Here is a 57,671-nt window from a genome sequence, read left to right as displayed (position 1 = left end):
GTCGGCACTACAAGACCCACAACCGCACGATCACAACCCGCCTTGGTTAGTTTGTCCATCATGCGCGGCATCACCACTTCTGATGATCCGGTTCCAATCGCCAGCATCACTTCAGAACGGGTATACTTCACAAATTGCAGGAAATTCAGCCCGGTAATCCACCAGGCAGCCAGTGCCAGCATGACCAGAAACAGCAGCGCTGCGCCGTAACAGGCCAGAATTAACAGACCAAAGGACGATAATGTGGAAGCCCCATAGGCACCTACCGTGTAAGCCATGGCTCCAAATGCACCAATTGGCGCGAGTTTCATGATATAACCGATGATGCGGAACACAATGCTGAGCAAGTTCTCAATCAGCGTCAGTACATTCTCTTTTGCCTTGCTCTCTGTTGCTGCCAGAGCAACCCCGAACAAGCATGCCACGAGCAGTACTTGCAGAAGTGCATTTTGTGCAAAGGCATCTACAACACTTGTCGGAATAATATTCATAATAAAGTCTACCGTATGTGGTAACTCGGAACCATTGGTTTTTGCTTCAATGCCGCTTGCATCTATGGTTGAAGGGTCCACGTTCATTCCGGCACCGGGGCGAAGCAGATTGGCTGTTCCCAATCCAAGTACCAGCGCCACTGTAGTTGCAATCTCGAACCACACGATAGCTTTCAGTCCAATGCGACCTACCGACTTCAGATCACCGATCTTCGCAATGCCTGTCACAATGACCATGAAAATCAGTGGTGCGATGATCATCTTGATCAATTTGATGAAACCTGTTCCGAGCGGTTGCAGCAAGCTACCCAGATCCGGCCACAGGATGCCTACACCAATCCCGATGATTACCGCTACAATAATTTGAAAAAATAATGATTTCATAAATGACATGAACGCTCCCCCTGTTTGCGGTCAATTCGGATTTCCGTTTGGTTTCCGTGTAACTTTTTATATCATTCTAAACGGGAGTTCAACAATGGAATTTCAATGTTTTTGTCATTTGTACCAACTCTATCGGTGAAAATTGAACCTGGAACCGAAAAAAGACGAATATCGCGTCAGTTATCTTGACGTGATATTCGTCTTTATCCAGAAGTCCATTTATTATTGAACAGGGGTTAAATGTGCATCACAGGGTAATAGATTCTCCCGGGGCCAGCACACGGCCTTCCAACCCTTTTGCAGCCAGTTGTTGCACGAAGTGTTCCGCATCCTGACGAATCACCGGGAATGTATCATAATGGACCGGAATCGTCAGTTTGGCATTAAACCATTCGGCCGCTTGCAGCGCATCCTCAGGTCCCATGGTGAAATGTCCACCAATCGGCAAAAAGGCAACATCGATATCATGACGATCACCGATCATTTTCATATCCCCGAAGAGACTTGTGTCTCCGGCATGCAAAATCGTTTTACCACCAATATTAATGATATATCCAGCAGGCAAACCTGCATACATGATCCGTTGTTCTTCTTCGAGCACAATCCCGGAAGTATGGAACGCCTGAATCATTTTAGCTTGAGCAAAGCCGAGATCTACCGTGCCGCCCATGTTCATGCCGAGTGTATCCAGACCTTTCCAGGACATATATGTAGCCAATTCCACAATAGCGACAACTTTGGCGTTATTCGCCTTGGCAATAGGTTCAGCATCGAGGATGTGATCCATATGTGCATGTGTCAGTAACACAACATCGGTCTTAATATCTTCAGGCTTCGTGACGGCAAGCTCGTTGCCACGCAGGAAGGGATCAATGATCAGAGACTTTTCTTCTGTGCCCAGCTGTACACTGGAGTGACCGTGGAACGTAATATTCAACAACTTGGATTCCTCCCGACATATGTTTTGATTATTTTGAAACCACTATTTATTATAAATCATAGCTCTTCACCAACGCAAAATTACGCTAGCCTCCGTGTCACCGCTGCTTACGATATACCCTTGCCTCATACGGCTGAAGCTGAATGGCACCTTCATCGGTAGAATAACGTCTGCTTACGTTGCTGATGATCAGCTTGGCATGCTCGGAATCCCAGCCTTCCGGCCAGTGCATCTCAGGCTCATGACCACGGAAATTCAGAATGACTAGCATCTGCTCATCTTCCAGCGTTCGGGTATAGGCATAGATATCCGGATCATCCGGCAGTAACAGCTCATATGCGCCATAGATAAGCACTTTATGCTGTTTGCGAAGGGCAATTAACTTACGGTAATAATGCAAAATGGATTGCGGATCACTTTCGGCATCAGCCACATTAATCTCAGGATAATTATCATTCACCTGAATCCACGGCTGCCCCTGGGTAAACCCTGCGTGTTCCGTCTCATCCCATTGCATCGGCGTGCGGGCATTATCGCGGCTCTTCAGCCAGATCGCCTGCATGACTTCGTGCTTCGACTTACCTTGACCAATGTAATGATTGTAATAATTTTTGGTCTCAATGTCCCGGTATTGTTCGATATCCTGAAAAGCGACATTGGTCATGCCGATCTCTTCTCCTTGATAGATGTAGGGGGTCCCTTCGAGTGTAAGCATCCATGTCGCCAGCATTTGAGCAGAACGCACCCGATATTTACCGTCATCACCAAAACGGGAAACCGGACGTGGCTGATCATGGTTGCCCATATAATTGGCGTTCCAGCCTCTACCATGTAAAACTGTTTGCCACCGGCTCATGATTTCTTTGAGATCTGTCAATTTCCATTCCTTATAGTTCCATTTACCAATTCCGGAGGATTTGGCATCGATAAACATATGCTCAAACTGGAATACCATATTAAGTTCATCACGATCCGTCCCCACATAAGCCAAGGCCTGCTCAGGCCCAAGTCCGGAAGTCTCGCCAACCGTCATGGGTCCGTAAGGTTTCAGGATCATGTTATTCAGTTTCTTCAAAATCGAGTGTACCTGTTCCAGGTTGGAAAAGAGCTGATACGCTGGAACCACCGGCAGATTATCCGGATTGTGGGCACTTGGCAGACCCTCTGCCTTGGCGATATGCGCTACTGCATCGAAACGGAATCCGTCGACCCCTTTTTCCAGCCACCAATGTACCATCTCATACATCTCTTCTGCCATCTGTGCATTGTTCCAGTTGAGATCCGGTTGCTGTTCCGAATACAGATGCAGATAATACTCATTTGTCTCGGGATCATGCTTCCACACCGAACCTCCAAAATAGGACTCCCAGTTATTCGGCACCTGACCATTTTTGCCTGAACGCCAAATATAATAATCCCGTTTCGGATTTATCTTTGATGAACGCGATTCAGCAAACCACGCATGTTCATCCGACGTATGATTCAGTACCAGGTCCATCATGATCTTGAGACCACGCTTGTGTGCCTCTGCCAATAATCGATCAAAATCCTCCATCGTGCCATACTTGCGTAAAATGCCGTAGTAATCCCGGATATCATATCCGTTATCATGTCCTGGTGAATCGTAAATGGGACAGAGCCAGATCACATCTACGCCTAAATTCTCCAAATAATCGAGCTTCTCATAGATTCCCTGCAAATCGCCATATCCATCCCCGTCCGAATCTTTAAAGCTGCTCGGGTAAATCTGGTATACCACACTCTCTTTCCACCAAACGATATCGCCCACCTCGCTCTCATCTTTGTCCACTATATAATCTCTGCTCACGATATAAATAAGCCGTTAATATGTTTTATCCGAAATGATTCCCTTGTAAACATTTGAAAGGTATCTTATGCAAAAAGACCCGGTCATGACCACGATCTGCGGGTCAATTCCGAGTCCTTCTTCGTGAACATAAGATTAACTTAAATCCGGCGTAACCTATCCAGGCACCGATCGTGTTCAGAATAATGTCATCCACATCAAACGAACCTACACGTGTAATCAATTGTGTGACCTCAACACCCAGCAGAAGCAAAACAACTGTAGATGTAAAGGTCAGGAACGAACGACACCTCCGAAACAACCATGGGATCCAGATGCCCAGCGGAATGAACAATACGATATTGCCAAACAGGTTTTTGACCCAGGTATCTGTATTGTACCTCTCCCTCTCCAACAGAAGTGGACGAATCGTCTCGAAGGGTACGAGATTATATTGATAATACATGCTAGGTGTTCGTCCACTGACAAACAGTAAAATGCCCATAATCAGTAGGTAAAGCACTGCCATGCAAGCAACAATGGTCAGCATCCACTTGGAGTGGAGCCACGACTTTTCGTTCATTCCATCAATCCTCCGACCTTGTTTTCCACGAAGCGGTAAGGTCTATTTTAACGGGATATAGATCTTCATGTCCAATTGTTCAGGGGTCGATTTCCAGACATCCGTCACTTCAAAGTCCGGCCCTTCCCTCCGTTCATAGTTGGACTGCGGCAGCCAGCTGCCATAGATCATTTTCCGAATATCCTGCCCAGAGCCTTCCACGGTGAACTCTGCATACAAGCCGCCCGGAATTTCAATCGAAGTAAAACCGGGTTCAAGTGCCTGTGATGCTCCACTGCTTTCTTCACCCACAATAAAAGAAAATGCTCCATCCTCTTCAAAATGACAGGCCACACCGTAAGCCATATCAGGGCGTGTCCTCTCCGGGATCGCCATGAATCTCTGTTCCATGCCAAAATCATGATAAAATCCGGGGATTTCAGCATAATGTTGATTGTCATTCAGGTTGGTCTTATATTCATAGCCGACAATCCAGTTTGGTGCCAATGTGACCAGACGGGGTGTGTTCATGTGAAATGTTCCACCAAGCGAAGTTCGATAATCATTAAAATCAATGCTCTGTTGCATCTTCAGAAGAGACAACTGATCCGTTTCCAGCTTACGCAGCTTCGCAGGTGTCATTCCAAAGTGGGCTGAAAATGCGCGGGTAAATGCCTCCTGGGATTGATAGCCAAAGCTCATCGCAACGTCCAATATGCCTTCCGATGTGCCTCGCAGCATCGCAGCAGCCTCCGTTAATCTGCGTTTGCGCAAGTATTCCAGTACCGTGAATCCCGTGATCGCCTGGAATAAACGCTGAAAATGAAACGCCGAAAAGCTCGCAGCAGCGGACGTCTCTCTGATATTAAAATCATCTTGCAAATGCTGCTCCAAATACTCAATAGCAAGCTGAATTCGTGTGTAATGATCCATAGTGACGGCTCCCCTATCTAATTCAAAATATCAAACGATTTCTTATGTAGTATGACTGAGATCCAGATCTTTTTTTTGATTTTGTGTGCGAACTTGTATGATGAAAAATACGCGAGTTTCGCTTATCTTCAAGTTGAATACACTATGATACACTGTATGCCAAAATCCCCTTGTTCTACAAGGAGATACTCTCTACTCTGGTTGATTTACCAGCAGAGATGTCTCTTGTGAACAAGGGGACTTGTTAGTCTAACAATTTATTCTTAACCTTTCCAGTTCCCGGACACGGGATGAATACCCCAGATATCTGTCGCATACTCACTAATGGTACGATCACTGGAGAATATGCCGGAATGTGCCGTGTTTAATATCGCTTTCCGAGTCCAGCCCGGAATATCCCGATACGCTTGGTCAATCGCAGCATGCGCATCTGCATAAGCAGCAAAATCACGCAAGACAAAGTATTCGTCACCATGGGCCAGCAAGGAGTCATAAATATCCCAGAACTCCCCGTCACGATAACAGAATGCACCTGGATGCACCAGTTGCTCCACGACCTCGCGAATGCGTTCATCGTGCTGCACAATTTCATTCGGACGATAGCTGCCTGAGCGATAATACTCAAGCACTTCGTCTGCGCGCAGACCATAAATGAACATATTTTCTTCTCCGACCTGCTCCGCCATCTCCACGTTGGCTCCATCCATCGTGCCAATCGTTAAAGCACCGTTCATCATAAATTTCATGTTGCCCGTACCGGAAGCTTCCTTGCCTGCGGTTGAGATCTGTTCACTAACATCCGCAGCGGGAATGATCTTCTCTGCAAGAGAGACGGAATAGTTTTCGAGGAAAAATACCTTCAAGCGGTCATTTACGGCCGCATCCCGATTCACTGTGTCAGCCACGGTGTTGATCAGCTTAATAATTTTCTTGGCAAAATAATAACTCGGCGCTGCCTTGGCACCAAAGATGAAGGTACGTGGCACCATATCAAACGAAGCATCATTCTTAAGCCGGTTATACAGATGCATGACATGCAGAATGTTCAACAGCTGACGTTTATACCCGTGCAGCCTCTTCACCTGTACATCAAAGATGGAATCCGGATTCACTGCTGTCCCGGTATGATCCAGAATATACGCAGCAAGCCGCTCTTTGTTGTGCCGCTTAATTGAACGGAACTGCTCTTGGAATGATGCATTATCCGCAAAGCCTGCCAGTTGATCCAGCTTACCCGGCTCTGTTATCCATTCGTTACCGATTGTATCCGTAATCAGATCCGACAGTTTCGGATTGGCATGCATCAACCAGCGGCGATGGGTAATACCATTCGTTTTGTTATTGAAACGCTCTGGATACAGCGCATAGAACGGAGCCATCTCGCGCTCTTTCAAAATCTCGGTATGCAATGCAGCAACACCATTCACGCTGTGACTGCCCACAATCGCCAGATGCGCCATCCGTACCTGATCGTTCGCAACAATCGCCAGATGCCCTATGCGATCCTGATCTCCAGGATACCTATCCAGCAGCATGCCACAAAAGCGTTTGTTGATCTCTTCAATGATCATGTAGATTCGTGGCAGCAGCCTGCTGATCATGGATACAGGCCATTTCTCAAGCGCCTCACTAAGCGTTGTATGATTGGTATACGATACTGTGCGGGTTGTGATATCCCATGCTTCATCCCAGCCATAACCCTTCACATCAATCAAGATGCGCATCAGTTCTGGAATAACCAAGGTTGGATGCGTGTCATTAATGTGGAAGGCCACTTTATCAGGCAAACGATCATACGGTAGCTCCAGCTTGTTGAACGTACGCAATGCGCTCTGTACACCTGCTGAACACATGAAGTATTGCTGCTTCAAGCGCAGCAGCTTTCCTTCGTACTGGGAATCATCCGGATACAGGAATTCCGAGATTGATTCAACCGAACGACTATAATCCAGATAGCCGTAGTAGTTCGAAGGGGTGTCAAGTGAAGTCTCGCGCTTTGGCTCGGCACTCCAGAGTCGCAATGTATTTACATGGGTTTGACCATAACCAATGACAGGCACGTCATAAGGAATGGCGACGACCGATTCGGCATCTTTTGTAACAAACTGATATTCTCCATCCTGTTCGTGAGCTTCTACCCGGCCCCAGAACTGTACTTCCACCTTTTTGTCTGGACGGCGGACTTCCCATTCATTGCCCTTATCCAGCCAATTGTCGGGTAACTCTACCTGATTACCATTGATGATTTTTTGCTCAAACAACCCGTATTTATAACGAATGCCGCAACCATGTCCTGCATATCGGAGTGATGCGAGTGAATCCAGGAAACAGGCAGCGAGTCGTCCCAGACCTCCGTTACCGAGTCCTGCATCCGCCTCCTGTTCTTCCACCTCTTCCAAGGAGAAACCCAGATCAGCCAGACTGTCACGCACCAATTCCAATTCATTTACATTCAGCAGATTGTTGCCGAGCAGACGTCCAATCAGGAATTCCAGCGAGAAGTAATAGACCTGTTTATCCTGGCGCTGCTTGAACCCCTGATTCGACGCTGCCCAATCCTGGCCTGCATATTCACGAATCATGCTTCCCAGTACGTGGTACACGTCTTCCTGTGTTGCTTCTTCAATCGGTTTGCCCAATTTGCTGACCAGATTCCGTGTAAATATACTCTTGAACGTTTCCTTGTTGTCAAACAAAAGTAGGTTCCTCCCGGGGAAATCCTGCAGGACGGTGGTGGTTCACATACTCAGTTGCTCAGCACTCTGCAAAGTGGCCGTTACGGTTACGAATCGTTCTTATGATCGCTGTTACCCCTGTATTTTCTTGAATTTATTATTTAGATGTGAAAATACAGTGATAAAGGCGAGCGCTACGCTTCTTCAGAATCGATTTCGTCCCCTCCACTACGTTTGCATGCTGGTGAGAACTTTCGAAGGTGCAATTCATGCGTCGAAAGTGTATGAACCTTAAATCCATCCTACAGGATTTTTATTTTATATATTTATAGAAGATATCGGTTACGTGTGGGGATTAGATAATAGTGCTTTTTGCTAAAATGTATGGATTCGACGGGGCACCGATCAGCGTCTGTCCTCCGGTCAGCTTCACGTCTTTATCGAGAATGACGTTCTCAAGTACGGTACCCTCACCAATGTAACATTTCTGCATGATGATGGAACCTTTGATTTTGGCACCCTTGGCCACCTGTACACCACGGAACAGAATGCTGTCCTCCACCTCTCCACCAACAATGCAGCCATTCGCGAGAAGTGAATGTTTAACATCGGCGGTATCCAGGTATTTGGCAGGCGCTTCGTATTTAATTTTGGTCTGGATCGGATCTTCCTTGAACAGTTGTTCATATTGCCCTGTGTTCAGCAGATCCATACTGTTGCGATAATAACTGTCAATGGAATTGATGACTGCGTGATAGCCATCATATGCATAGGCAGCGATATTCAATCCATCCGGATTTTTTTGAATCACATCCCGGAAGAAATGACTCTCGCCATGATCAATGCAGCGTTGCACCTGGCGCAAGAACAATTCTTTTTCCATAATGAAAATTTCTGTATATATATTCGGGTGATTAGCGCTTTGGTGAATGTCCACCACGTTACCGTCCCCGTCATGGTCAACTTTGACACAGGCGTCATGCTCAGGCAGCAGCTGATCTACCTTTTTGCAGACCAGTGTAACGTCCGCCCCTTTACTGATGTGATACCTGTAGACATCCTGGAGATCTGCTTTGGTCACATGTCGACTGCCCGCATGCACAACATATTGTCCTGCCCCTCTGTGGAAAAAGTCCAAATTGTTATGGAAATGCTGCAAGTCCCCCTGTGATGTATCTGTTGGATCATTCCAGTCTGGTGGCAAAATAAACATACCCCCATGTTTGCGATCCAAATCCCAAGGCTTACCATCACCAAGATGGTCCATCAACGAGCGATATTTTCGCCGTACAAATACACCAATACTCTCAATGCCTGCATTCATCATATTGGATAGAACAAAATCGATCAGACGGTAACGCCCGGCATATGGCACCGCGGCTCCGCAGCGAAAATACGTCAATTCCTTCAATTCTTCAAGTTCATGGTCAAGGTTAATAACTCCGATCAATGGTTTCATCGCATGCACCGTCCTTTTAACTTCAATTAGGCCTTGCTGGTTATTCCTTGGCGAAGCTGACGTTCCAATTCTTCCTGATCCACGAGCAATATATCACTCTCATCTCCCGGTGCAGGCGAAATCTGTGTTCCATCAGGAATAACCAATCCTTCTGCGATAATAGCTCGGTAAATGCGCACATTTTGCCCGATTTTCACTTTTGGCATGATCACCGAATCGATGACAGCACTGTTCTCACCAACTTCAATTCCGTAGAACAGAACAGAATGATTGACCTCACCATGCACTACAGTGCCTTCACTAATAATACAATTCCGTACCTTGCCCGAAGGTGAGATATATTGTGCAGGTTGGTTCGGATTGCGTGTGAAAATACGCCAGTCCGGATCATTGAGATTAAATGGTGTGTCTTCGTCCAACAGGTCCATATTGGATTCCCACAGACTGCGAATGGTACCAACGTCTTTCCAATAACCTTCGAATGGATATGCATATAAGGATTTTTCGTTTTCAAGCAACAAAGGAATAATATCTTTACCAAAATCATAGGAGGTGGATGCCTGTTGTTCATCCTGGATCAGGAAACGTTTCAGTACATCCCACTTGAAGAGATAGATACCCATGGAAGCCAGTGTGCTCTTGGGCTCAGGAGGTTTTTCTTCAAATTCATAGATGCTATAGTCATCGTTGGTGTTCAGCACCCCGAACCGGCTGGCTTCTTCCAATGAGACATCGATGACCGATATGGTGCAATCCGCATCTTTTTCTTTGTGATACTGGAGCATTTTTTCGTAGTCCATCTTATAGATATGATCCCCTGACAGAATGAGCACATGCTCGGGATCGAATTGTTCAATAAAGTTCAGGTTGCGGAAGATCGCATCCGCTGTACCCCGGTACCAGTTGCTACCGTCTTCACGTTCATGTGGAGGAAGTACATATACCCCGCCGTTTTTCCGATCCAGATCCCAGTCACTGCCAATGCCAATATAGGAATGTAAGACAAGTGGTTCATATTGAGTTAATACACCCACTGTATCAATACCAGAATTAGAGCAGTTACTCAGCGGAAAATCAATGATTCGGTACGTGCCCCCAAAATATACAGCTGGCTTAGCCAGTGATTTGGTCAATCCTTTTAACCTCTTACCTTGCCCTCCGGCAAGTAGCATCGCTACAACTTCTTTTTTCGCCATCATTACAGCCTCCTCCACGTGCATTCGTTCTGATTCATTTCAGAGCCCATAATCGATATTCTGTTGTGTGGACACTGTTGTCTTGATTAGGAGCATGCTGTACAGATGTGTAACTGGATGAATCTTATTGCAGTTGAACTTACTGAATTGTAAAAACTGAAATAGAGATGATGCTGGTGTAGAATTGCTTGACTGTCTTACAGAGGTGAATGTTAGATGCAGAACTTAAGGTGTAGCTCGTGAACAATGAAATAGACTACTCCTATTTAACATTAAACACGAAACGGACTGGGGAATCTTACTGGAAAACATCGACATCAAGTTGTGGGTCAGATTACCCTTTCTCGTGCCGTTGTTGTTCATATTGTATTCGATAAAAGGGAAGCAAACTCCTTTTGGAAAATTCATGGTAAAAGTGTGACACTCTAGACCCATAAACCTATAAAATCAGAAATACAGGTCATATGAATCAGGAAATGGCAATTTATTTGTAAATATTTAGAGGAATATATAGAAATGTGTCGAATAATAGATATGTTATAAAAGGAGCACTTAGAATTGCATTAAGCAATTTATCGAAGAGTTACATACTAATAACTATAAATTATTTGGAGGTTAATAATGAAGCATGCTCTGTTAGATCATCAGAGAAAAATAAAACATGAGATTTTTAATAAAATGAAGGAATCTCGTAATTTTTTTATAGTTGAAGGGGTTTCAGGAACCGGAAAAAGTTTTTTACGTCAAGATATTATTAATGAGTTGTTTCTAACCAATGAATTCGAAATTTTTCTTATGGAAGGAGATAAGAATTGTATTACAAGAGAATACTATCCCATTGAACAATGTCTATCATCAAAACAAAACATTTCGAAACATCAAAATGAAGTTTTCAAGAGCACTGTTGCTAAAACCGCTGGAGCTGTACCCTTGTTTGGAAAAGCACTTGAGAACTTTGTGCATGAGTTACTGAATTATAATAACAATAAATTTAGAAACTATAATACACACCTAACTGATACTGAACGTGACATAATTTTCAGAATGCGCCACATTAGTAAAAAAAGATTCTTGATATACGCAGAAAATTTTCAATGGTGGGATGAGAAATCAACTGATTTGTTATATCAAATTATGAAAGAAAACCAAAACGAGAATTCATTCTTGAAAAACGCAGTAGTTATAATTAATTGGACTGATGAAGAACTAGCAAATTATCAAAATTTAAAAATTGATGTTTCAGGAAATTTTGAATTCATTCCATTCAAGTTGGATGTGATTAAGAAAAAAAACTATACAAATGTTTTACATTCGATGGGACTGAAAAAAGGTATTAAAAATGATTTGTTAAATGATCTGTACTCAATAACAGGTGGTCATCTGCATCTTACAAAAGTAATGATAAATTATCTTAACGATTCAAACGATCAATCATCTATTAAGTTAGAGGAACTAGCTGATACTAATCAAATATCAACATTAATTCAGGACCGGTTGAAAAACCTTGGCGCAGCTGGACAAGTCATAGATGAAGTATTAAAATATGCTTCAGTTTTAGGGATTTCATTTACTTTTTTTGAACTTGAGAAAATTACAAATAAAAACCAAGAAGAACTACAATATATAATCAAAGAAGCGAATAAATTACATTTTGTTGAGCAAGCAAATAAAAAAGTGAACTTTATTCATGAATTTATTAGAAGTCTGTTTGAAAAAAAACTCGAAGATACCAAAACATATTATTATGCTTACGCTGAATGTTTGAAAGTAATTAAACCTAGCGACTATATTGCAAGAGCACGTGCTATGTTGAAAGCAAGCTGTTTAAAAGAAGCCGCCTTACTATACGTTTTAGCATATATACAAAAGTTAAGAAACAACGACATTATAAAAACCGAATTTCTTGAAGAAATATTCATCTCTATTAAGGAGCTTGATGTTGAAGAATATATTGAACTAATGCAACAGGCTTATAAAGAATATAACAATAAAGAATTTGATAAAGCAATTGAACATTTGAGTTGGATTGAAGACACATACCCTACTGTATTGAAAGCAGAAAGAGACTATCTATTAGCTATGTGTTTGACAAAAAAAATTGATAGAAGTCATCGACAAGATTCGGTTTCTATTCTTGAAAACTATAGAGATCTTGATACATTAGAAGCAGAAAGTGAACTATGGTCAAGGATTTTATCCCTTCTAATAATTAGTTATATTCATATTAATGATAAAGAAAGTGCCAAGAAGATCGAAAAAGATCTTATGTTGTATTTACACGAAAGAGTAGAATATGATCTCAATGCAAAGGATAAAATAAATATATTACGTAGGAAATCAAGTGCAGTCCATTCCATTTCTTTAGCCCAGAGAAACACACAAAAAAGTGTTAAATATTTTGGACCCTCAGAAGAGAGCGGAGCTCCACTTAATCCAATTCAATATTACTTTGCTTTGAATAATCATGTCGCAAATACTTTTGTTCTCGGGAAGTTTGAGGAAAGCCACAGAGATGCTAATAAATTGATTGAATATATAACAATAAATCCCGAAATAGAGTTTCCTCGAACTGAAAATGCATTGAACAATTTTGTATTGAGTGGGATCGCAGCAAAAAAAATATCCCTCCAAGAAGGCTTAGGGATATTTACAGAGATATTTAAAGAAACCAAGTCAAGTGCGGATCGAATTCTACTTCGAATAAATCAATCAGTTTTATTTGCTGCAACAAATCAATTGGATGAATCCTTAAGTGTACTAACTGAACTCAAAAACTTACTAATTAATAAATCAAATATCGAACTTTATTATCAATATTACATTGATTCCAATCTTATGGTTGTAGAATATTTATTAGGAAACAAACCAAAAGCCATGGAATTGTGGACTAATATTTCTGACTTACCTTCAATTGGTGATGAGAATTATTACGTCAAGCGCCATGAAATTATAAAAGTTATATTTGATAGTAATATCAGAATCTCTGGGGAAGAATGGCTTACATATATTGATAAAAATTATCCAGATCTTATTGAACGCTCTAAAGAAAAATCCTTTGGGAACGGTTATTTAGTATCAGATATCCAGTTTTGGTCAGAATCATAAACCATATTTCTCAAACGTAACTGCTATGAAAGTAGCCAACATTTCATCGTATGTATAGCCTAATTCTTTAAATGAATTATGGAAAGAGCTATGTTTTACAATGTGTGGATTTGTAGCAATATCAGTTATAAAAAACTCATTATTTTGATTTATTCGATAATCTATTCTTCCGAAACCTGTGATTCCTAGTATTAATGCAATCCTTCTCGTGGATTCAATCAATCTTTGATTTAATTTCTCATTGTAGACGCCGTAGTTGTAGAATGAATATTGGTCTTTTCCTCGTATTTCATATGTTAGAATTTGTTCGTTCAGAAACTTTTTTTCAGCTAATTGAATTCCCATAGGAACAAGTGGTGTGATGCTATCATTTGCAATAAAAGGATGTTCAATTTCATAACCCTCAATAAACTCTTGAACAATGATTTCCTGTTCATACTCCATGCATCGTTGGTGGATGGTTGGATCAAGTGAAGATTGATAAATAATAACACTCCTTTGATCAATCCCAATACTGGCAGATTCATTATTCAACTTAGTTATAACCTTAAGACCTTCTGGTGGTTTTTTTCCAAAAAGCCACCCTTTTTTATTATATAACCAACTCTCAGGAACTTTAAGACCGTGGGCTTCCAATAATATACCTGTATGATACTTGTTCCTACACAAGCTTACGGTATAAGGATTAGAGCTCGTATATTTTAAATTATACAGATCACAAAAGGATGGTAACAATGATTTCCGACCCAATTTTTTTCCCTTTTGAGCCATGCTCAGTACAATTCCAATTTGCCTGCCATTTAGCATAGGATGCTTATTCTCAACAATTTGCCGTATGAACTCTGTCTCATCAAAATGAATTACTGTTTGAAATCCAGAATCTTCAAATCCTTGATTTAATTCCTCTAATTCTAACTCACTTAAATATTCGGAAGTTAAAGAGTTCTTTTCATAATCGTCAAACTTACTTGTGTGATTATCTACGTTAGTTACCATGACGACCATAATCTTTTCTTTTTGTGAATTCACTAAATTAAGGTAATTTTTAATTATCTCCACTACAAAACCTCCAAATAATTTATAGTTATTTGGAGGTTCTACTCTACACTTTTAAGTTATTTCTTGGATTGAACCTCGACAGTACATCCTTCTTCCGCTCAACAGACACCTCTGTATAAATTTGGGTTGTGCTAACGTTTGTATGCCCGAGAATCTCCTGCACTGAGCGCAAATCTGCACCGTTGTTCAGAAGATGTGTAGCAAAACTGTGCCTTAGGTAGTGGGGTGTTGATTTTTTGCTTACTTTAGACAAGTCCCTGTATTTAGAGTAAATATCTTCAATGGAATAAATTGAAAGTCGATCGCCATACTTATTGATAAACAACGCATTAGACTTGGAATCGAAATGCTCGCGAGCATGCAGCCAAGTTTTGATCTTAAGGATTACCTCGTTGCTCGAAATATACAATAAGCGCTCTTTACGGCCCTTCCCAAAGATCAACACTGTTTTTTCTTCCAGATCAATGTGCTCCAGATCAATATTCACTAATTCGCCGATCCGAATACCGATTACGTAAAGCAATTCGATAATAGCATCATTACGCTGGTTAATCCGTTTTCTAAAGATAGTACGTAATTGCTTCATATGTTCTTGTGGTGCATTTAACAGCCTTTCAACCTCGGTCACAGAGAGAGTCTTCGGAATACGTCTTGCTGTTTTAAAATTTTTTCCGAATCCAGAGATAGGCGATTCAGCAATGTCTCCTTCTTGTACCAAATAATTAAAAAATGCTTTAAAGCATATGTATTTCCTTTTGATCGTTGAGTCTTTCAATGTGTGTTTACTTGTTAATTGTTCCAGGTACTTTCTTAAATTATCTCTGTTCACATCATGTAATTGATTGTCATTGAGCCATTCTACAAGTCGATTAAGGTCAGATCGATAGGCTTTTATTGATTTGTTGGATAAATTCCGTTCTACGCTTAAATAGATTTCATATTGCTTGATATATGTATTTAAATCATGATTGCCGAGTTTCATAGTGCCTCCTGATGTATATATGATATGTCGCGTCGCTCGACCTACATTATTGCGCATGCCAGCTTATTTGTGAAGATGTCCAAAGTGCTATAGACTGGCCAATACTGATTTTCTTGCAAAGAAAAAACGCAGAAACCAATTTATGGTTTCTGCGCTCCGATAATGACGGAAACAATACTCTCCCGTAGCTGATGTGCATTTTTCGTTTGATACGGATCGGCATTAAAGATGACGGCGTCCGCAAGATAGCCTTCTGCAATCTGCCCCAATTCGTCGCCACGACCCAGAATCTCGGCAGCGTGGGTCGTGGCAGACTGCCACGCTTCTTCTCGGGTCAAGCCATAGTCTATCAGCGTGTCCATCTCCTGCAGATTGTAGCCATGGAGCGCAGGTGTGGCATAATCGGTACCGAACCCGAAACGAACTCCCGCTCTTTTGGCATATCCGATGGCTTTGGAATGAGCTTCAACAGCCCGTGCAGCACGATCATTAATGACAGCAGGTAGCGCAAGTACACCTTTTGGATCTGCGGCAATCCTATAGATCGATGTGGTCGGCACAAAGGCTGTTCGGGACTCGGCAAGTCTGCCAGCCTGATCCTCGGTTAAGAACATTCCATGTTCCACTGATCCCACCCCTGCCTGGATGGACCAGTCGATCGTCACGCCTCCCCAGGTATGAACCAGCACCTTTTTATGATGAGCATGTGCATAACGAACGATGAATGAAAACTCTTCCTCCGAAAATACAGGATCTAACACTTGTTCGGTAGGCGCTCCCAGACCACCTGTTGCCATAATTTTAACCCAGCCTGCGCCTGTATTAAATATATCGTTCAACCGTTGTTCCAGATGCTTCACACCACGCGCATCTGCCGCACCTAACATATCACTGCTGGTTTCAACCTTCAGAGGATGTCCATAATGTTCAGCAAGATGCTGAGCCGTGCTTGGCATCAATCCACCTGCATCACGAGCGGTGGTTACGCCAGTCCTAAGCGTGGCTGCAAAGGCTTGCGCCTGCATGACTTCAATCTCGTGCTTATCACGCTTCAATTGATCCGAGTGGTCGAAGTCTGTCCATGCCAGATGTGTGTGCAGATCAATTACGCCCGGACTAATCCACAAATCAGCATCTGGACGAACCTGATCATCATACGCTGACATGGATTCTACAACTGATGTAAACCGGCCATTCTGAATCGAGATATCGAAGCGTTTGCCTTCAATACCTGCTATAAAAATATGTTTGAAGTTTTGATCTTCCGATTTTACCTGAGTCATATTCATTTCCCCCAAACGAGGCGAACAGCCTGGACTGCCTGCTCATGGTCCTGATTCAATAATGCCGCAATAGTCGCAACAGCTTCCTCCACCCCCGACAAGGATGCATTGGCCCCAAAATGATTAATTCGTAGCAGCTGACCAAAAAGTTCTCCGTCCCCCGGAGCAACAATGCCGATCGGGTGATCGATATGCAACTTCTCTTCCCCGGATATTCGAACCGTCGTAGTCAGTGTAGAATACGTTTTGCTATCTTTTTGCCAAGGTTCCAGACCTAGAGCCTGAATACCAGCAATGGCTGATGCAGCAGCCTGTTCATGACGCTTAATCACCTGCTCCAACCCTTCTGACTCGATCGCTGTCAATGCCGAGATCAGTGCTCTGGCTTCCAGCGTTGGAATGTTGGGAGGAACACGTACCGGTGCAGTCCCCTTCCCAGATGGCTTCAGATCGAGCAAAGAGAGAATGGAGTTACGCGGCGCATATGCATTGGACTCAAGAAATTTCCAGCCGCGCGGCGAAATGCTTACAGCGCTGATGCCATTCGGACCCGCGAGAGCTTTTTGGGCACCGATAGCTACAAAATCCACGCCCCATTCATCAACAGGTAGAGCCTCTCCCCCAACTGCCGAGACGGAGTCGCTCACCGTAATCAGTTTGTGAGCACGGGCAATCTTTATGATTTCCTCCGCTGGATTGGACCCACCTGTAACCACCTCAGCTTGAACAAAGGATACCGCGGACGGTTTATATCGCTCAATCGCGGCAGCAACCTCCTCCGCAGGTACAACTTCATCAAAAGGGACTTTGACTTCAATAACCGTTGCCCCGCCGCGTTCAAGCCATTGACCAAATAAACTGCCGTATGGCCCTGTCACGACATTGACAATAGTACGACCTGGCGCGGATATTCCGGCTGCCACGGCCTCTATGCCCAAGATCGCCTCTCCAGGGATGATCACCGGGGCATGCTCCGTAGACAAGAGCCTAGAGAGCAAATGTGTAAGTGTCTCGTATTCACTCCGCGTAAGCGGTACAAATCCTTTATAAGGTTGGCTCATATAAACCTCCTGATGAAATTGATTTTGGCATTTTTGGAACGGCGGATAGCAACTCTCGACTATATGCCGATTCAGGACGAGTGAAGAATTGCTCCTTGGGACTGATTTCCACAAGCTGCCCCTGCCTCATAACGGCTACCGTATCACTAATGGCATGGATGACTCCCAGATCGTGAGAGATGAACAACAATGTAAGATTAAGCTCACGCTTTAGCGAATTGAACAGTTCAAGCACACTTAGCTGCACAGAGACATCCAGTGCACTCGTCGGTTCATCCGCAATCAGCAGGCTCGGCTCCACGCTTATTGCCCTTGCGATTGCAATCCTTTGACGTTGTCCGCCGGAGAATTCGTGAGGATACTTGTCCAATGCTTTACTCTCTAACTGAACACGGGCCAGGAGCTCTCTCGATCTTTTCTCCACCTGTGAACGGTCCACAATCCGATGAAACAACAGTGCTTCAGCAAGAATCTGCCGGATGGAATGTTTGGGATTCAGTGATGCATCCGGATTTTGGAAGATCATCTGCATATTTTTATATTGCTCACGACTTCTCTTCTTTTTCAATGTTTGATTTCCCAGCAGCATTTGCCCCTCATCGGGCGTGATCAAGCCGGCAATAACCCTAGCAAGAGTAGATTTCCCCGAACCAGACTCACCGACAAGACCAAGTGTCGTATGATGCTGGAGTTTCAATTCAATGTGGTCCAGTGCAGTAAAGTCACCATAACGAACCGATACATTTTGTATTTGTAAAGCTGGTTCCATCGTTATTCGCTCCCTTCAAGCTCCGGCAAAGGAAGCACCGAGTTAATCAGCATCTGTGTGTACGGATTTTGTGGATTTTGCAAAATGGCAAGTGAATCTCCATGCTCCACAATTCGCCCCTGTTTCATCACACACAGCTTCGAGCACAGAGTCGCTGCAATGGCAAGATTATGTGTTACAAATACCATGGCGAAGCCCAGTTCACGCTGCAATCGGGTGATCGTCTCTATAATTTGCTGTTGCACCGTAACGTCCAGCGCTGTTGTTGGCTCATCACAGAGCAGAATGCCAGGCTTGCACGCCAGAGCTAGTGCAATGACTACCCGCTGACACTGCCCACCTGACAGTTGGCTAGGGTATCGGTCCTCACGCTTCAGTGAGTCGGGAAGACCCAACAGTTCAAGCAACTCCAGTGCGGCTACCCTTGAAGCCTTCCTGCTTAACTTTTGCCTGTAATAGACAACTTCGGCCAGTTGTTTAACAACGGTACAGAGCGGATCGAGCGCACCTCTCGGGTCTTGAAACACCATTGCGCTGCTCACGTCACTCCGAATGCTGCCTCCAGTCTGCTCCACTCCGCTTGGCAGGAGGCCCAGAATAGAACGTAATGTAAGTGATTTTCCGGAACCGGATTCACCTACTAATCCCAGGCTCTCCCCTCTGCCGAGCGAGAAATGAACATCTTGGACTAATTTTTGATTCGACTTGGTCGACAGTGACAATGCCTCGACTTCCAAAATCGGACTTGTGGACATTATTTTTTCCTCCATAGATCGGCCAACCCATCACCTACAAGGGACAGAGCAATTCCAGTGTATACCACTGCGAATCCCGGAACTGCCGAAAGCCACCAAGCTGTTGTGATAAAGGATTGACCATCCGAGATCATTGTGCCCCAGTCCGGGGTAGGCGGTGCGATGCCAATACCCAGGTATCCGAGCGTAACAATTGCCACCAGCAGGCCGACCATATCCGTCATTAACACAACAACTGCCTGGGGCAGTACATTAGGCAGGAGATGACGCAGTATAATCCGTATTCCCGGTAGTCCCAATGTCTGTGCGGAAGCCACCCATTCCTGTTTGCGATAAGATGCACTTAGCCCTCTGACTACACGGGCAAATACGATCCAGCCAACGAGCATAAACGTAATATAAATTCCCCGCTCGCCTGCTCCGCTGGCAAAAGCCACGATAATGACGATTAGATAAAAAGGGAACGCGATAAATGTGTCCGTGATCAACGATATAATTTTATCTACCCATTTTCCATAGTAGCCCGCAAGCATCCCCAGCAATATCCCCATGCAAAAAGGGACAATTTCCGCCAACACCATAATACTCAGGTCGGTTCGCGCGGCATAAATCAGTCTGGTAAACAAATCACGTCCCAGTTGGTCTGTACCGAGCCAATGTTCGGCAGACGGAGGTTGCAAAAAAGCACTCAAATTTTGCTCGGAAGGGTCATACGGACTAATAAACGGTATGCTCACGGCCAAGATAATCAGCACAGCAAACATGGCACCTCCCACAAGCAGGGAAGGGATTTTTAAGATGCGGTTCATGAGGGTCGGGTTCAGGTGCTCTTCATATAACCGAGGTTCAGTTCCTATCATTTTCATGGTTTTCCTTTCGTTCTGGGATCAAGCCACCTGGTAAGGATCTCGATCAGGAGACTAATAATCACCACAGATACGGCACAGTAAAGGGCTATGCCTTGAATGACCGGGAAATCCCGTTTAGAAATAGAACTAAACAGCAAACTGCCGATTCCCTTGATGCCAAATACTTGTTCAACGACCAATGTCCCACCAATCAGATAAGAAATGTTAACACCAAGAAGGATAAGCGTTGGTAGCGCCGCATTGCGCAGGACATGTTTGAACAAAATAACCCGACTTGGCAATCTCGCCGCCTTCAAAGTAACGACAAAATCAGATTCCAGTACTTCAAGCATCTGGGCTCTCAATGAACGAACCAATGTCGGAATCTGTGACAAAGCTACGGTAATGGCAGGAAGCGTCAAACTGTACAACGTGCCCCACCACCCTTCGCCGACTCCACCAACGGGAAACCAGTGAAGACGCACACTCAGCAACAGAATCAAAAGGATGCCAACCCAGAAGATTGGCATACCTAGCGTTACGGTAGGAAAAATACGTATGACATGATCCAGCAGCTTATCCTTATGCGTAGCTGCCAGCGTAGCAAGCACAAGGGCAATGACAATGGCCAAAGCACAAGCCATGCCGATGAGCAGCAACGTGACGGGCGCCCGGTCAGCAATCAACTCTCGGGTAGAGGTTCCATTGATAATTGAGTTGCCGGTATCTCCCTGCGTGAATAGCGTTTTGACAAACCGAATGTACTGTTCTCCTACCGGAAGATCCAGCCCGAGAGCATGATGCATGCTCTCAAGCGCCTCTGGCGTGCTATATTCGCCCAGAATCATTTTAGCGGGATCTCCTGGTACCATACGGATGAGAAAAAAGACTGCTGTCATCACACAAAAGATTACTGCCAATGCTCTTCCTACAACACTGAACAACCAGAACTTCTTCATTTCTGAATATGAACGTCTTCGAACCGCACGCTGCCGTTAGGCAACACAACGAGTCCATCTACGGAAGAACGAGCGCCGATCAGAATGTCCGGATAATAAAGCGGGAGATAAGGCACTTCATCGGCAAGCGTCTGAAGCAGCTTGGAGTAGATTTCCGCACGACCATCGCCGTCCGCCGTTTTTTGACCTTGATACAGAAGCTTGGTTACTTCATCATTGGTGTAATGTGTCCAGTACGATTTACTGAATCCGTCCGGATCGGTCTGGAAAGCTATGATCGAGTTTGCTTCCGGCGAATCAGCCTGTCCACTATTCAGCATTATTGCAAAATCATAAGCAAAGAATCGTTCACGGAAGGATGCCAGCTCAATTGATTCAATTTCGATGTTGATGCCGATTTGTTTTCCCGCCGCCTGAATGATTTGCGCTTCTTGAGCCCTAGTGCTGTTGCCTGAAGCTACAAGCAATTTTGTAGTGAACCCATCCGGGAAAGCCGATTTTGCCAGTTCTGCCTTCGCCGCAGTTACATCAAAGTTCAGCGCCTTAATTGTGTCATTCGCATTATACGGAATCGTCGTAGGCAACAATGAATTAGCGGTCTGTGCATACCCAAAGGTAAGCGCCTTAGTCAGACCGTCACGATCAAGTGCCAGAGCCAGGGCACGACGAACATGCACATCGGAAAAATGCTTGTCCAGCGTATTGAAGAATACTTGCTCTGTCACCCAACTACCGTTTGTTACCACGGTTGTATCTGCACCATTCTTTATTTCATCAGCATTTTGCAGCGCCAACGATTCAATCGCATCTACTTCTCCTGCCTTCAGCTGGTTGATCGCTTGACTATCGTCTTCAATCAGCTTATACACCAATTTATCCACTGAAGGTTTTCCTTCTTGCCAATAATGAGTGTTCTTAGTAAAGGTTACATCGCCTGCCGGGTCCCACTGCTCAACCACGAACGGTCCCGTACCTACCGGTTTTTTGAAAAATTCTTCCTCCGTAACTCCACCAAAATTGTTCGGGATAATACCATTCGAGAAGTTGGACAACTCGGAAATAAACGGTGTATACGGCTCTTTAAGCGTAATAACCAGCGTATGCTTATCCGTTGCTTTAATCGTATCCACTTTGGCGGATATAGCCAACGGGCCTCCAACTTTCAAATGCCGCTCAAGAGAAAATACAGCATCCTCCGCAGTAACATCACTGCCGTTAGAGAATTTCAATCCGTCACGCAGCACAAATGTATACGTTAAGCCGTCATCACTGATCTTATGTGACTTGGCGAGCCAGTCCACAATTTCTCCCTTGCTGTCAAAAGCAACCAAAGATTCAAATACTTTATCAATGGCAAATGCATTGTTCGATGTAATCTGATTATGCAAATCAAACGAGGTTACAGAAGCTGGCCTGCCGTAGACAAAAGTCCCTCCTGCCGCAGTCTCGTCTGTTTTTGATTTATCATCCGTACCTTGACTAGCACTTGGCTGAGCTGCTGTATTGGGAGCGGGATCATTCTTGGACCCGGAGCATCCGCTAACGATCACCAATAATAGGACCGCTAAAGCTCCTACCCATAATGACTTTCTGGCTGATAATTTAAACTGTGACATGTCTGAATATCCCCTTCCAATAATTCATATCTGATTAGTATGGATTGATTATGGATCAAAGGAATCCCTCTGTCAAACAAAAATTGTTGCTTACAGCGGGATTAAAACTAATATATCCATTACAGGAAATGGTTTCGTAATCAAAGGACTCTAAAGTTCATACAACACTAAAAAAGCCAGAATATACTCTGGCTCTCTTTGTGCTTACATCTATATAATTTTGCGGAACAGCTCCATCACTTCATCCTTGGACGGTTGATAGGGGTTGCCTGGTGCACAGGCATCTTTCATCGCGTTATCGGCAAGCAGTTCCACATCGGGATCTTTTACACCTAGTTCAGACAGTTTCTCAGGAATGCCTACTTCCTTCGATAGCTGACGGATGGCCTCAATGACGTAATCCGAACACTCTTCATCACTTCTACCCTTCACATCCATACCAATTGCCTTAGCAATATGACGGAATTTTCCAGGTACATGCTTGGCGTTCAACTCTTCCACATACGGGAGTAACATTGCGTTACAGACACCGTGCGGCAGATCATATACGCCACCCAGTTGATGCGCCATCGCATGGACATAACCCAGGCCCGCATTATTAAAAGCAATCCCGCCAAGGAAACACGCATACGTCATATGTTCCCGCGCTTCCAGATCACTGCCGTCTCTCACGGCTCTAGGCAAATATTCAAAGATCAGTTCAACAGCTGCTGCAGCTGTCGCACTTGTCACTGTAAATCCACCCGGTGTAACCATCGCTTCTACGGCATGTGTCAACGCATCCATACCCGTGGCCGCTGTGAGACTTGCAGGTTTGCTGAGCATCAGCTCCGGATCATTAACCGACAGGGAGACCAGACTATTGCGGTCCACCATCACCATCTTCACTTTACGTTCCTCATCTGTAATCACGTAGTTTATTGTCACCTCGCTCGATGTGCCAGCCGTTGTGTTAACAGCTACAAGTGGCACGGACTTATGTTTCGATTGATGAAATCCTTCATATTCGCGGATATGCCCACCGTTCGTAGCTACAATACCAATGCCTTTGGCAGCATCCTGCGGTGAACCTCCGCCTATCGATATAATGGCGTCACAGCCATGATCCTGGAATACTTGAAGTCCATCATGTACATTCTGACATGTTGGATTAGGCTGAACCTCATCATATACTACATAGTCTAACCCTGATTTTCTTAGTATAGACAGTACCTGTTCAGCAACGCCTGAAGTAATCAACTGACGATCACTTACAACCAACGCCTTGCGGATACCCATCTGTTCAATCATCTGACCTGCTTCTTGTAAACATCCTCTACCCATCAAGTTCACGGGCGGAACATAATATGCATGTGTTGCCATTTGAACCAGCCTCCTGTAACCCCTGATTTACTATCTCCATTGTAACTGAATCCGTTTTCAGATATAGTGAAATAAATCACAATGAGTCCGATAAATGTTACACTTGAGGTTGATTTTTACCCATAATGAAAAAGACGACCCAGACACCCGAAGGTCTCCAAGCCGTCTTACGTATCTATCTTAAAGCTTTATCCACTGCTCATACCTTACCGAAGGTACTTTCACTAAAAGCATCCTTACGAAGGCTTACAGCGCCTTATCGTTCACGCCGTCAAGCCATGCCTCAATATCGCCAATTACGGAGGATACACAGCCATCCTCGAATGGAGAGTTCAATCCAGCCAGTTCAACCAATCCGGTGAAGGACAGGCTTCCTCCCGCTTTGCACAACGTCAGATAGTCAGCCCATGCGGACTTCATGTCCTCATTGCTGCGTTTCCAGAACTGGAATGCACAGATTTGTGCCAACGTGTAGTCAATGTAGTAGAACGGCGATGAGAAAATGTGACCTTGCTTATGCCAGAAACCACCCTGCTCCAGATACGCATTATCTTTGTAATTGATGTGTGGCAGATAGGTCTTCTCAATGTTGCGCCATGCCTGTTTGCGTTCCGCTGGTGTAGCTTCCGGATTCGCGTATACAAAATGCTGGAATTCATCCACGGCTACGCCATACGGAATGAATAACAGACCGGAAGACAGGTGATCAAACTTGTACTTGTCCGTATCTTCCTTGAAGAACAACTGCATCCACGGCCATGTGAAGAACTCCATGCTCATGGAATGAATCTCAGCCGATTCATATGTCGGCCAATTGTATTCAGGCACTGCAAAATCACGGCTCTCATACACCTGGAAAGCATGACCTGCTTCATGCGTCAATACATCAATATCACCCGATGTACCGTTGAAGTTGGAGAAGATAAACGGCACTTTGTAATCGTTCAGGAACGTACAATATCCGCCGCCCTGTTTACCTTTTTTGCTTACCAGATCCATGAGCTCATTTTCGGTCATCATTTGGAAAAAGGCATCCGTCTCTGGTGATAATTCAGCGTACATTTTTTTACCATTATCGATAATCCAGTCCGCGTCACCCTTAGGTGTCGGGTTACCCGTCTTGAAGCTGAAGCCCTGATCGTAATAATACAGCGCATCCACATCAATCCGATTACGCTGACGCTCTCTGAGCTTGGTCGCCACAGGTACGATATAATCACGAACTTGCGCCCGGAAGTTAGCTACCATCTCTGCATTGTAATCCGTACGGTTCATGCGATCATAGCCGAGTTCCACATAGCTTGGATAACCCAGTTTCTTCGCGATCTGTGTACGCACTTTAACCAGTTCATCGTAAATGCGATCGAATTCAGCTTCATGTTCAGCCATGAAAGTGTATCTGGCTTCCGAAGCACGCTCCCGCATGGAGCGATCCGTGGACAGTTCAAATGGATGAAGCTGTGGCAACGTGCGCTCTTCACCTTCGAACGGAATTTTGGCCGATGCGATCAATTGATTGTATTCTGTGGAAAGTTTGTTCTCCTTCTGGAGTTCTTCAATAATTTCCGGGCTGAAAGTTTTCAGTGAAAGATCCGCCAGCTGGAACAGCTGTGAACCCCATTTTTGTTCCAACTCATTGCGGAATTTGGAGTTAACCAGTGCACGGTAAAAATCCGTAATATATTCCTGCACAATTGGTGCATTCTCATCCAGAAATTCGTTCTCCGCTTTGTAAAACTCATCATTGGTATCAATGGAATGACGGATGTAGACCAATTGGGCTTGTGTCTCAAAATCACTGCGCAGCGCGTTAATCTGATCCATGAACCCACTCTGTTCTTCAACCGTTGCCGCAGCTTCAAAACCGCTCAACAGCTCACGGAAAGATGTCTTGATGTGCTCCAGATTCGGACGTGTATACGTATACTCACTAAATTTCATTTATGTACACCCTTTCCTGTTTGGCAGAATTTCGGGAGGATCCCGAGTTAAACTACCCCCTATTATACAAAAGAGCAGCTAAAAAATCCCATCTTTACGAAAAATATTTGTCCATCGGTCAAATTGTGCAACATGAATGGTTACATATATTACTTACTTATGTAAGGTCAGTGCCTCAAAATTTTTCCCCACACAAATAAGCCCGCCTCGCGTTAGCGAAGCCAGCTTATAGGTTGTCTCTCTTCTTTTCACATTTAAAGATTACTAGCTTTGGTCTTTATCCATAATCTGATAGAACCAGCCCATTCCGACCATGCCCACGACCATAATAACGGCCATAATAATGATATATGTCATGAATGTAACCTCCCTGCTTCCGTATATTCATCACACTACTACTAGTGTACACGGTGAAGCGCTGTTTGAATTGACCGAACATTGACAAAAATACGAAATCTTTAATTTTAATAAATGGATTATTTCCCCGATCACACTAAATCATACGTACCTCATTGCACGGTTCAAAGTTTCATCCGCCATGCTTACGGTGTATACTATACTTCTATGAAATGGAATTTGGATTTTTACGCAGAAAGGTTGAAAGACATGTCAACTCGCATCCCCTTACGTCAGTTATTTCTTACTGTTTTATTAGCCCTTATGTTATGTATTTTATCCGCCTGTGCTGATGGAGAAGCCCATCTAACGGTGAATATGGATGGATCAACGGATCTGGATCTCAATCTCAACGTAAAGAACTCCGCTCTTGGAAAAATTGGACAAGACAATCTTATGCCTCTGATCGCAGATGCATTGAATCGAAATAACTTCCAGGCAGAGGTTTCGGAACAGGGAGATCAGAAGCAGCTCACAGCGACCACCCATTATGAAAAAAGCAATAAAACCAGCTTTGATACGTCCAAGTTACCACAAGGGATCATGGTTGAACAATCAACTTCCCCCGGCTTCTTCACTTCAAAGATGCACATTACAGCAGAAGCCGATCTCATGGAGTCCATGCCCGATGGTGAGATCAAAAATCAAATTAACAAGGTGCCTAGCTTTCTTAAAAACCTCTTGTTAAAAGATGTTAACTTTGACTTTAAGTTGTCTTTACCCATCAAGGCAGCCGATTCCAATGCAGATCAGGTGGAGGATGGCGGAAAAACGCTCATTTGGCACGTTTCACCCCTCCAGATGAATAAACTGGATCTGACTGTACAGGTTCCCAATATCCGGAATATCATCATAATTGCAGTCATTGGTCTATTATTAATCGCCGCTCTGCTCATTTGGTTTTTTGTTCGTCGCAGACGGGCCAGACAGCGCCATAGTGCAAGATCACATCGCGGAAAAAATTAATTCTTCACACCAATTTTATTTGTGGCTTGCCAAACGGTGTTATGGATAGTAGAATACATCCGTACTGTGTGAACGGTTAATTTTTTATTAAGCAAAGCTAAAGAGGTGACAGGTTTCATGAATATCCGCGAATGCCCACTACCTGGTATCGGAGTTAAGTACCAGTTTGATACAAAGGGCGGCCATCAGTTAGTCATTATTGTGCATGAGGACGGACGCCGTGAATTATTCTCCGTTGATCCACAAGACAACGAAGAACTCACTCTGATTGCAGATTTGGAAGATGACGAATGTGTGACTCTCTCCGGTTTAATCGGAGGCTGGTCCTGATTTTTGTTGTCGGTGCCAACTAATTTGAGTAAATGACAGAATAACCTGTACCTTAAATTTCAAGGCGCAGGTTATTTTTTCGTTACGTTACCCTTTGAGAGCGAATATATGGAACCCATGTATTCAGTACGCGGCTAATCTCCGTGGAATGAAACGGTTTGCTGATAAAGTCCTGCATCCCGCATTTCAGACACTCCTCACGGTCACCGGCGCCTGCAAAAGCTGTAATCGCTGCAATAACCGGTATGTCTGGGTGGCTCTGTCTGATGTGGCAGGTCGCTTCAATCCCATCCATAACTGGCATTTGAATATCCATAAACACCAGGTCATATTCCTTGTTCAATGAATCGACGGCCTGTGCCCCATTCTCAACGATATCACACACTCCGCCAAACTTGCGCAGCATCTCCTCCAACAGATGACTGTTGACCGCTTGATCCTCAGCAATCAAAATTTTGATGTCATGGGCAAGACTAGCTCGATCCAATTGCAATTCATCATTCGTGGTGATATCGATCGGGTCATTACTTTCCTCTAACCACCGCTCCACTACGAGGGTGAACTGGAATTCTGCCCCCTCACCGATCTCACTCTGTACGCCAATCGCTCCGCCCATTAACTCCACCAGTTTTTTGCTGATCGCAAGGCCCAGACCTGTCCCGCCAAACTTACGATTGATGGCCGGATCAAGCTGTGAGAAGGATTGGAACAATTGATGCTGCTTTTCTATTGGAATGCCGATCCCTGTATCTCTCACCTTAAAGGTCAACATCAGGTTATCCTGACCATGCTCATCTGAGAAATCAGCACCTACGCTCACCATAATACGGCCCTTCTCTGTGAATTTAACGGCATTACCCACCAGATTAATCAAAATCTGCCGGATTCGTGTCTCATCCCCTCTAATGCGTTCAGGAATGTGATCCGACACTTCATAATAAAGTTCAATATTTTTCTCTGATGCCTTCAGTGCAAACAGCTCGATCACCCCACCCAACATCGCCTTAATATCTACAGGTGCGCGCTCAAGATCCATTTTGCCTGCTTCGATTTTGCTGAAATCCAAAATTTCGTTCAAAATGTACAAAAGGGATTCGCCGCTATCAATCATGATTTCCGCAAAACCTTTCTGTTCATCATCCAGCTCGGTTTCCATTAACAGATGGGCCATGCCCATGATGCCGTTTAAGGGCGTACGAAGCTCATGACTCATGATGGCGAGAAACTCAGACTTTGCCCGGTCTGCATGCTCTGCTGCTTCCTTGGCACGTATGATGTCCTTAACAGATGTCATATCACGGAAAACCAACACTGCCCCGCGGGTTCTACCCTGATCCATAATCGGCTTCAATTGGAACTCCGCCAGGAAACTGGATCCATCCTGTCTCCAGAATACGGATTCGGTACGCGGCAGACCTCGTCCCTCACGAACAGCCTGTAGAATTGGTGTATCCTTGGATGGGTAGGGGATGCCTTCGCTCTGCATTTGGATCATCATCTGGTCAAGGGGCTTGCCATTCATTTCACTTGGACAGAAGTTCATGATCTCCGCAGCGGCTGGATTGGCAAAGTTCAGATTCCCATCAAGGTCCAGTCCAATAACACCCTCAGACATGCCATTCAATATCAATGCCCGTTCATAACTAAGATTCTCGATTTCCTCGACGTAACGTTTGGACTCTGTAATGTCACTGGTAATCCCGTAGACCCCGACAACTTTGTCCTCAAGTATAATAGGAACATTAATCACATTTGTTTCAATTCGCTGCCCATTTTTGTGAATTAAGCCTATCTCGTAGCTCTGTGCATTGCCCTTCACCGTTTCCTCAAAATGATATCGAGTCTTCTCCAGATCCACAGGATCAATGAGGTGATCAAAAGGCCGACTCAGCAGCTCCTCCTTGGTGTGTCCTGTCAACTGTTCCTGACCCATATTGGCTTTCAGCAGATTGCCTTCCAGATCAAGAGAAGCCACACCTAGGGGATTACAGTCAAATAACGATCTGTACTCCTGCATGCTTAACTGTTGTTGCTGGCTGGCAGTGATATCCCGGGTTACAGCGACGAGCTCTATCAGTTCACCTGCACTGTCATAAACATAATGTGTAATGGTATCTGCCCACACCGTAGATCCATCCTTATGTAAAAGACGATAATTGATCCGTTTGGGAGCCAGACCCTTTCTCTGCTCTTCCACGTACGCTTCAACCATAGGCACATCCTCCGGATAGATAACAAATGTTCCCGGCTTACCTATAATTTCTTCTGGCTCATAGCCCAACATGCTCTTACATGCATTCGATACATATTTAAATGTACGACTAGAATCGGCATCATGTATTGCAATCAGATCTAATGAAGACTCCGCCAGCAGGCGAGAGATACGACTGCTCTCTTCCAATTGCTTACGTTGCACGATGAGTATTTCCTCTGCATCTTTTTGTTTCGTAATATCAGCAGCTTGTACCAGCAAATACAAGGGCTCACCATTCGTTTCATCCCTAACAATGCAAGCTCTAAGGGTTGCCCATAATAACGAACCGTCCTTTCGTTTCAGACGAACCTCCGTCTCGTACATCGGACTTGTTTCATGGGTCATTTCCCAAAACTTGCTGCGGAATTCCTCCATATGCAGATCTTCTTCGTAGATCATATGTATGACCGAAGTATCGATCAGTTCATCTTCACTGTATGCAAGCATCTCGCAAAATGCAGGATTAAGCTGCAACCACCGTCCATTTACATGCGATGCGACAGCAATGCCGATTGGTGCGTGCGTATACAATTGTTCGAACAGAGATCGGCTCTCTGTAATGGATTTCGACATTACATGTCCTCCTTTATGAGAATTCGAATGTATTCCGTATGAATAGATCGACCTGAACATAACTTCATCTATAGAGTACTACCCCAAATGCCATGATTGATAAACGAGATCGGACAAAATCCCTGCATGAAGCGACATTTTTAATTTTGAATGCTGACAACTTTCATTGTGTACATACCAATTCGAACACATCACGTCATATACTACACAATACCCGTGCTCTCCCGATTATACAATGTTGAATATTCGAATAGGAACGGAGGTTATGGATCATGATCATTGTTGCTAATCAACCCGCCCAGCTGAACCGCTTGGAATGGTCTGCTTTTGAATGGCATTGGTTACAGCAACTCCAGAATCGGCCTACAAGGTATGTGTACCAATCCATGGATCATCTTCGTTTTGAGTGGGACTTGAGGGGCTCTCTCGTGGATGCAGCGGAAGGATTGGATCGAAGCGGTGTGAGTTTTGCATCCTTTGAGAAATCCAGATGTAATCCTGCCTACTGGGATCGTAATGCGGAAGGTGGGTTCGAGCTAAGATCAAACGTGACACCCGCCGACGGTATCCGAGATATCTGGAGGAATGGACACTTATATGCCTTTGAATGTGCAACAGCTACCGTTATTGTGCTGTATGGTGGCGTGCTGGGAAGCATTCGCGAAGACGCCTTTAATTCCCTGTTTCGAAATCTGTTACTCTTCGACTGGCATTATGACAGTGACCTGCGATTAACCGAAAAAAACGGTAGTGAAACCGCCCTTCCAGGAGATGTGCTGTATTTCAAAAATCCGGATGTTTCTCCGGAAACCCCCGAGTGGCAGGGAGAGAATACGTTCATGCTGCGTGAGAACTGGTATTATGGTCATGGCATTGGTATTGCACGCGGCGAAGAAATTATACGTACCCTGAACCAGTTCCGCGTTCCAGGTAGCCGGGTCTCCGCCTACTTAATGGATATGGTGATCTATCCGGACTTCTTTTATTTATCCCGATTCGCCAAAAACAGCCAGAATAATATGGCCGCTGGTTCCACGCCTGTATTACCTGGGCAGTTATATGTACGTCTTGGTGGCAGCCGTTATTTACGCAGCTGAACTACTGGAACAGAAACGGCTTTTGCATTAAATTGGACGACACCTCAATCCAAGTGATGACAAACAAGCCCAATACAGCAGCAGTTAACCTGCCACCTCATTGGGCTTTCTTTACATCCAAAAAATCATTACTGTATCGACATTCGTTACCTTTGTGCTACACCGAGGATCGCTCCAGGCAGTTTACGCATTAGGGTCCAGTTGCACAACAACCTGTTTACCACTTACCTGAACACCTGTCGTTTTGCTACCGAATTCAGCCAGCGATTTGCTCAGTTGCTCAGCCCACTCCTTGCCTGCAACTCCTTCTTTGGCTCCATGCACCTGGATGACGAGTTTTACCGAATCACCCTTCTTCAGAATGCGCTCCGCCTGAGATTGCTTCGTATCCCGGTCGTGATCCTCCATCGCAAGGTTCAAGCGAATTTCCTTTACTTTACGTTTATCGGGGGATTTACTCGCTTTTTTCTTCGCCTGCTGCGCTTCTGCTTTGGCCGCTCCAGCTCCAATCAGCTTGCATGGCGGTGGACTTGTCATCAAGGACAAGCACACCAGATCTACTTTATGTTGCTTCGCAAGTAGAAGTGCTTCCTGCGTTGACATCACACCCAGATCTTCACCATTTAGGCCGGTGAGCTGCACTTCGGCCGCTTTGATCTTTTCATTTTTAATCATGATTCTTCCTCCTCTACATCAAAAGCCTGTCCTGACCATTTACGGATCAGAGCAGGCTAGGATGGTGTTGCTACTTATTTGTAATACATATCAGCGTATGAATATGCCAATCGGTTTGATTTACAGCGTGTTGAATGCTTCCGTCAGAACCGGTACAATTTGTGATTTGCGTGATACTACGCCTTTCAAGATAGCTCTGCTATCAGACAGCGTCACATTGTAGGCTTTCTCCACGGCTTTAGTGGATGTACCATATGCCAAAGCTACAGAATCGTTGTTCAGAATGTCTGTTACGACAAATACAAACAGGTCGAGACCTTTGCTGGAAATGATTGCATCAATAGCGGCTTCAAGCTCAGGTTGCTTCACGAGAACATCATTCACGTCAACGGCATTAACCTGTGCAATTTCCACTTTGGATTGACCCATTACAAATTCTTTTGCATCCAGGGAAATTAGTTCAGCAATTGTTTTTTTGCTCAGATCCGCGCCGGCTTTCAGCATGTCCAGACCATAGCTGTCTGCATCTACACCAGCAATAACAGCCAGTTCACGCGCAGCGGCTACGTCCTGCTCTGTGCAAGTCGGGGATTTGAACAACAGGGAATCGGAGATAATGGCAGACAACATCAGGCCAGCAATTGGTGCACTCACTTCGATGCCATTTTCTTTGTACATTTTATTCAAAATGGTTGCTGTACAACCTACAGGCTCTGCACGGAAATACAGAGGTCCGCTTGTCTCAAAGTTAGCAATACGGTGATGGTCAATAACTTCAACGACAGTCACTTCCTCAATATCGCTTACACTTTGCTGACGCTCGTTGTGGTCAACCAGAATGACTTTATTTACTTCATTTGCAGCTGTTTTAATCAGACGCGGTGCTGCGATTTTGAATTGATCCAGTGCGAACTGGGTTTCACCATTGACTTCGCCGAGACGCACAGCTTCAACGTCCTGACCCAACTTTGTTTTCAGATCCGCATAGGCGATTGCCGAACAGATCGTATCCGTGTCGGGATTTTTGTGACCGAAGATTAACGCTTTCTCCATATTTATAGCCCTCCGTCAATTCTCATTTAGAATAATACATGTCATATTTTAATCATACCCTACTGATTATAGCGCTAATAAGGCTTAATTCCAATCCTTTTACAGCGAATTGATTGCAAATCATTCTCAGGTAAGTCATTTTGGAAAATAGCCAAACTTGGTTCATTACCCTCAAGTCGATATGATATGTATCGTATTTATTCATCGTACAACCTTATAAAATTAGCATACGAAACCCTGATACGCAACGAAAACATTAAATCTCAGGCTCTTCCGCGCTCTGCCCTTGTCGAACAAAAAAGGTCTGTAGACTGCCGTCTTCGCTAATCTCCAGCAGGTTCAATTGCGCTCCGTAGGCACAACCACCATCAATGCCAATTTTGTCTCCGCTCGGGTCAAACCAAATGCCTGTCTCATCATGCAAATGCTTCACGGGGGTGTGTCCAAATACGACCGTCTCTCTAATCGTCGTTGGTCTGGAATAGAATGATTCACGAATCCAAATAAAGTCCCGCTCGGACTGGTTTCTCCAATCCTCGATATCCGGGTTAATCCCGGCATGCACAAAAATATAACCCGGAATCTCGTACACCAGCGGAAGCTGTTCCAGAAAACGAAGATGGTGTTCATAGTGTGTACGTATCCACTGTTTGGCTTCACCATAAGCTTCCCAATCTATCTGTTGCTCATCATAAGTAAGCTCCAGATCCAGATAACTTGCCATCGTCTGTAGTCCGCCGTTACGAATCCAGTGTTGATCATATTGCTCAACATCCTGAGTTAACGCCTTGACCATCATGGCATCGTGATTGCCTTTAATCACAATAATATGGTGCTGTTGCTGAAGCTGCATAATCTGTTCGATGACCTGTCTGCTGCTTGGACCGCGATCCACATAATCACCAAGTAAAATCAATTCATCCTGCTGCGGATTATAATCTGCAAGCTTAAGCAGTGCATTAAATTCATCGTAACAGCCGTGAATATCACTAATGACACATCTGCGCATGTGAATCTCTCCTCTCCCTGATCACGCAAGAGTATAACCGGAACCTTGCATGCGCAAGATTCCAGTCTGTTTAGAGTAGTTATTCCCGCTTGCTTACCATTAGTCCTGCTTGAGTCCAAAGGCTTCTGCAATCAAGCCAAATGAGCGCAGACGTGCTTCAAACGAATGAACCGCTGATGCAATAATGACTTCATCTGCTTCATGGCGTTCTGCCATTGCGGTAATTTTGTCTTTCACCTGATCTGGTGTTCCCACGATGGAAAAAGAACGACGTTGACGGATCTGTTCCATCTCCATCGCTGTGTACGGATAGTTGTTCACCGTCTCCAGAGATGGGAAGGAACTTTGTTCAAGACCTCGTCCAAGGCGTAAGAAGAAAAGTTCATTGCTGCGCGCAAGTTCAGCCGCTTCTTCCTCTGTCTCCGCGCAGAATGCCGAGACAGCAATCATTGAATGTGGTTTGTCATTCAGGATGGACGGCTTGAAATGTCTGCGGTAATGTTTCATCGCTTCTTCGCCGCCTGGTGTTCCGAAGAATTGGGCAAACGCATACGATGTCCCTTGTGCCGCAGCAATTCTTGCACCTTCGGAGCTGGAACCCAGCAACCACACTTCGGGTACCGTGGGAACCGATGGTCCGGCTACCAGAGATGCAAACCGATGATCCTCAGGCAACTGCTCGTGGAAGTATCCGCCCAGATCCGTGATCTGTTGCGGAAAGAATTGTACATTCGATGATTTGCCTTCATTCAGCGCTCTGCTGGCAATTGGCATGCCTCCCGGTGCTCTGCCAATCCCAAGGTCAATCCGTCCCGGATGCAGAGCTTCCAGCAGACGGAAATTCTCTGCAACCTTATAGGCACTATAGTGAGGTAACATAACGCCACCGGAACCTACGCGAATTCGATCCGTATGTGCAGCCACATGTGCAATCATAACTTCAGGACTGGAGAAAGACAGCGCACCACTACCGTGATGCTCCGACATCCAGAAGCGGGAGTACCCCAATTGATCCGCATGTTGTGCGAGTTTCACCGTTTCCTGCAACGTATCCTGTACACTTCGTCCTTCGTTGATATGTCCATGTTCGAGTACACTCAGTTTCATATATATTCAATCCTCTCGTCTGTTAGGTTCATAAGTACTTTGAATATGAGATCTGCGAATATTACGCGCTTTTGCTCACTTCATTCTTGCTCATCCCATTGTAACATTAATTATTACAGTTTCAAACTTTAGTTATCCTCTTTATTACAACACTTGTGCAAGAAACATGCAAAAAAACGCCACCAGCTTTTGAACTGGTGACGTTTTTGATCTGACCTATTGCAGAAAAATTGATTTATGGTGCACGTTTCGGTAACAACTTCACATACTCGTCAGACAGTTTCATCAGGCTGAGCACATGTTCATAATCGGCACGATACGGTTCCAAATCCGTTACTGGCTCGTATGTCTTCAGCGAATAGGCTGTTCCATCGTCAAAGCCCGCACCCGGGATAAACATGATGTCATCGTTGACAAATGAACCCGTCGGCAAGTAATACCGGATACCGAAGGCATTGTGGTCCATGTTGAGCAAATCATGTCCGAAGGCAGTGAATTTCTCATCCTGGAGCGAAACTCCCATCAGGTTCATAATCGTTGGCAACATATCCAACTGACCGCCTGGCTGCTCAATCAATTGCCCTTTGGTCTGTTTCGGCGTGTGAATCATGAACGGGATGTTGAATCGACTTACTTTACCGTCATACGGGACGCCCAGATTGGCCTGAATCTGCTGTGTAATCTCTTCGTCAGCAGGCAGACCAAAGTGGTCTCCGTAGAGCACTAAAGTAGTATTATCCCATAATCCGTTCGCCTTCAACTCATTAATGAGTTGACCGATGGCATAGTCCGTATAGTTGATTGCTTGCAGATAATCGTGAAGCAATTTGTTCGTGATGGTCGCAGGAATCGTAATTCGTGCACGATCAGCGGGAACCGTAAACGGCGAGTGGCTCGATGCCGTAATGAACTGAGCATAGAACGGCTGATTCGCAGCCTGATGCGCAGTCATTTTTTCCACACCTACACGGTACAACTCTTCATCCGATGGTCCAAAGTCATTGAATCTGTCATTCTCGAAGCTGGGCTTGTCGAAGTAACGAGTGAATCCGAGTGCCGGATACATCTTGTTCCGGTTCCAGAAGGTAACGTCATTGACGTGGTACGTCTCGGACTCATATCCTTCTTTCCCCAATAACTTGGGAAGACTCGGCAGTTCGCGGTCACTATACCCTGCTGACATGGGAACAACTCCGGTTGGATAGATAGACGTGTTCGACATGAACTCCGCGTCTGATGTGTTTCCCTGTCCGATCTGTTGGAAAAAATGAGAGAAATAATAGCTTTCTTTGGCCAGATCATTCAGTACCGGTGTTAACTCCTGACCGTCTAATGAAGCATTAATCGGGAAATTCTGAAAGGACTCCAGTTGCAGTACAATCAGATTGCTGCCTTTGGCCTGACCAAAATATTTGGCTTTCACGGCTGAGCCGTTACTTGGTTTATCCTGATACGGATATTTGCTAACCAGCTCATTGATCTTAGCAATTGTTTCGTTAATGTTACCATTCGCAATGGCCTCATTCTCTTTGCTCGTCAGAATGGCAGACGATACCTGATAGTTCAGGAAACCGAGATTCTCCGCCCGAACCAGTTCGTTATCAATCGTTTCACCTTTGACAATAAAACTGCCAGACAACACGATGCAGAATGCAGCAGTAAGCGCAACGCCGAGCTTGCCCCAGTAACGTTTGCGAATTCTACCAAACGTCAGACCGCTATCGCGGTAACTGCTATGGTTACGCCCGCCAGCACGTCTACGCATAATCAACCATATTGGCAATGCCAGTACGATGTCTGCAAAAAACAGAAAGTGCTCCGGTCGTACCAGTGGTCCGATACTTCCCCGTACTTGGGCAACTTGCCCCAACTCACTTAGCGCGGTATAGGTGGGTACCGAACTGAAATGAACGTTATACAGCGTAGCCGCGAACAGCACCAGAGAAAACAGAACATTGAATCCTCCGTATACTGCTCGCTTCCAGCCTTTGGGCACGATCAGATCCAGCAGGCATACCACAGTTAGTGCGCCTAATGCGTCAGTTAACAGACCGATGCCGGACAGACCCTGGAAAAAGAAATACCGCAGCAGTGACAGCTTCAGCAGCATAAGAATGAATAACACGGCGAATAAGGTCCGTGATGAAGTTCGTTCATTTTTGGAATTATACATGGTCGCTTTCAACCCTTACCCTGAAATTTTACGTTCATTTTACAAAACGCATATTTCAGTATAACAGTTTTCTGGTTGCTATTCCATGGAAGTTCCGTGTAGGACGGGGTGAGTGTTACGCAATTGTGGATATATCTGCATTCTGAGTGTTCGCGCCCTCTCTCTGTTCCTTAATGGTTGCTTGTGCAGCAGCAATTCGTGCATAAGGGATCTGTGCAGGCAAACAGCTTACGTAATCCAGACCAATGCGGTGGCAGAACGTAATGGACTCCAAATCCACCACATTTTCTCCGCAGATCCCTGTCTTCAGATGAGGTTTTCGAATTCGACCTTGGACTACCGCCATCTCAATCAGTTGTCCGACTCCCTCAATGTCCAGCACATAAAATGGATTATTCGTTACCGTACGAGAGTCCGTATCCAGTTGAATGAATCGCTTCTCAGCTTCATGGCGACTATATCCAAATGTCATCTCTGTCAGCTCATCCGTGCCAAACGAGAAAAAGTCAGCCTGGCGAGCAATGTGAGTCGCCGTCAGCGCCGCTCTCGGAGCTTCGATCATCGCCCCCACTCTATAGAGACAATGCCGCTTCTCCTCACCAAGCACTTGGTCAGCCACATGATCCACCAGATCTCTCATCACCTGAAGTTCATGCACATGACCGATCTGCGGGATCATAATCTCGGGACGTACCCACCAGCCTTGCCGGATACCTTTCACCGCTGCGCGAAAAATCGCTTCCAGCTGCATATCAACGATCTCCGGGAACACCGTACTCAGCCGACAAGCCTGTTGCCCCAATGTCGGATTATGTTCATGCAATTCACTGACTCTGCGAATTACACGTTCCAGTTCCTCCAGTTCAATCTGATGGTCTTTTTGCTCCTGCCACTCCTCTGCTTGTAACCACTCACGTCGTTTCTCCAACACTCCCCAATCCGGTAGCAGTTCATGCAACGGCGAATCGAGCAAACGTATCGTTACCGGGTATCCATCCATCGCTTCGAATATCTGTTCAAAATCAGACTGCTGCATCGGCAACAGACGCTCCAAACCACGCCTGCGTTCGGATTCACTGTCTGCCAGGATCATTTTTTGTACAAATGGTAACCGCGCAGGTGATAACAGCATGTTCTCCGTCCTGCACAGACCTATTCCCTCAGCCCCCAGTATCCGTGCTGTTATGGCATCTTGTGGTCGATCAGCATTGGCCATTACCTTCAGCTCTTTCACTTCATCAGCCCAATCGAGCAGTAGTTGCAGATCTGCTGATAAAAGTGAATCTGAGTTGTTATAAGCTGGACATTCATCATTAGTTACTGGAAAATTTCCAGTGCTCGCTTCGTTGATAGAACTAGGATTTGTGTAAAGCTTCTGCACTTCCGTTATATGCGCAGGTTGGATGCGAAGAAGTGCATCCTCCTTGGTGATGAATCCTTCATGGACAAAATCCACGGTACTCCTCAGTGTGGCTGTGGAGGATAATCGTGCGGGCTGGGTCTGCACAACATACATCGCGCCGGCTTCAATCACAAACGTGATTTCCTGCACTTCTCCATTACGCGTCTCCAACTGGTCTCCAATCTCCTGCAAACTTGTGTACAGCTCAGGTTCGTCATTCCGTAAACGCCCCAGACCATGATCTGTTTGGCTCGCGTTCCCAGTTGGGACGTATTGTCCATTGATTCCCCTTTCTCCTGTAAGTGGACTGCGCGTATACATTGTTCCGGTACCGCTTGATTCTCCACATTTTCCATGCATCATCGTCTGTATAAGAACAGGAGCGCTTTGCTCCGAAGAGATGTAATATGATTTACGCATGATCTCGTCCTGAGATCTGGATGCTTTACTACGCTGTGAATGATATACCGCACGTACTGCTTCTTTAAATTGAATTTGAACATCTTGAGGAAAAGGGTTCCTCCCCTCCCCTTCGATTAAATATTTAAATTGTGTAATGGTTAATTCAAGTTCCGTTTCATCCCGACCCTTGACATGACTCGATATTTCTGTGAAAAATTCAGACGGAATTGCATACACCAGCTGTCCATATTCCTTTAAATAATCTAGATAACATTGGAGTGCATACAACCGATCACCGGTTTGACGTGCGAGTCCTTCCACAGTAGCATCATTAAGACCAACATTGAGCAGTGATCGTGTTGCTGATGCTCGATCCTGGTCCGTACGTACCGCGAGTAGTAGCGGGTTCTCCGAATGTCCGAAGAACTTCCCTGTTTGCTGTTCCAGATGCCGGATCGCGTTAATAATCTCTTCCTCTCCTTCACCGGAAAGATGTCCAAGACGGGTACAGAACTCGCGACAGCATTCCGTTGTGACCATAAATCCGGCTGGGACAGACCACCCTGCATGGATAAGTTCTGCAAGATCAGCCCCTTTACTGCCCATTATCCCTTTCATCTCTGCCGTACCTTCTTCCAACAGAATTACCCGTTTTGTCATTACAGCTCTCCCATCCGCCATTCATGGCTATGCTTGAAGACTTCAAACTCTGCGTTACAGATCAGCCTTCATTCTAATGGTATGTCACAATCGTTCAGTCAAGGACATCCGCTTTTGCATTTTGTGCTCGTTATCCAGTTTTTTTGTAAACGCTACACTAAAATAAGATGAAACAAGCCTTTCGGGTAGTTGCATTGGCTCATTCATCACTGTGAAGCAAAAAGAAGCCCCTTTAGCCTAAGCTAAAGGAACTTCATATTTTTTAGTATTCACTTACCTCAAACGTCAGCACCCGATCAAACAGGATATAATCCTTCCGACTCTTAAAAGGTCCTTTGTTATTGTCGTGTTTATCGATCGCATACGAAGCTTTTCCGCTTCCCGCTTGCTTGGCTTCATACCAGTCGATGAAATCATTTACTTCTTTCATGCTTAGGTCGAATTCTGGAATTTTATTTTTTATTGGATATAAAAAGAGCCCAAGAAGAAAAAACATCTTCTTGCGCTCCTAAATTGTAAAGTGATGAATTTGCTATTCCCATTCACCTTTTTTGACGTAAGTTGCATCATAAGCAACAATTACATTCGTTTTATCTGTTACCTTTTGTACATCATCGAAAACAACTTCTTCTTCGCCGTAATCTACTAAACTCGAATCAACTTTTTCGAAGATCCCACAATCCTTCACATAAATTACATCTGGATGGTTAGAATCATATCTTAAGCTTTCAGGAAGATCTTCACCCGAAATTTCATGCGATTCGGCGACCGCAGTCGTCGATATTGCTGTAACAGGAATCATCCCAATAACAGCTACTACTAAAATTGAGGCCCAGATTTTTTTCCGCATAGGAAGTTCCTTTCTTGAATCTCTATTTTTCCTATATCATACAGTAAATCAGATTAGTGGAACATTTTTTTGATTTTGCTTCGAGTTTAATTTAATTATTGAACCAGCTTGTTTGTAGTTTTAGCTCCCATCCCTCAAGCCATAAACCGCAATATATCCTCAATCTTCTTCCCATGTGAGATCACACCGTAGTTCATCCAGCTCATAAAATCCACCTCATACACATTGCCACTCTTCACCGCAGGCAGGCACTTCCATTCGTCGCTGTTGAGCAATTCGCGCTCATCTCCAGGTTTAGCAGAATTTCCAGTGTCAAATGTAATCAACAAATGATCCGCATGAAGCTGACTTAACTGGTCCAATCCAATGAAAATCCTCCGCTCGTGTATTGTCCATTGCTGCACACGGGAGTGCGGAGTCAGTCCAAGATCCTGATAAATTACAGGTCCGACATAGCCCTGCTGATCCCCATAGAGAGTAATATCCGACGCGGATATACGCAAAAAAGCTACGGTTTCTCCACGCATATAACGCGATAACCGACTCTTAGCCTCTGATGCCTTGTCCTCATAAGCACCAATTACATCTTGAACCCGATTCACCTTTCCCAATACATCGGCTGTCGATCTCAAAATGGAGCGCCAATCTTCTCCCAGGTGTTCCACGTAAAACGTAGGTGCTACCTGCTCAAATCGGTCCAGATTCCATCGATCATGTCCCTTGTTCAACATGATAAAGTCCGGTATATTGCCCACATTAAATTGAGCATCCTGCTGGCTCACATCGAATTCGGGTACATCATCCAATCCCAAATAATGCTGTCTACCCCAAGAATGATGGGAGCATTGCAGTACAGGTTTTACGCCAAGAGCCAAAACGAAGTCCTCCAGATACGGAGCAAAGACACGAACCTCTTGACGGTGATGACGGCGGTATAACCCAGGTGAAATACCAGCATATTGCTTGAAACGGCGACCAAAATAATACTCGCTGCTAAATCCCACATTTTGAGCAATTTCATGGATGCGATCATCCGTCAGCTGCAATAGTTGCTTCGAGCGTTCAAGCCGAACCGCATTTACATATTCAAGCGGGAGCTTACCCGTAATTTTTTTGAATTGCCGAGTGTAGCTGGCTCTTGTTAGACCAATATCTGCTGCGAGCTCATCCACGGTTATGGTCTGATCATAGTGGTCGCCAATATAACGAATTGAACTTTGAAGACGGGCACGGTCATCGGGTACTTCTGTTTCGGGGACACTATGGCGAAGCAAGGCACGGAACCACTCCTGGAAACGAAGCTGTACCTCCCATTGCTCCAGCCAATCGTCAGTGACCTGTTGACGCAGTATTTGTTCCAAGGCTTCCAGACAGGAACTCCACGGACTGTAGCTGAGTTGCATAAGCGGTAATAATGTCGGAGAATCTGGACTTTGGGAAATTTCCTGCTGCTCCTCCGTGTTTCTTCTATACAAAGCATTCGAAGTCTCTTCGCTTAACTCAGCCACCATCAGATCAAGCTTATAGTACTGCAATTCACTTTCTGTCCAAGGCGAACCTACTATTTTAACGGATGTTCCAGCCGGAACAAACATAATCATTCCTTTTTCCAGATGAGATTCCCGATCTGAGCAAACTATTGAACCTTTCCCAGACGTTACAACAAATATGGAGTGTGAAGTCGACATTCTGTATAACAAACGTTTATCGATATGAGATTGATGGTGATCTACGTATTCCATATGCTGAAGTGAGCATAGCCAGGGCTTGGGGATCAGTTGTATTATGGTGTGGCACATGTTCATCGTCCTTAACTGAGAATTATTATCATTTAAAAATAGTGTATACGAAAAAAGAAAGCTCTTCAACCCTGGCTGAAGAACTTTCTTTAAGTAATCGATTCAATTATGGAGTCATTTTTTCCAAAATATCATCTATTTTCATGGAATTCGCTGTAATCGCACCTGATTGCCAATGTGATCTTTCCATGATGTACACCTGATTGTTCTTAACGGCCGGAAGAGATTTCCACAATTTGCTGTCAAGTACCTTCAAGGCTTCCTTGTTCTCAGGAGAAGACCATTCTCCATTGGAAGGGAAAATAATAAGATGATCTGCATCAAGTTGCGGCACGGCCTCCTCAGACAGAATTTCCTGATATTCTTCCATCTTGCTAACCAGAGGATGTGGTGTTAGACCAAGCTCGGAATAAATAAATCCGGTAAATCGATTCTTCACACCGAACAACGCCAGTGTGTCATCGTTAACATTCAGCCGGACAACTGCGACAGTCTCGTCTCCAACCGCTTCCTGCAACTTCGCCTTAGCATCTGCAATCTTGGCCTCAAATGCCGCAGCAACTTCTTCACCCTTTTCCGGTTTCCCTACAACATCGGCAATGGTTTTCAAAACTTGATTCGAATCCTGCAGTACGCTCTCAGGCAGACGATACGTCGGTGCCACCTTGGAATACATCTCATATTTCTCCGCATCCGCTCCACCATCTACAATAATAAGATCCGGATTATATTCCAACAAAGCCTCAATACTCCCTGTAGTATCAAATTTCGGAACATCCAGTTCTAAATAATCCTGCACGCCCCACATCGGATTATACCACTGCACGACTGGTGTAATATCGAGCGCCTTCAGATAATCTTCCACATATATTCCAGCAATCCGCTGTGGCTGAACCGGAATCGTCACATCTCCAAATTCATCCTGTACAACTCGTGTCGCAGGCTCTGTCTCGTTTCCAGAAGTATTTTCTCCAGAAGCTGCACTTTCAGTTTCAGTTGCAGGAGTCTGTTCCGCATTCGTAGCGGTATTTGTACTACATCCTGAAATAACCAGACCCATGAGCAGTAATGTAATTGTCCACCCTTTGAAACCTTTAACTAAACCTACCATGTTACCCTTCACCCCTATGTGATCTGTTGATGTAACCGTGAGAATGTTTCACATATAATGATTATCATTCTCATCGATTGCTTAGGTGAATTGTACCTTATGCCTCAGCCGACCCACAATGTACATTTGATGCTGTTTTTTTATACAAACGAAAACAGCCCTGTTGGTCCTCCCCCGCTTATCGCAGGGGCAACCTGCCTTGACGATAACTTTCCAACAGTTCATTAACAAATGGTTCATGTACCACATCCTGTAACAGTGCAGCGCCAATTAAACCGATATCATCACTTACATACCCCGCTAACTCAGGTTCGCCGGTGAGAGCTAAAGTTTGTTTGAAAGCCTGTTCCCTGCATGCGCGCAGCACCTCTTCTTCAGCCACCGCTGTAACTCGAGCCCATCGTTCAAAAGCTTGCATCCACTCGTCAGCAAATACAGAGGCATCCCTTTCGTCCAGGTAAACTTCCACATCCAGTCCTTCGAATGTCTGCTGGGTCAGAATCCGTCCCTCGTTAAGATCCAACAGTAGCTTCTCCACATCCGTTCTGCTCATTGATCTCTCCTCCAGTTCCTTATCATGTCAGATACATCTCTGGTATAACGAAACGTTTCATCATCTGCTTGGGATCGGCAGTAAAATGATTCAATTGAAGTTTCTCATATTCGCTAAGAATACATTCAAAGATATCAGCGATCACACTACAATCTGCCAAAGCATTGTGCCTGTGAATTCCATCTGTATTCAGATCATAATACCCAATCAGAAAATCCGTTGAGACGACCTCGGTAATCTCAGGATGAATATAGGTAAACATCGCTTTTGTATCCAGCACCGGGTTGGTCAACATCGGGAGGCCATACTCATCACAATGCCGCTTCAAGATGGGCAGGTCATACTCATATCCGGCTTGTGTCACCAGGACGTTATCCCCTATGAATTCCTGAAAGGTCTGAAATGCTTCTACAAACGAAGGAGCTTCCAACATATCCTCATTCGAAATGCCTGTTAACTTGGCCACAGGTTCTGGTATAGGTTTGTTCGCACGTGCAAGTGAAGAAAATGTTGTATTACATTGTTGACCTCTCTGGTAATGCATCGCACCAAATTGAGTCACACTCTCCACCACAGGATTAATGCCTGTCCCTTCGAGATCAAATATGCAGTACATTCTATCCTGTAATGAAGATACGCTTAGATTTTCAATAAAGTATGTATCAGGCAAAAGCGTAATTTTCATCCGTCCAACTCACTCCTCTCCACTATCATTCTGGTTAATACATTTCTCATATATAACTCTCTCACTCCCACAATCGGTTGACCTGGACCAACTTGCGCGTTCCATCAAACCGCAACTTATAGATATCCGGCATCGTAGTACTTTCCCAGAAATCATAACCGTAGGAAGAATCATAGTGTTGTATAATAAGCGTCATGACATCTCCATGGGTTCCGATGACTACCTTGTGACCCACATGTTTATCCAAAATTTTCTCGATCGCCGTTACTGCTCTTAAGCGAGCCTGTTCACCAGACTCTCCTCCAGGATACGCATACGTAGGATCACGGTACAATCGTTGCTTGGCTTCACGAAAATTATCATGCCTCACTCCGAACTCGATAACTGGCGTTCACGCAGATCTTCCTCTGTCACCACAATTCCACCTGACCGATCTGCCAGAATCTGAATCGTATCCACCGCTCGCCTGTAAGGGCTAGAATAGAACAGTTGAATCTGCTCCCCATGGAGCAGACTGGCAACCGTTCCCGCATCTTGATGACCTTGCTCTGTTAGTCCACGCTCGCGTTCCTGTCCTTCAACATACCGTGACTCCGCATGTCTAACAAAATACAAAACCGTGCTGGCCTCGCTCATCATCCATCCGCCAATCCTTTCTTCTTCTCAATGACAATCAGGCAGGTACTGTCTGGCAAAGGCGCAGGTTCTCCATCTTCCCTCATAAAGATAATTCGTTCACCTAGTGCCTCCGTGTAACCCTCCTGAAGGAAATGTCGTAACGTAATAATGTCGGCTTGTTCACCCAGCGCTTCTCGAATACAGTTCTCATAGGCTGTTGGCGTGAATATACCGAACTGCTCCTGAATTTCATGGACGTATGCCTCTTCCCCCCACGTATAGGTATAGAGAAATTCCATCGCATCGTTGATCGGCAATACGACCTCATTGTCTGAGACCCGCTCATATTGAATTGCACGTCCCTGAAAATCCTCTGCATACCGCTCCAGCCAGCGCATCCCATCCGCTTCCAGGAAACGAATACGGCGCTTCTGTGTCTCCGGTTCACTCATGATGCCATCCCGAATCAGAATTCTTCCTCCAGGTGACAGCACACGGAATGAACTTCTCAGCGCGGCTACAACCGTATCGGAATTAAATCTTCGACCGTCCAGTTCAATATATGAATATAATTCATGCAGAATGGATGAAAAAATAACCGTATCCACTGTGCCTGGCTGCACATATTGCTCCAGTTGCAGGGCATCGCCCTTCATCACTTGCCAGCGATGTCCCTCACGTTGTTTTTTGCGTTCCAGCGCTTCAATGACATTGGCTGAGATATCGATACCAATCGGCTCCACTTCCGGTTTTTCCTGCTCAATCAGATCCAGTAGAATCCCTCCACCTGGACCGATATCAAGTACCCGTTTACCAACGATATAGTCGAGCAGTACTTTTTTATAATCACCGGAGCTGTTCATATCGGACAAATACGTCTCTTCGTTGTGGAAACGGTCATAGGCATCCCGGCGCAATCCGAACAGGTCAAATAACAGCAATACAGCTTTCTCGTATAATGGTGACTTTTCCGCTTCGATACAGAATGCAATCAGCTTCTCAGCCGCTGGGGAAAATTCGAAGGTCACAAACAGTGTATCGGGCAGATCCGCATGACGCTCAATGCGATGTGTTAGATGGGGATAGACGATCTGCTCCCCTGCCGTAATCTGTTCCCATGTATACTGTTCCAAATATTTTTCAATCATTCGTTTCTTGTAAATATTGAGCTTCTTGACACCCTTGTAGTCGTAATACATCGTATTCATCAATGGTTCGAAGCTAATATGGCGAACGATTTCAGATCGACTCTCCATAAATGTTGGATTCATACTTTCGCTGCGAAGCGCCAACAGGAACACCTTCACCATCTCCTGCAACGAAAAATCCTGCATGGCCGACTCCACATACCATAATGTGCGATGAGCCAGTGGAGCCAGCGTCTGTTCTAGATCCAGTTCCGTTTGGAGCTTGGCGTAAGCAGTATCCATAGCTTCTCCCTGCCGAATGGATGAACTTCTTAAGCGGGATAACCGTTCCTTCACGCTCCAGTCCTCATGATCCGGTCCAGCGATAATCCAGCCTACAATTCGCTGTACCTCAGCCTGAACCTGAACCCATAACGCTGGATCAACGCCTGCAATAATGCATTCATTTAATGCCATCAGTATGGTGTGCAGTTCATCTGTAGTAAGCCATCCTTTGACGATTAAGGCGTGAAGCGGAGCATTCTCGGCAAATGGAATCTCACCGCGTATGTATTGACCAATAAGTCCATGTGTAGCAACTAGAGTACGTATAATCTCATGCCTTGGAGTATGTGTATTCAGCGCATCATGCTCGCTTATATCCGCATTGTTACTTTGAGCACCACTCGGAGAAGCAGGTTGATATATACTCGTCTCCTTGGTCTTACCGATGTCATTATCCAGGTGCTCTGCCCCTGCGTATAGATCATATAACTGAGCGGACCCCACATTATGTACAAACAGGTTAACGCCCTGCTTTTGCCATACCCGCCGCTGCTCCCGAGATCCGGCCTTCGCCGTCTCTGACCAGATTAATACGTCCTCCAGAATTTCTCGCACCCAAAAAGAAACCTGAAGCTCCTCCAGTACGTGAAGTGTACGCTCGGTGTAATCCAGTACCGGATTTGTTCCCTCAAGTTCGGCAATGGAATGAATGCGTTCGAGGTTAATATGGGGCTTCTCCGCTGCTGCCAGCAGTTGCAGCCATTGCTGCTGGGCTTCCGGCGTGTTACCTGACTTGTATGATTGTATGGCCTTTAATGAATGCAGCATGAATATGTCCCCTCTCTTTCTCTACCCTTTTTATATAATATAGTTAGATTCGTCTAACCGACGAATACGTTCCTGAACAAACTTGAGCAGCTGTTCCACCTCTTGAGCAGGCAAATCCTCGTCAAGACGCGCGGCAGCAACTGGCAGCATCCAGGACTCTATTACTTCACGTGTAATCCCGGAAAGTTGCATATAATGATGGATGTAATATTCGACCAGCGATTCACGAGCCGTTTCAAAACCCATTCGTATAGCAGGATCTGTATCTTCCGGTAATGTGCCGCTCATTAATATTACCCAGCTTCGAGCCACATCACCCGCAGGATCACCGGACATACCAGTCATCCAATCGATGACCCAGTATTGATCGCCAGCCTCACTGAGCATAACATTATCAGGGTGAAAATCGCCATGACAGATCTGCTGTTGATCAGGCAATGTTGTTAAGTAAGAAAGGACTCGCGCTTGATCGTCCTCCGACAATAATCGAACATTGCGAATCGCTCCCGATAAAATCTGCTTCTGTAAGGGGAGCGTCCCTTCATCATCTCGCTCGCAATGAAGTCTGTAATGGCAGTCAGCCATTTTAAACGCCAGCTGCTCCAGCAACTCCGGTTGCTGAATGATAAGTGATAACAGGGTAATCCCCTGGATCCGCTCAAAAACAATGCCAGCACGCGACGTAGTATGTTCTATCAAGGATACTGCCTGTGGGACGGGGAGTCCTTTTTTGTATGCCAACTCACTTATTCTGAATTCATTCTGGACGGCTTCGTGAGGAAAATCCATTCGATATAACTTCATAATGTACTCGTTCGAATACGTATAGATCTCCGCAGTTCTTCCCTGACCGATTCGCTCCATACCTGTCCTCCCTTTACCCAAACTCACTGCCTCTGACTTTGGAGAAAACCATACAATCGACCAGCGTACCTGTACTGTCACGCCGCATCTTGCGCAATATACCTTCCAGCGTATAACCCGCTCGTTTGGCTACTTTGGCACTTCGCACATTGCGGGAATCACAGCGGATCTCCAGCCGGTTCGCCTCCAGATGAGTAATGGCAAATTGCTCAATGCCTTTTACCGCTTCTGTCATCAAACCCTCACCAGTTCGCGATGATCGAATCCAGTAACCGATCTCAAAACAGCGTGCATTCCAGTCAATACGATGTAGCCCGCTGCTACCTACGAAATCATCCGTATGTCTATCTCGCAAATGTAACATCATGTCGGTACGTTCCAGATATTTCAGCCTTGCTTTGCGAACAGTCACTTCAGACTCTTCCAATGAAGGGATTTTCTCGGCAAAAGGTAACCACAACCGCAGCTGCTCCGCACTCTCACGGACCGCTTCATTAACGGCTGCGCCATCCCCCCACTGCGGTGCTCGAATCGTGAGGCGTTCCGTATGGAAGCTCTCGGGTATCGTTAACATGATTGGATTAAATGAAGACGACTCTGCCATCGTTATACCTACTCCTCCACTTGAAATATGGAATCTATGATCAGCGGCAAGTTGTCCCTCACAGAAACTGCACCGAATACTGAACGGGCGTGTATCCCCTGATCCCCAAATACCTCCATCATCAGATCTGAGAATCCATTCAGCACCTTATGATGCTCCTGATACGAAGCGGACGCATTGATAAAGCCCTGCACTTTAACCACTCTCTTCACCCGATCCAGTGAACCCAGCACATCTCGAACGACAGCGAGCACCTCCAGTCCGGCGTTTGAGGCAAATTCATATCCCTGTTCTGTTGTGAAGTCTGATCCCAGTTTGCCGCGTTCAGAGGTATCCGGTCCTTTCCCGGATACATACATGATTCCATTGACAATAACGGCATTGGCATATTTTGCTGCGGGCGCGCTGGCCTGTGGTAAAATGATCCCCAGTTCATTTAATCTTGCTTCAATCATTTTATATTCTCTCCCTCTTTTATGGTCCTCACGGAACCCGATTCCTTGTATTCCTGTCGGTAGACTCTTGGTGATACCTGAACGGTACGTTTGAACATCTTGCCAAAATGAGAGAAGTTACTGAACCCCGCAAGCCAGGCGATGTCCGTGATGGATTCTTCACTTTCTCGCAGTAAACGCTGTGCTTCCTTCACCCGTAACAGATTCAGATAATCACTGAAGGTAAACCCCGTCGTTTGTTTGAACAATCGACTCAGGTAATGCGGACTAATACGAAACATGCCCGCCACCTCCGGTAATGTCAGTGGTTTCTGATAGTTCTCATTCAGGTAACGTACAACTGCTTGTGTCTTGGGATGAAGAACCGGCTCACGATCATCGGAGCATAACCTGCCCAGATGCTGATTCCGATAGGCATGCAGCAACAATTCAATAGCCCGGTGACGAAGCAACAGGTTGCTTCCAGGTTGAGGACAAAGCATTTCATCCACCATTTCGCTAACCATCCGTTCTAGAACCTCAGTGACTTGAGATGGAAACCTTACAATAGGAATCTCCCAGCCGAAGGGCTCCTTCAAGGCTTCAACTAACTCCGCGGAAATAGCTATGGCTGCAAAAAGCTCAGGCTTCAAATACAGCACCATCCGCTCATGGTCAGGCATGCCACTCTCCAATGTTTTATGAACCGTATTTCGGTCAACAAACACCAGATCACCAGCCTTTACCCGGTAGGTCCGGTCCTTAATAAAATAGATACGCTCGCCAGACAACAGGTAATACAACTCATAATGATCATGCAGGTGGTCATCCGTCATCGAGAAGTATCCAATGCGACGATCATATTCGATATGTAGTAAATCCGTGGGATCATGAAAATCTGCACTGAAAGGTTCTGTCATGTCGGCCTCTCTCCTTTCCATAAATTATAGCAAAATATGCGGCATTTGAAAGCGGTTACGCATAAAATGCGGCGAAAGAAGTACTCCCTTGTTATAGTCTAGAGCTATATTCAAGGAGGCGATAGACATGAGTAACAAGAAACGTTATGTATTAGTCGGAACCGGCGGCCGCGCTGAATTTTTTTATGGTGCTTTGACCCGGGATTACAGGGATACATCCGAGCTTGTCGGCTTTTGCGATATAAATCAAGTCCGTATGAACTACGCTAATCAACTGTTAAAGGAAAAGTACAATTATCCCGAGGTACCCACCTATACTGCAGATCAATTTGATCAGATGATTGAGAACGAGAAGCCTGACTATGTCATCGTAACCAGCGTTGACCGCACCCATCACAAGTACATCATTCGTGCGATGGAACTGGGTTGTGACGTTGTCACCGAAAAACCGATGACCATCGATGAGGAGAAATGTCAGGAGATTTTGGATGCCGTCAAGCGGACTGGCCAGAACGTCAGAGTAACCTTTAACTACCGTTATGCACCGCACCATACTAAGATTCGGGAACTTATTCTGAATGATACCATCGGGAAAGTTACTTCCGTTCACTTCGAATGGCTGCTGAATACCCGCCATGGGGCAGATTATTTCCGCCGCTGGCATCGGGACAAGCGTAATAGCGGCGGACTGCTTGTGCACAAATCCACCCATCACTTCGACTTGGTGAATTTCTGGATTGGCTCACAGCCAGATACCGTGTTTGCATTTGGTGATCTGATGTATTACGGCAGAGAAAATGCAGAAGAACGCGGTGTAACGCAGTTCTACAATCGGGCAACCGGCAATCCGATCGCGAAAGAAGATCCTTTTGCACTGCATTTGGATTCGGATGCTCATATGAAGTCCATGTATCTGGATGCCGAATCAGAAGATGGTTATCAGCGGGATCAGAGCGTATTTGGGGATGGCATCAACATTGAGGATACGATGGGTGTTCTTGTGAAGTATCGGAACAAAGCGATTCTGACGTACTCCCTCGTCGCCTACCAGCCATGGGAAGGTTACCGCATTGCCATTAATGGCACCAAAGGTCGGATTGAGATGAACATTGTGGAGCAATCCTATGTCAATTCATTGGGTGATAAAAGTAAGGAAGGTGCATTGATCGGTAAAACATTGCGGGTTCTTCCAATGTTTGAGGCGCCATATGAGGTTGAAGTGGAAGAGAAAGCAGGTGGACATGGCGGAGGTGACCCGGTTCTGCTGAATGATCTGTTTGGAGAGCCTGTTGAAGATCCGTTCCATCGCGCTGCTAACCACGTGGACGGTGCCAGATCCATTTTGACGGGTATTGCGGCCAATCGCGCCATCGCGACGGGCTTGCCTGTCAACGTCAATAATCTGGTTCGTTTCTAGGTCGCCCAGGTCGTTACCATATACGCCAAAAAGCGCAAGTTGCGAAGGCTTACTGCCCTGCACTTGCGCTTTTACATCTCAATATATTCTGTTGCTGGTATAAGTAAGATCATGGCCAATTTGATTGGAGAAGAACCCTCCCTCTGGTTACAGAGGAAATGTCTTTCCTTTTAGACCTTCCGGTTCCACGCCGGGTGACGATAAAATTCAATCGTATCAATATAATTTACGGTGAACTGCTGTTCCACATCCGACAAGTTCAACAGTTTGCGGTCGATTTGCTTCATCCCCATGACCACATCGTGCCTTAGCAGGTCCATCGCAATTTTCCCTACAAACCCGCCTTCCATCTCCTTATGCTTGGCACGGAACTCTTCATTGTAGATCAGTTCAGGTGTGAATGCCGCTTCAACGAATGCATTAACGAGCGTAAGCTCATTGCCATCCATCTGTACTGCCAGATAATAATTGCCACGCTCATCCTGAATGAGGTCTTTATACATCTCTACGATCATTTGAATCACTCCTCTATTATAAAATGAAACCCCGTTAGCCGTAACGAACATGGGCTATCAAACGTACACCTTCCTACCCCGTTCCTTCATATACTAGGTATAAATGGCGAACGGAGGAATACTTATGAGCTGGCAGCATCTCCATACCGGAAAAACACTTCAGCAGCGCCTGGCAGAACTCCAGGGGCACCTGGCAGAACTGAATACTCCACTCTCCGGGTTGGAACCGGGACGTATTCGTCGTGTCTATCCAAGGCAGTTTATCAAAGTAAACCGCCAAATATTCATTCCACTTAGTCTGAATTCCATTCGGGTATTCGATATTCCTCGTACCCGGCGAGGCGTCAGAGTCGGAATCCGCACGACTTTCCCTTCCTGGAATGCATTTAACAATATCAGACTTGTGGGTGTGGGACTGGATTATCTTGAACTCCAGGGAAAAGGCAGAGTCCCTTCCCGTATATTATTTCCTCTCTCCAGCGTTGAGTCAATCTATCGGCCAACCACCGGAAGAAAAAACCTGAAACGGCCTTGTAGGCGGAAGTAAAGCTGGTTCTTTTCGCAAGCCATACAATGCTTCCCGAATGTCTGCATACGGGTGCTCCCTTCCAATATATAATTATAACCCATGCAACCACTCCTCTGCTGAAGAATCATTTTATGTCAAAAAGCGGTGAGAACAGAACTGCTTCTGTATCTCACCGCTCAGCCAGTTACGGATCAAGCTGACCCTTCTCATGTATACATCAGATGCCTGTCCATACGTCCTTGGCATAACGACCTTCTTGCTGAAGCTGATTAAGCCAATCTTCTGCTTCCTTCGCGGATTTGCCATGAATATCAGCGTATGCCTGCTGGAGTGTAGCTTCCACATCAGGTGCCATCTTGCTGCCGTCACCGCAGATATACAGATGCGCACCCTCTGCAAACAAAGGAATCAGATGACGGGCATCATCTCTCATCAGATGTTGTACATAACATTTCTCTTCCCCATCCACTCGGGAAAATGCCGTATGAAGCACGACAAGCCCTTCTTGCTGGGCTGCCTCCAATTCATTTTTGTACAGATAATCATGCTCTGGATTCCGGCATCCAAAGTACAGATGGGCTTCGCCAACCTCTTGACCTTGTTCCTTCAACACATGCCTTGCTTGTATAAAACCTCGGAATGGAGCAACACCTGTACCCGGACCTACCATGATAACGGGAACCTGTGGATCTTCCGGCAGTTGGAAACCGGATTCCGGTGTCCGCGTGAACATGACGATCTCGTCACCCGCTTTCAGGTTAGCCAGATAGTTGGACGCAATGCCTTTGTATTCTCCCTGCCCACTCCATGCCGGGGCACGCACCACACTCACCGTAATACTTGCCTGGTCAGGCTGAACACGCGGTGAACTGGAGATCGAATAATATCTGGCTTTTAATGAAGGCAGTAATTCCAGGAAACGCTCAAACGGCAGTTCACATGCCTCATATTTCACCAGATAATCCAGCATGGAGATCCGTTTGTTCCGAACTTGATCCATATACACCGATTCATCAAGCAGCGCTTCAAGTTCCTTCTTATGCGGTGGACATACCGTGTATGCTGCCATTTCTCTCAACTGTGCACGAGTTGCCGCTTCCTGAAGCTCAACGCTATGACTGAGCAGATCATACAGGTTCACCGGTTGATGCAGCGGCAGATGCGCGGCACTGCGACCGGATGCATCCAGAACGAGATGCTCCGTTCCGGTAAATCCATATCGACGCAATACACGTTCCACCAGTTCCGGTGGGTTCTGCGGCAGAATGCCCAGATGATCCCCTTCCTTGTAGGTTATGCCTTCAGGCAATTGGATCTCCAGGTGACGTGTGCTGCGTTCACTGCCCGCGTCGTGAAGCTCCCTGTTCTCGAGTACTTTTGCCACATGGGCATCATACGTATCCGCAAGCGGTGTTACGGCGAGCCCACTGACAAACTGTACAGATAGTGAGCTGCGTTCGCTATTGGAGCTTGTGTTTAGCTTCAGTCCCATCGTTCGTGCGAGATCCGGCCATAATTGCTCTGTCCAATCCCCTACCTGTTTCTCGAAATCTCCGCTAGCATCTGACTCACCCAGCGGTGATAACCGCTCTGCTCCTCTGGAAGATAACTGTTCATCTATTAAACGCGGAATACGCTGATAGGTGCTGGCCCAGTTGTGGTCACCGCATCCAAGAACAGCGAAACGCACACCTTTGAATTCATTGGCATCCGCATGTTCGATCCACTCGACAAACATCTTGGCATTACTTGGCGGCTGACCGTTATAGGATGCACTGACAATAATGACGGCACCCTCCTTTGGCAGTTTGCCAACACGATCATCCAGCGCAGCGACCTCACTCCGGAAACCCTGATATCTGGCGGTATCCGCAATTTCACGTGCAATGCCTTCAGCGGTACCCAGATTGGAACCGTACAGAACAAGCATCGGTGTGTGGTGGGCATTTGCTGCATCCGGCTCCGTTCTTTTGGCAACCGGCTTTGGTTCTTCGACCGCTACACCCGGAACGGCCATGACTGGCTGCCCCCCACGCGCACGTACACGAATTGTGAAGTTATCCGGTTTAAGCGTCAGCGTTTCTTTCACCTTTAACTGATAATCCGAATGATCTATGAAGTCAAAATGCTTCAGCACCATGCCCAGTACCAGCGTTGCTTCCTGAAGTGCAAACTGCTGACCAATACAGGCCCGTTGACCATTACCAAAAGGTTTATAGGCATCATGCGGCACTTTGCTCGGATCTTCGAACCGTTCCGGGCGGAATTCCTCTACGTCATCTCCCCACGCTTGGCGGTCGCGATGCAGCTTGGGAATAAGCACACTGACGCTGTCTCCTTTTTGCAAAGGATATTGACCCGCAAGTACCGTGTCCTCTTTTGCATACAGAGAAAATGCCGGGGCCGTCGGCCATAACCGCAATGCTTCATTCAAAACCATACGAACGTACTTCAGATTGCGAACCTGGTTGTACGTGGGAACCGGATCTTTCAGAATCTGATCCACTTCTGCTTGGGCCTTAGCCAGCGTATCCGGATTCTTCATCAGATAATAAACGGCGAAGGATAACAGTCCACTTGTGGTCTCATGTCCAGCAATCAGGAATGTAATAATCTGATAACGGATGTTCTCATCATCCAGTGTTTCTCCCGTTTCCGGGTCCTTGCCGCTGAGCATGTGGGACAACAGATCATCTGCCCCTTCCTGCGGTTTCTCTTTGCGCTCGGCAATAATGTGATCCACCAAGGAGAACATGGAACGGATATCCTGTTCAAACTGTTTCTTTTTGGTGATCATCAGCTTGTCTTGCAGACGCAGTCGCTGCAATGAACTCATGGATTCATCCAACGCCCGAACCATGCTTGTAATGAATGGATGTGGTTCCTCCCGGTAGAAGCTGTTAAACCGATAGTTGAACCCACACAGGCCAATCGTGTCGAGCGTAAGACGTGTCATATCATCCGGAACGTTAACCGTCTCATCCGGGTTCAATCGTGACCATTTCTGAACCAACTGCACAGCCAGATCAATCATTTTGTTGTGATATCCCTGCATGGCACGTTGACTGAAACTTGGCAGCAGTACGTTATGGGCTTTTTTCCAATTCGGTTCCTCGGTCCAACTCGTAAATAGCCCATCTCCTGCAAAAGCACGAACCTTCGCAAGGGGTGCCCACACACGTTTGTCGAATTTGGATTCATCTGTTACCTCGGCGACCAGTTCGTGACCTGAAATATACAATTCACTTCGCCCGGGGTACTCCATACGAAAGATCGGTCCATACTCTTCAGCCAGTTTCACCAGGGATTGCACCGGCTCTTCAAAGTTCAATTGCGGCAAATTGCCCAGTGGGCCAAATGTTTTCGGTTGAGGCACTGAAATTGGTGGCATGACACTCACTCCTTCTTTCCAAGTTAAGAGTTCTACAACTAAAAAATAATGACTTGATTTACAGACGCGATTACACTTACTCTTCAGATCAACAGATTCAAGTTATTTTTTGCAGTTTTTCATATTTCATCCAGATAACGATAAAACCATCAAAGAACTAACTGACCGAAATGGTATATTGGTCATTTTTGATTAAAAAAAATGGAGGACTTCGTTATCTCTTTTACCCTAACATTTCCAGTTCTAATCTTCAACAGTCCCAAAGTCATAGGACCTCAGGACAGGGATTAAGGTATACTTATAATTTCTTTAACAGAATTTGAATAGCCGACTCCATCTCTGATGGAGCAACTGTCGTTTCATAACGGCCATGGACGTTCCCACTGCGGTCAATCAGGAATTTGGTGAAATTCCATTTGATCCCGTCTCCTTGATACAATTCTGGATGCTTCTCCTTCAAAAAGGTGTCCATCCACTGTCCTTCTTGCGTATCCAGATCATAACCTTTAAACGGCGCTTCTTCAATCAGATAACGGAACAAAGGATGCATCGATTGCCCAACAACCTCGACCTTCTCCAATATCGGAAAAGATATCTGAAATTGACTCCTGCAATACTCGGCTACCTCAGCGCTACTGCCAGGTTCTTTCTCGTTAAACTGGTTGCATGGAAACGCCAGAATCTCCAGCCCCTGTTCACCATATTTCTCATACATCTGCTGAAGTTCACTGAATTGCTGGGAGTAGCTACACCGACTTGCTGTATTCACAATAAGCAGAACTTTCCCTTTAAAAGCAGAAAAATCACCTTCGTGGCCACCCATAAACGGAACTTGGTAAGAAAATATACTCATCTGT

General features: G+C 45.4%; 47 protein-coding genes and 1 pseudogene (1 of these 48 cut by a window edge). 6 read left to right on the top strand and 42 right to left on the bottom strand.

Translation table 11 applies throughout. The features are described from left to right. From dctA to NZ043_RS21945, 8 genes are all read right to left on the bottom strand, one after another. Positions 1-884, bottom strand: the 5' portion of a protein-coding gene (gene dctA / locus NZ043_RS21980; protein ID WP_133384482.1) for a C4-dicarboxylate transporter DctA. Its footprint begins 472 nt before the window's first position; the window shows 884 of its 1,356 coding nt (coding positions 1-884); its start codon is at positions 882-884; its stop codon lies beyond the left edge, outside the window. A 238-nt stretch (positions 885-1,122) separates the two neighbouring features. Further along, the gene (locus NZ043_RS21975; RefSeq protein WP_133384481.1) at positions 1,123-1,815 is read right to left on the bottom strand and encodes a metal-dependent hydrolase; all 693 of its coding nucleotides are present in this window, start codon (positions 1,813-1,815) and stop codon (positions 1,123-1,125) included. Between the two features lie 97 nt (positions 1,816-1,912). After that, entirely contained in the window at positions 1,913-3,604 is a 1,692-nt protein-coding gene (locus tag NZ043_RS21970; RefSeq protein WP_289392209.1) for an alpha-glucosidase, read from the bottom strand. 142 nt (positions 3,605-3,746) lie between these two features. Continuing rightward, the gene (locus NZ043_RS21965; RefSeq protein ID WP_091031398.1) at positions 3,747-4,205 is read right to left on the bottom strand and encodes a VanZ family protein; all 459 of its coding nucleotides are present in this window, start codon (positions 4,203-4,205) and stop codon (positions 3,747-3,749) included. A gap of 42 nt (positions 4,206-4,247) precedes the next feature. Further along, entirely contained in the window at positions 4,248-5,117 is an 870-nt protein-coding gene (locus NZ043_RS21960) for an effector binding domain-containing protein (protein WP_339309226.1), read from the bottom strand. A gap of 263 nt (positions 5,118-5,380) precedes the next feature. Then, on the bottom strand, positions 5,381-7,813 hold the full coding sequence (locus tag NZ043_RS21955; protein WP_133384478.1) for a glycogen/starch/alpha-glucan phosphorylase: 2,433 nt from the start codon (positions 7,811-7,813) through the stop codon (positions 5,381-5,383). Between the two features lie 334 nt (positions 7,814-8,147). Continuing rightward, on the bottom strand, positions 8,148-9,251 hold the full coding sequence (gene glgD, locus NZ043_RS21950) for a glucose-1-phosphate adenylyltransferase subunit GlgD (RefSeq protein ID WP_133384477.1): 1,104 nt from the start codon (positions 9,249-9,251) through the stop codon (positions 8,148-8,150). A 26-nt stretch (positions 9,252-9,277) separates the two neighbouring features. Further along, positions 9,278-10,447: a glucose-1-phosphate adenylyltransferase gene (locus NZ043_RS21945; RefSeq protein WP_091031411.1), complete on the bottom strand. Its 1,170-nt coding sequence runs from the start codon at positions 10,445-10,447 to the stop codon at positions 9,278-9,280. 621 nt (positions 10,448-11,068) lie between these two features. On the opposite strand from NZ043_RS21945, the gene NZ043_RS21940 reads away from it, so the two are divergent. Then, complete coding sequence (locus NZ043_RS21940; protein ID WP_133384476.1) at positions 11,069-13,552, top strand: hypothetical protein; 2,484 nt, start codon at positions 11,069-11,071, stop codon at positions 13,550-13,552. Here NZ043_RS21940 and NZ043_RS21935 read toward each other — a convergent pair. From NZ043_RS21935 to NZ043_RS21885, 11 genes are all read right to left on the bottom strand, one after another. Next, positions 13,547-14,611 (bottom strand): hypothetical protein, encoded by a 1,065-nt coding sequence (locus tag NZ043_RS21935; protein ID WP_133384475.1) that lies wholly within the window; start codon positions 14,609-14,611, stop codon positions 13,547-13,549. The two genes, NZ043_RS21940 and NZ043_RS21935, sit on opposite strands and share 6 nt — an antisense overlap. A gap of 43 nt (positions 14,612-14,654) precedes the next feature. Next, a complete protein-coding gene (locus tag NZ043_RS21930) occupies positions 14,655-15,593 on the bottom strand; it encodes a tyrosine-type recombinase/integrase (RefSeq protein ID WP_133384474.1) in 939 nt (312 codons plus the stop codon). 140 nt (positions 15,594-15,733) lie between these two features. Further along, positions 15,734-16,876 (bottom strand): amidohydrolase family protein, encoded by a 1,143-nt coding sequence (locus tag NZ043_RS21925; protein ID WP_133384473.1) that lies wholly within the window; start codon positions 16,874-16,876, stop codon positions 15,734-15,736. A 2-nt stretch (positions 16,877-16,878) separates the two neighbouring features. Next, entirely contained in the window at positions 16,879-17,937 is a 1,059-nt protein-coding gene (locus NZ043_RS21920; RefSeq protein ID WP_133384472.1) for an aminotransferase class V-fold PLP-dependent enzyme, read from the bottom strand. Continuing rightward, positions 17,921-18,706, bottom strand: a complete 786-nt coding sequence (locus NZ043_RS21915; RefSeq protein WP_133384471.1) for an ATP-binding cassette domain-containing protein — start codon at positions 18,704-18,706, stop codon at positions 17,921-17,923. Before NZ043_RS21915 ends, NZ043_RS21920 begins: the two co-directional genes overlap by 17 nt. Positions 18,707-18,708: 2 nt before the next feature. Further along, a complete protein-coding gene (locus tag NZ043_RS21910; protein WP_133384470.1) occupies positions 18,709-19,461 on the bottom strand; it encodes an ABC transporter ATP-binding protein in 753 nt (250 codons plus the stop codon). Next, entirely contained in the window at positions 19,461-20,321 is an 861-nt protein-coding gene (locus NZ043_RS21905; protein WP_133385944.1) for an ABC transporter permease, read from the bottom strand. Before NZ043_RS21905 ends, NZ043_RS21910 begins: the two co-directional genes overlap by 1 nt. A gap of 2 nt (positions 20,322-20,323) precedes the next feature. After that, on the bottom strand, positions 20,324-21,268 hold the full coding sequence (locus NZ043_RS21900; RefSeq protein ID WP_276323989.1) for an ABC transporter permease: 945 nt from the start codon (positions 21,266-21,268) through the stop codon (positions 20,324-20,326). Beyond that, on the bottom strand, positions 21,265-22,884 hold the full coding sequence (locus NZ043_RS21895) for an ABC transporter substrate-binding protein (protein ID WP_133384469.1): 1,620 nt from the start codon (positions 22,882-22,884) through the stop codon (positions 21,265-21,267). The genes NZ043_RS21900 and NZ043_RS21895 overlap by 4 nt, the downstream gene beginning before the upstream one ends. A 210-nt stretch (positions 22,885-23,094) precedes the next feature. Next, positions 23,095-24,246: an iron-containing alcohol dehydrogenase gene (locus NZ043_RS21890; protein WP_036608771.1), complete on the bottom strand. Its 1,152-nt coding sequence runs from the start codon at positions 24,244-24,246 to the stop codon at positions 23,095-23,097. Positions 24,247-24,492: 246 nt separating this feature from the next. Beyond that, positions 24,493-26,187: a M3 family oligoendopeptidase gene (locus tag NZ043_RS21885; protein ID WP_339309225.1), complete on the bottom strand. Its 1,695-nt coding sequence runs from the start codon at positions 26,185-26,187 to the stop codon at positions 24,493-24,495. A 606-nt stretch (positions 26,188-26,793) separates the two neighbouring features. Between NZ043_RS21885 and NZ043_RS21880 the strand changes: the two genes are divergently transcribed. Together NZ043_RS21880 and NZ043_RS21875 are read left to right on the top strand one after the other, a co-directional pair. Next, on the top strand, positions 26,794-27,549 hold the full coding sequence (locus NZ043_RS21880) for a DUF3153 domain-containing protein (RefSeq protein WP_249910949.1): 756 nt from the start codon (positions 26,794-26,796) through the stop codon (positions 27,547-27,549). Positions 27,550-27,666: 117 nt separating this feature from the next. Further along, the gene (locus NZ043_RS21875; protein WP_017688899.1) at positions 27,667-27,879 is read left to right on the top strand and encodes a hypothetical protein; all 213 of its coding nucleotides are present in this window, start codon (positions 27,667-27,669) and stop codon (positions 27,877-27,879) included. A gap of 82 nt (positions 27,880-27,961) precedes the next feature. On the opposite strand, the gene NZ043_RS21870 is transcribed toward NZ043_RS21875, so the two are convergent. Beyond that, positions 27,962-30,706: a PAS domain S-box protein gene (locus NZ043_RS21870; protein ID WP_339309224.1), complete on the bottom strand. Its 2,745-nt coding sequence runs from the start codon at positions 30,704-30,706 to the stop codon at positions 27,962-27,964. Positions 30,707-30,978: 272 nt separating this feature from the next. Between NZ043_RS21870 and NZ043_RS21865 the strand changes: the two genes are divergently transcribed. Further along, positions 30,979-31,803, top strand: coding sequence for a protein-glutamine gamma-glutamyltransferase (locus NZ043_RS21865; RefSeq protein WP_339309223.1), 825 nt, complete (start codon positions 30,979-30,981; stop codon positions 31,801-31,803). Positions 31,804-31,986: 183 nt separating this feature from the next. On the opposite strand, the gene infC is transcribed toward NZ043_RS21865, so the two are convergent. From infC to NZ043_RS21770, 19 genes and pseudogenes are all read right to left on the bottom strand, one after another. Continuing rightward, positions 31,987-32,478, bottom strand: coding sequence for a translation initiation factor IF-3 (gene infC / locus NZ043_RS21860; RefSeq protein ID WP_091031425.1), 492 nt, complete (start codon positions 32,476-32,478; stop codon positions 31,987-31,989). A gap of 120 nt (positions 32,479-32,598) precedes the next feature. Next, the gene (locus tag NZ043_RS21855; protein ID WP_339309222.1) at positions 32,599-33,531 is read right to left on the bottom strand and encodes a manganese-dependent inorganic pyrophosphatase; all 933 of its coding nucleotides are present in this window, start codon (positions 33,529-33,531) and stop codon (positions 32,599-32,601) included. Positions 33,532-33,787: 256 nt separating this feature from the next. Further along, complete coding sequence (locus NZ043_RS21850) at positions 33,788-34,540, bottom strand: metallophosphoesterase family protein (RefSeq protein ID WP_339309221.1); 753 nt, start codon at positions 34,538-34,540, stop codon at positions 33,788-33,790. 99 nt (positions 34,541-34,639) lie between these two features. Further along, positions 34,640-35,647 carry an LLM class flavin-dependent oxidoreductase gene (locus tag NZ043_RS21845; RefSeq protein WP_339309220.1) on the bottom strand — a complete coding sequence of 336 codons (1,008 nt, stop codon included), beginning with the start codon at positions 35,645-35,647 and terminating at the stop codon, positions 34,640-34,642. A 235-nt stretch (positions 35,648-35,882) separates the two neighbouring features. Then, entirely contained in the window at positions 35,883-37,820 is a 1,938-nt protein-coding gene (locus NZ043_RS21840; RefSeq protein WP_339309219.1) for an LTA synthase family protein, read from the bottom strand. 115 nt (positions 37,821-37,935) lie between these two features. Continuing rightward, positions 37,936-40,284: a putative PEP-binding protein gene (locus NZ043_RS21835; protein WP_339309218.1), complete on the bottom strand. Its 2,349-nt coding sequence runs from the start codon at positions 40,282-40,284 to the stop codon at positions 37,936-37,938. A gap of 262 nt (positions 40,285-40,546) precedes the next feature. Beyond that, positions 40,547-40,729: pseudogene (locus tag NZ043_RS21830) on the bottom strand (fibronectin type III domain-containing protein); the annotation flags it as partial. 87 nt (positions 40,730-40,816) lie between these two features. After that, the gene (locus tag NZ043_RS21825; RefSeq protein ID WP_289392186.1) at positions 40,817-41,134 is read right to left on the bottom strand and encodes a hypothetical protein; all 318 of its coding nucleotides are present in this window, start codon (positions 41,132-41,134) and stop codon (positions 40,817-40,819) included. Between the two features lie 134 nt (positions 41,135-41,268). Beyond that, positions 41,269-42,735 (bottom strand): AraC family transcriptional regulator, encoded by a 1,467-nt coding sequence (locus NZ043_RS21820; RefSeq protein WP_339309217.1) that lies wholly within the window; start codon positions 42,733-42,735, stop codon positions 41,269-41,271. Between the two features lie 304 nt (positions 42,736-43,039). After that, positions 43,040-44,044 (bottom strand): ABC transporter substrate-binding protein, encoded by a 1,005-nt coding sequence (locus tag NZ043_RS21815; protein ID WP_091031442.1) that lies wholly within the window; start codon positions 44,042-44,044, stop codon positions 43,040-43,042. Between the two features lie 178 nt (positions 44,045-44,222). Beyond that, positions 44,223-44,597: a hypothetical protein gene (locus NZ043_RS21810; protein WP_289392184.1), complete on the bottom strand. Its 375-nt coding sequence runs from the start codon at positions 44,595-44,597 to the stop codon at positions 44,223-44,225. A gap of 22 nt (positions 44,598-44,619) precedes the next feature. Then, entirely contained in the window at positions 44,620-45,282 is a 663-nt protein-coding gene (locus tag NZ043_RS21805) for a 3'-5' exonuclease (protein WP_091031447.1), read from the bottom strand. A gap of 61 nt (positions 45,283-45,343) precedes the next feature. Then, entirely contained in the window at positions 45,344-45,652 is a 309-nt protein-coding gene (locus NZ043_RS21800) for a histidine phosphatase family protein (RefSeq protein ID WP_339309216.1), read from the bottom strand. Then, on the bottom strand, positions 45,649-45,921 hold the full coding sequence (locus NZ043_RS21795) for a histidine phosphatase family protein (protein WP_339309215.1): 273 nt from the start codon (positions 45,919-45,921) through the stop codon (positions 45,649-45,651). Before NZ043_RS21795 ends, NZ043_RS21800 begins: the two co-directional genes overlap by 4 nt. Beyond that, positions 45,918-48,140, bottom strand: a complete 2,223-nt coding sequence (locus NZ043_RS21790; protein WP_339309214.1) for a class I SAM-dependent methyltransferase — start codon at positions 48,138-48,140, stop codon at positions 45,918-45,920. The genes NZ043_RS21795 and NZ043_RS21790 overlap by 4 nt, the downstream gene beginning before the upstream one ends. A gap of 30 nt (positions 48,141-48,170) precedes the next feature. Further along, positions 48,171-49,004 (bottom strand): aminoglycoside phosphotransferase family protein, encoded by an 834-nt coding sequence (locus tag NZ043_RS21785; protein ID WP_091031452.1) that lies wholly within the window; start codon positions 49,002-49,004, stop codon positions 48,171-48,173. A gap of 13 nt (positions 49,005-49,017) precedes the next feature. Then, the gene (locus NZ043_RS21780; protein WP_339309213.1) at positions 49,018-49,608 is read right to left on the bottom strand and encodes a GNAT family N-acetyltransferase; all 591 of its coding nucleotides are present in this window, start codon (positions 49,606-49,608) and stop codon (positions 49,018-49,020) included. An 8-nt stretch (positions 49,609-49,616) separates the two neighbouring features. Next, a complete protein-coding gene (locus NZ043_RS21775; protein WP_339309212.1) occupies positions 49,617-50,063 on the bottom strand; it encodes a RidA family protein in 447 nt (148 codons plus the stop codon). Then, positions 50,060-50,962 carry an AraC family transcriptional regulator gene (locus NZ043_RS21770; protein ID WP_339309211.1) on the bottom strand — a complete coding sequence of 301 codons (903 nt, stop codon included), beginning with the start codon at positions 50,960-50,962 and terminating at the stop codon, positions 50,060-50,062. The genes NZ043_RS21775 and NZ043_RS21770 overlap by 4 nt, the downstream gene beginning before the upstream one ends. A 127-nt stretch (positions 50,963-51,089) precedes the next feature. Between NZ043_RS21770 and NZ043_RS21765 the strand changes: the two genes are divergently transcribed. After that, a complete protein-coding gene (locus NZ043_RS21765) occupies positions 51,090-52,379 on the top strand; it encodes a Gfo/Idh/MocA family oxidoreductase (protein ID WP_339309210.1) in 1,290 nt (429 codons plus the stop codon). Between the two features lie 170 nt (positions 52,380-52,549). Here the strand turns inward: NZ043_RS21765 and NZ043_RS21760 are convergent, their stop codons facing one another. Continuing rightward, the gene (locus tag NZ043_RS21760) at positions 52,550-52,894 is read right to left on the bottom strand and encodes a hypothetical protein (protein ID WP_289392176.1); all 345 of its coding nucleotides are present in this window, start codon (positions 52,892-52,894) and stop codon (positions 52,550-52,552) included. A 124-nt stretch (positions 52,895-53,018) separates the two neighbouring features. On the opposite strand from NZ043_RS21760, the gene NZ043_RS21755 reads away from it, so the two are divergent. Continuing rightward, complete coding sequence (locus tag NZ043_RS21755) at positions 53,019-53,441, top strand: hypothetical protein (protein WP_133384455.1); 423 nt, start codon at positions 53,019-53,021, stop codon at positions 53,439-53,441. Between the two features lie 199 nt (positions 53,442-53,640). Here the strand turns inward: NZ043_RS21755 and NZ043_RS21750 are convergent, their stop codons facing one another. Both NZ043_RS21750 and NZ043_RS21745 read right to left on the bottom strand, forming a co-directional pair. Beyond that, complete coding sequence (locus NZ043_RS21750; protein WP_339309209.1) at positions 53,641-56,814, bottom strand: bifunctional cytochrome P450/NADPH--P450 reductase; 3,174 nt, start codon at positions 56,812-56,814, stop codon at positions 53,641-53,643. Between the two features lie 298 nt (positions 56,815-57,112). Beyond that, complete coding sequence (locus tag NZ043_RS21745; RefSeq protein ID WP_339309208.1) at positions 57,113-57,667, bottom strand: glutathione peroxidase; 555 nt, start codon at positions 57,665-57,667, stop codon at positions 57,113-57,115. Between the last annotated feature and the right edge of the window lie 4 nt (positions 57,668-57,671).

The sequence above is a fragment of the Paenibacillus sp. FSL k6-2145 genome (genome assembly GCF_037976585.1).
In the GTDB taxonomy this organism is placed as follows: domain Bacteria; phylum Bacillota; class Bacilli; order Paenibacillales; family Paenibacillaceae; genus Paenibacillus.
The sequence above is the reverse complement of the archived record's forward strand: the minus strand, read 5'-3'. Positions and strand labels throughout refer to the sequence as shown.

Coding starts and splice junctions, on each gene's coding strand:
- NZ043_RS21775 (WP_339309212.1), bottom strand. CDS start 50,063: ATGATTGAAGCAAGATTAAATGAACTGGGGATCATTTTACCACAGGCC.
- infC (WP_091031425.1), bottom strand. CDS start 32,478: ATGATTAAAAATGAAAAGATCAAAGCGGCCGAAGTGCAGCTCACCGGC.
- NZ043_RS21770 (WP_339309211.1), bottom strand. CDS start 50,962: ATGACAGAACCTTTCAGTGCAGATTTTCATGATCCCACGGATTTACTA.
- NZ043_RS21815 (WP_091031442.1), bottom strand. CDS start 44,044: ATGGTAGGTTTAGTTAAAGGTTTCAAAGGGTGGACAATTACATTACTG.
- NZ043_RS21780 (WP_339309213.1), bottom strand. CDS start 49,608: ATGGCAGAGTCGTCTTCATTTAATCCAATCATGTTAACGATACCCGAG.
- NZ043_RS21755 (WP_133384455.1), top strand. CDS start 53,019: ATGAGCTGGCAGCATCTCCATACCGGAAAAACACTTCAGCAGCGCCTG.
- NZ043_RS21945 (WP_091031411.1), bottom strand. CDS start 10,447: ATGGCGAAAAAAGAAGTTGTAGCGATGCTACTTGCCGGAGGGCAAGGT.
- NZ043_RS21910 (WP_133384470.1), bottom strand. CDS start 19,461: ATGTCCACAAGTCCGATTTTGGAAGTCGAGGCATTGTCACTGTCGACC.
- NZ043_RS21965 (WP_091031398.1), bottom strand. CDS start 4,205: ATGAACGAAAAGTCGTGGCTCCACTCCAAGTGGATGCTGACCATTGTT.
- NZ043_RS21785 (WP_091031452.1), bottom strand. CDS start 49,004: ATGGAGCGAATCGGTCAGGGAAGAACTGCGGAGATCTATACGTATTCG.
- NZ043_RS21745 (WP_339309208.1), bottom strand. CDS start 57,667: ATGAGTATATTTTCTTACCAAGTTCCGTTTATGGGTGGCCACGAAGGT.
- NZ043_RS21865 (WP_339309223.1), top strand. CDS start 30,979: ATGATCATTGTTGCTAATCAACCCGCCCAGCTGAACCGCTTGGAATGG.
- NZ043_RS21875 (WP_017688899.1), top strand. CDS start 27,667: ATGAATATCCGCGAATGCCCACTACCTGGTATCGGAGTTAAGTACCAG.
- NZ043_RS21805 (WP_091031447.1), bottom strand. CDS start 45,282: ATGAAAATTACGCTTTTGCCTGATACATACTTTATTGAAAATCTAAGC.
- NZ043_RS21750 (WP_339309209.1), bottom strand. CDS start 56,814: ATGCCACCAATTTCAGTGCCTCAACCGAAAACATTTGGCCCACTGGGC.
- NZ043_RS21960 (WP_339309226.1), bottom strand. CDS start 5,117: ATGGATCATTACACACGAATTCAGCTTGCTATTGAGTATTTGGAGCAG.
- NZ043_RS21835 (WP_339309218.1), bottom strand. CDS start 40,284: ATGACAAAACGGGTAATTCTGTTGGAAGAAGGTACGGCAGAGATGAAA.
- NZ043_RS21790 (WP_339309214.1), bottom strand. CDS start 48,140: ATGCTGCATTCATTAAAGGCCATACAATCATACAAGTCAGGTAACACG.
- NZ043_RS21765 (WP_339309210.1), top strand. CDS start 51,090: ATGAGTAACAAGAAACGTTATGTATTAGTCGGAACCGGCGGCCGCGCT.
- NZ043_RS21940 (WP_133384476.1), top strand. CDS start 11,069: ATGAAGCATGCTCTGTTAGATCATCAGAGAAAAATAAAACATGAGATT.
- NZ043_RS21900 (WP_276323989.1), bottom strand. CDS start 21,268: ATGAAGAAGTTCTGGTTGTTCAGTGTTGTAGGAAGAGCATTGGCAGTA.
- NZ043_RS21825 (WP_289392186.1), bottom strand. CDS start 41,134: ATGCGGAAAAAAATCTGGGCCTCAATTTTAGTAGTAGCTGTTATTGGG.
- NZ043_RS21845 (WP_339309220.1), bottom strand. CDS start 35,647: ATGAAACTGAGTGTACTCGAACATGGACATATCAACGAAGGACGAAGT.
- NZ043_RS21880 (WP_249910949.1), top strand. CDS start 26,794: ATGTCAACTCGCATCCCCTTACGTCAGTTATTTCTTACTGTTTTATTA.
- NZ043_RS21760 (WP_289392176.1), bottom strand. CDS start 52,894: ATGATCGTAGAGATGTATAAAGACCTCATTCAGGATGAGCGTGGCAAT.
- NZ043_RS21855 (WP_339309222.1), bottom strand. CDS start 33,531: ATGGAGAAAGCGTTAATCTTCGGTCACAAAAATCCCGACACGGATACG.
- NZ043_RS21895 (WP_133384469.1), bottom strand. CDS start 22,884: ATGTCACAGTTTAAATTATCAGCCAGAAAGTCATTATGGGTAGGAGCT.
- NZ043_RS21870 (WP_339309224.1), bottom strand. CDS start 30,706: ATGTCGAAATCCATTACAGAGAGCCGATCTCTGTTCGAACAATTGTAT.
- NZ043_RS21850 (WP_339309221.1), bottom strand. CDS start 34,540: ATGCGCAGATGTGTCATTAGTGATATTCACGGCTGTTACGATGAATTT.
- NZ043_RS21920 (WP_133384472.1), bottom strand. CDS start 17,937: ATGAGCCAACCTTATAAAGGATTTGTACCGCTTACGCGGAGTGAATAC.
- NZ043_RS21925 (WP_133384473.1), bottom strand. CDS start 16,876: ATGACTCAGGTAAAATCGGAAGATCAAAACTTCAAACATATTTTTATA.
- glgD (WP_133384477.1), bottom strand. CDS start 9,251: ATGAAACCATTGATCGGAGTTATTAACCTTGACCATGAACTTGAAGAA.
- NZ043_RS21890 (WP_036608771.1), bottom strand. CDS start 24,246: ATGGCAACACATGCATATTATGTTCCGCCCGTGAACTTGATGGGTAGA.
- NZ043_RS21820 (WP_339309217.1), bottom strand. CDS start 42,735: ATGATTATGTTTGTTCCGGCTGGAACATCCGTTAAAATAGTAGGTTCG.
- NZ043_RS21840 (WP_339309219.1), bottom strand. CDS start 37,820: ATGTATAATTCCAAAAATGAACGAACTTCATCACGGACCTTATTCGCC.
- NZ043_RS21905 (WP_133385944.1), bottom strand. CDS start 20,321: ATGATAGGAACTGAACCTCGGTTATATGAAGAGCACCTGAACCCGACC.
- NZ043_RS21885 (WP_339309225.1), bottom strand. CDS start 26,187: ATGAAATTTAGTGAGTATACGTATACACGTCCGAATCTGGAGCACATC.
- NZ043_RS21810 (WP_289392184.1), bottom strand. CDS start 44,597: ATGAGCAGAACGGATGTGGAGAAGCTACTGTTGGATCTTAACGAGGGA.
- NZ043_RS21930 (WP_133384474.1), bottom strand. CDS start 15,593: ATGAAACTCGGCAATCATGATTTAAATACATATATCAAGCAATATGAA.
- NZ043_RS21795 (WP_339309215.1), bottom strand. CDS start 45,921: ATGATGAGCGAGGCCAGCACGGTTTTGTATTTTGTTAGACATGCGGAG.
- NZ043_RS21915 (WP_133384471.1), bottom strand. CDS start 18,706: ATGGAACCAGCTTTACAAATACAAAATGTATCGGTTCGTTATGGTGAC.